We start from the raw sequence: 57,671 nt of genomic DNA on the forward strand, positions 1-57,671 counted from the left end.
ATGTTGAATAGAGGCACCGCCTAAAAAATCATCAATATAGCTTCATTTTCTAAGTCAACTAAATTTTTAAAATCTATAATGTTTTTATTAATATTTTTAAGAAATTCAATATCCGTATAACCTTCAACGCATACGACTACTTTTAATTTTTGAATTTTTTCAGGATGAATACTTGGCAAAATTCCTAATGTATTGGCTATTAAATCAAGCTTATTACCTCCATTATTAATAATAGCAACATCGTTCACTTTACTAACTAATATCAAATTTTCTTCATCAACCATTTTTGCTATTTCCGGAGTATGAGTTGTGAGTACAAGTTGGTAGTTATCTTTATATGATAGCTCTTTTAATGCTTCTATAAGCATTTTTTGATGATTTGGATGCTGTGCGGTTTCTGGTTCTTCTATGGCATAAATTATATCCTTATCCTTATTTTCATCACTCTCCAGTTTTCTTTCAGCCTCGGCTCTGAAATAATTTAATAATACCATTCTCCTAAAACCACTTCCTCTCTTGTTTAAGGCAATTCCATTATCACTTTCCAAACCAAATGAAAATAAAGTATCTAAGCCTTTGCTGCTGATTTGAGGCTTTAAAGAATTTGTATTTTCTAGTCCCATTTCCTTCATTTTATCTATTGTTTCGTTGCCTATCTTCGTTAGTTCTTCTTCTAATTGATTTTTTATTGAGTTAAATTGTTTTTCAAATCTCGCTACGGCTATTTTTGTTGCGCTTTTTAAGGGATTTTGTATATCAGCATCGCTATCTTTATTTGCTCTATCGCTCTGAAATAAAAAATATAAAGGTAACCATTTTTTTAATTGTTCCCATACGGCTTTAGCATCCTCTTTTGTTATATCAATTTTTATTTCTTCAAATTCATTGCTCGCCTTACCATATAATGCCTTTCTTATTTCAGCATTAGTTCGCTTATCTATATCTTCAACCTCTTCTTTATTAAATTTCTCATTTAGTTTCTTTTTTAAGTCAGAAATTTTCATGTTAATTAGAGGCTCATCGGAGTATTCCTTTGGATACTGTGCTTTTATAAATACTTTTTCCTTTTGTAGTTTTTCATTTTTTATTTCAAATTCTTTTACTATCTCTAAAAAACCATCGTCATTTAAAAGATACTCGTCTGTCAACTTTGTTTTATTAGAGGTATCTATTAAAATTTCCTTTTCACCGTCAACTACAAATTCTGTACCTATAATAATTTTATTATCCTCGGCATTTTTGCTGAAATCGGTTATATCTATTTTTATTGTACCGCCTTCAAAAAAATATCTAAAGCTTCTAATATAGTGGATTTTCCTACATCATTTTGCCCAATGATGACATTCATACTTTTATCAAAAAGTATTTTTACATCTTTATACGACCTAAAATTTTTTAATATTAAACTTTTTAATTTCATTTTTTAACTCCTCAAATTTAGCTTTTTAGCCACTCATTTAAAATTTCTATCTGCTCATCAACGCTTTTATTTGCCGTGCCGCCTTTTGAAGTGCGTGCCTCTTTTGAAGCGTGAAGATCTAAAAATTTAATAGCATTTGCATCTAAATTTTCATCGACACTTTTTAGCTGCTCTTCGTTTAATTCACTCAAATCAAGTCCCAAACTTTCAGCCTTTGCGACAGCTTTGCCTGTGATAAAATGTGCCGTTCTAAATGGGATGTTTTTTTCACGCACTAGATAATCTGCCAAATCAGTCGCACTTAGATGCCCAGTTTTTGTCGCTTTTAACATGTTTTTTTCATTAAATTTAGCCGTTTTTATCATCTCATTTAGGATGGTAGCCGAGCTTAAAATGGTTGAGACGCTGTCAAACACACCCTCTTTATCTTCTTGCATATCTTTATTGTAAGCAAGTGGCAGACCCTTCATAGTAGTTAGTAGCGCTACCAAATTTCCATTTACACGCCCCGTTTTGCCGCGTATGAGTTCAGCGACGTCTGGATTTTTCTTTTGAGGCATTATGGAGCTGCCCGTGCTATAAGCGTCACTGATGCTTACAAAGCCAAATTCTTGTGAGCTCCAAAGTATGAGCTCCTCGCAAAGCCTAGAAGCGTGCGTCATAAAAACGCTAATGTTAAATAAAATCTCAAGCGCAAAATCACGGTCGCTCACGCTATCCATCGCATTTCGCGTGCAACCTGCGAAGCCAAGCTCACTTGCAACGATAGTTCTATCTATCTTATGAGGAGTGCCTGCAAGGGCTGCTGAACCAAGCGGACTTAGGTTGTTTCGCTCATATGAGCTAACAAAACGCTCAAAATCTCTTTTAAACATAAATGCATATGCTAGCAAGTGATAGCTAAGACTTACTGGCTGAGCGTGCTGAAGATGTGTGTAGCCTGGCATTAGCGTATCTTTGTGTTTTTTTGCCAAATTTGTAAGCGTAGTGATAAGCTCTTTGATGAGAGATGAAATTTCTAAATTTTTCTTCAAAACGTAAAATTTAAAATCAAGCGCAACTTGGTCATTTCTACTTCTAGCTGTGTGCAGTCTACCTCCGAGCTCGGCGCCGATGATCTGGCTAAGGCGTTTCTCAACTGCCATATGTATATCTTCATCTTCTAACTTAAACTCAAATTTACCCGCTCTTATCTCAGATAAAACCTCATCAAGCCCCTTTATGATCGCCTCTGACTCATCTTTTTTCAAAATTCCGCAAACTCCAAGCATCTTTGCGTGAGCCTTGCTACCTGCGATATCTTCTTTAAAAAGATTTTTATCAAAATTTATAGAAGCATTAAATTCCTCAAGCAGCTTCGAACTAGCCTCGCTAAATCTGCCCTCCCACATCTTTTTGTGTACGTTTTTCTCTTCTTTCATAGCTTTGCCCTTAATTAGTTTTGCGTGATTTTAACAAAATAGCACTTAACTGGGTATTTTAACTATAAAGTTGCAAAAAAGTTATAAATATAATTTATCTTTAAGGATATAGAAATATAATTCAAAATATAACTTTTTAAAAACTATTTTAATTTTTTATTGAAATAGTTTAAAATAAAAATAATCTATAAGAGGAAAGATGATATGCAAATAGACGCAAATATGAACTCAAATATTTTCTATCATGATGGCTATACATCTATCTCTTCAAATAGCTCAAAAACAAGCATGTTAGTATCTTCTGGCTATGACAAAAAAGATATTGTTAGAAGCAATGAAGTACATGTAGAACAAAGAGAGGATGCTAAAATTTCCCCTATAATTATTAATAAGGCGAGTACCACACAGTTACAAAAAGACTTAGAAAAATTACAAGATCAAAAGCTAGATATTTCACATCAAATTTCAAGCATCCAAAGCCTAAAAGATCGTAATTCTATGCAAATGCTTCATTACTTAAATTTAGAGCAGTCAGCCATTCAAAATAATATTTTAAGCATTAAAACTCAAATGATAGAAATGGCACAGGCTTAAAACTAAGCCTTGCCAATAATAGTTTCTAGAACTAAGCAAAAATCCTCTAAAAAATATCCCATTGATTTATAAAAATTGCTAGTTGCGTCTTTTTGGATATCTCTTGAAAGCTGTTTAGCATAAGGCAAGAAAAATGAGACACCAAAAGCTGCAAGAAGCTTCATAGATTCCTTAGATGCTTCGCTTTTTAAAATATTTGCTATTAAAATTAATTGATTTGAGATGCTATCAGCCTCGCCCATTTTTGGCTGAAAATTTATAGCCTTATAAAATTGAGCTAGATCATCTTTTGCAGAAGAAAAATAGTAGCTTGCCTCAAATTTTGACTTTAAAATGACAAAATCGTCACATAAAGCTGCACTACTTTCATCTTTGATAAATTTGGCATAAAGCTCGTTACCTTTTTTATTTGCTTCGCTATTTGTCTGCGTTATCCACGCATTTGTCTTTTTGATACGCATAAAAGATGAAACATCCAAAATGCCACTAAAATTTGCAGCAAGCGCAGCCGCTACAACACTATAAAGTTCTCCAAGTTTCAAATTTTAATCCTTAAGTCGTAGATATCTAAGTCTAAGTGCATTTAAAACGACAGTAACAGAGCTAAAACACATCGCCATTGAGCCATAAACTGGGCTTAAAAGTAGCCCAAAGACCGGGTAAAGCACGCCAGCAGCCACTGGAATACAAATCGCGTTATAAATAAATGCCCAAAATAAATTTTCTTTTATGTTTGCCATAGTAGCATTTGCTAATCTAACTAGTCCAGTCACTCCACGCAAATCATTTTTAACAAGTACAATATCTCCAGCACCTTTTGCTATATCTGAGCCTGAGTTCATAGCGATGCCAACACTTGCTTCCTTAAGCGATGGTGAGTCATTTACGCCATCTCCAACAAAGATAACGCCACCGTGGCTTGCAAGCTCTTTTATCTCATTAAATTTATCTTCAGGCAACATATTTGCGTGATATTTGCTTACATTTAGCTTCTTGGCGATACTTGCAACCACCTTCTCATCATCGCCTGAGATGATCACACTTTGTAAATTTAGACTTGTAAGCTCATTTATAACATCGCTTGCTTCGTCTTTTAGCTCATCACTAAGCGTTAAAAAACCGACAAATTTTTTATTTATAGCACAAAGTATTACGCCACTTCCATCATTTGTAGCCTCTTTTATAGCTTTACTTTCATCCGGATTTAAACTCACTTCATTTGCCAAAAGCAACTTTTCGTTTCCGATTATTATCTGATTATTCTCATCTTCATAGATGATGCCTTGCCCGACAACATTTTGAAATTTTCCATTTAGCTTTTGTAAATCTATACATTTTTGCTTTGCATATCTAACGATAGCTTTTGAGATGAGATGCTCACTTAAATTTTCAGCAGAAGCGATAAGAGCTAAATCTTGCTCGCTTAAATTTGAGCTTTTGACGCTGATTTGCCCTTTACTAAGTGTGCCAGTTTTGTCAAATGCTACAAATTTAGCATCTTTTATTAGCTCTAAAACTTCTGGATTTTTTACTAAAATTCCAGCTTTTGCACCACGTGCAAGCGAGCTTACTATTGCTATTGGCGTAGCAAGTCCAAGAGCACATGGGCATGAGATTATTAAAACGCAGATCGCACAAGAGATCGCATAAGCAAAATTTCCATCAAAAATGATCCAAGCCAAAAACGTAAGCACCGATATCGCTACCACGCTTGGCACAAAGATATTTGCTATCTTATCAGCGAGCCTACCTATTGGCATCTTTTTCGTACTAGCATCATTTAGTAAGCTTAAAATTTGAGACAACAAGCTTTCAAACGAGCTTTTTGTCATCTTGACGCTTATGTAGCCATTTGTATTTAATGTACCTGCAAATACATTGTCGCCTACCTCTTTATAAATTGGCAGGCTCTCGCCCGTTAGCATCGAAGCATCGATTTCAGCTCCGCCTTGGACTATCACGCCGTCACATGGAACATTGTAGCCATTCTTTACAACGACGATATCGCCTATTTTTAGCTCATTTACTGGTACTTCTTTGCTTCTCCCATCTGGCATAAGTAAAAATGCAGTTTTTGGAGAAATTTTAAGTAGTCTCTTTAGATAATCCCCTGCTTTTGCCTTTGAACGCTCTTCAAGATACTTGCCAAGAAGCACAAAAGCTATTATCATCGCTACGCCTGAAACATAGATATTTTTTAGATCATTTGGTAGAAATTTTTCAAAAAGTACTACAAAAAGCGAGTATAAAAACGCGCTACCGCTTCCAAGAGCGACAAGCACATTCATATCATAATTTCTATTTTTTACCGCTTCGTAGGCATGAGTAAAAAAGCCTTTGCCACTAAAGATAAGAACTAAAAATGCCAAAGCTAGCATAACTAAATTTACTAGCAAGCTGTGAGGTGCGAACATCTCAAGTGCCATTATTATGATACTTGCGATAAATGCAAATAGAAATTTATTTCTAATATTTCTAATGTGAGCTTTTCTTTTTACTTCAAACTCATCAATATCAGTTGCCACAAAGTAGCCAAGCTTCTTTATCTTTTGCTCTAAAATTTCACGCACACTAGCGTCTTTTAGGATAAACTCGCCGCTTGCGTTTGCAAAATTTACATTTGCTTCAAGTACTCCATCTATCTTTTTTGAAACCTTTTCGATAGCATTTGAGCAGTTTACGCAGCTCATTCCCGCTATATTTAGTTTGACTTTTAAAGACATATCAGAGCTCTTTTATCACGTCAAATCCCAAATCAGCCATTTCAGATTTAAATTTCTCAACATCGCTATCTTTTATATCAAGACTAACTTGTCTTGGTTCTTTGCTAAGATCAACTTCTATCTTGCCAAAGTCATCTTCAAGTGCGTTTTTTATAGTGTTCGCACAATTTTGGCAGTGGATATTGTTTGCTTCAAATGTTTTCATATTATCTCCTTTATCATATGGTCATATTCATGTAAATTTACAATTTTCTTGACATTAAATTTAAAGCCCAAACTCTCGTAAAATTTACGAACTTTTGGCTTATTTGTATCTACTATTAATGAAACCTTTTTATGCCCTAGCTCTTTTGCCTTGACAAATGAATGCCTTATGAGCTCTTTTGCAAGCCCTTGGCCTCTAAAATTTTTATCAACAGCGATACTATCTATATAAAACTCGTCATCAAAACACTCTTTTTCTACTTGAGCATCTTTGCCAAGAGCCATTAAATGCTGTGAAATTTCTCTATCAAGCTGCTCCGCGTCGCCACCAAAGTAAACACACATAGCAGCGATAATTTCCTCATTATATTTATAAACAAAGACATTTTTATAGCTAAGTCTATTTGTCTCACTTTTGAAAAAAATTTCTAAAATTTCATCACTTTTAATAGGATCATCGTAGCCACTTAGCTTGTAGGCGATGTCCTCCATAGCTAAATTTAGTAGTTTTATGCAGATTTTTGCATCTTGTTTTTGAGCATTTTTTATCATGGCATGATTATATGCCTTTAGCTTAAATTTTTACCAAATATCAACCTACGATTTACAAACCAATAATCCCCAATAGGCAAAGTAAAAATGTTTTAAAAAAGTATAAAATTTTTTTAGTTATAATCCGTAAAAAATTTATTTAAGGATATTTATGGGACGAGCATTTGAGTACCGAAGAGCGGCAAAAGAAGCTAGATGGGATAAGATGAGCAAGGTATTTCCAAAACTTGCAAAAGCTATAACAGTAGCCGCAAAAGATGGTGGTTGTGATCCAGATATGAACCCTAAACTTCGTGCAGCTATCGCAGCAGCAAAAGCTGAAAATATGCCAAAAGACAACATCGATGCAGCTATAAAAAGAGCAAATGGCAAAGATAGCGCCGATATTAAGACTATTTTTTATGACGGCAAAGCAGCTCACGGCGTGCAAATCATCGTTGAGTGTGCGACTGACAATCCAACAAGAACGGTTGCCAATGTTAAAGCGATATTTAGCAAAAATGGTGGAGAAATTTTGCCAAGTGGTAGCCTTAGCTTTATGTTTACAAGAAAGAGCGTTTTTGAGCTTGAAAAGCCAAGCGCAGACATTGAAGAGATCGAGCTTGAGCTGATAGACTATGGTCTAAGCGATATCGAGGCTGACGATGAGACGCTATTTGTTTATGGTGATTATGCAAATTTTGGTACACTTCATGAAGGTATCGAAAAGCTAAATTTAGTAGTTAAAAAAGCTTCACTTCAATACTTACCAAATCAAACTGTGAATCTAAGCGAAGAGCAAATGCTTGAGGTTGAGAGGCTTCTTGATAAGCTAGAAGACGATGATGACGTTCAAGCAGTTTATACAAATATCGAATAAAAAGGAAATACATGCGTTTTGATGAATTAAAAGTTTATGATGTAAATTTAGATGAGCTTAAAAAAGATAAATTTGCAGTTTTAGAGACAGACAAAGGCGAGATCAGACTTGAACTTTTTGCCGAAGAAGCTCCACAAGCTGTCGCAAATTTTGTACATTTGATAAAATCGGGCTTTTATAATGGTCTAAATTTTCACAGAGTTATACCAAATTTTGTCATCCAAGGCGGCTGCCCAAATGGAACAGGCACAGGCGGTCCTGGCTGGAGAATAAAATGCGAATGCGATAAACAAAACGTAAAACACGAGCGCGGTAGCCTAAGCATGGCTCACGCGGGGCGTGATACTGGCGGATCACAGTTTTTCATCTGTCATAGCAAACAGCCTCATCTTGATGGCGTGCATACAGTCTTTGGAAAATGCGTTGATGATGAGAGCTTAAAGGTGCTTGACGCTATAAGACAAGGCGATAAGATCATCTCTGCTAAGATCAGAGAAAGCCTATAAAGGGGAAATTTATGAATAATACTAAAAAGCAAGGAAATCTTGCTGTAAGATTATTTACCAATCTTGCCTTTTGGGTTGTGATCGGTATTGTTGGTGGCGTTATCGTTGGCATGGTCGCGCCTGAGCTTGGTATAGCAAGCAAGCCAGGCATTGATTATTTTATAAAAGCACTTAAAATTTTAATCGGCCCTATCATCTTTTTAACGATCGTTTCAGGTATCGTTGGGCTTGAGAGTTTGAAAGATCTTGGGTCTATTGGATTAAAGGCATTTATCTATTTTGAGATAGTTAGCACACTTGCGCTTGCTGTTGGTATCATCTTTGGAGAGACGCTTCGTCCAGGGCATGGTATGAATCTTGACTACACTCAGCTTGATGCCTCAAGTGTGGCTAAATTTACATCTCAGGCTGCAAACATGGACGCAAATAGCGGATTTGTAGCACATACACTTCATCTCTTAAGAGGTGCTGTACCAGTAGATGACATCTTTCCTTATGTGCATATACTTGATCCATTTATAAAATCAAACACACTTCAAGTACTTTTTATGGCTATTATCGTTGCCATCGTGCTTTCGCTGCTAGCTCATGATAAAAAACAAGCTTGCCTAAAGCCACTTGAATTTATTCAGCACTATGTCTTAAAGCTTCTTAGCTGGCTTATGCTCTTTAGCCCAGTGGCTGCATTTTCAGCTATGGCTTATCTGATCGGTAAATTTGGCATCGGAACGCTTCTTGGCATGATGGAGCTTTTGGTTGTTATGGCACTTGCAAGCTGCTTTTTCATCTTTGTGGTACTTGGCATTATTTGCTATTTTGCAAAAATCAATGTCTTTAAATTTATGCGTTTTATTTCAAAAGAAGTATTGGTAGTCTTTGCGACAAGCTCGAGCGAAACAGCTCTTGCGCCACTTATGCAAAAGCTAGAATCAGCTGGTATAAATAGAGGTGCTGTTGGCCTTATCATTCCAACTGGCTACTCATTTAACCTTGACTGCACCAACATCTATCTAAGCCTAAGCGTTATTTTCTTAGCTCAAGCATTTAATATACCGCTAAGTTTTGAGCATCTAATAAGCATTTTAATCGTACTAATGATCACAAGTAAAGGCGCTGTTGGCGTGACAGGATCGGGCTTTGTCGTCCTTGCTGGCACATTAAGTGCACTTCCGAGCACTGGCATACCAGTAGTCACCGTAGCTGTGCTACTTGGCGTCGATAAATTTATGTCAGAGATGCGTGCAGTTGGTAATCTCTGCGGTAACGCTGTTGGTTGCATGATAGTTTCTATCTGGGATAAAAAAGTCGATATGGATAAATTTAGATACGCACTAGATCATCCGGAGGAATTTCACTTTCACTCATAATATAACTTTATAACTATAAGGGCAACTTTGCCCTTATTATTTTTTATTCTAAATTTAATGTGATATATCTCCTCCTCAAACCTATAAAAATTTTTAGAAAGCAACACAATAAACAATATTTGATAACTAGTTCAAGCACAAAAAGAAAAACTAGGAGCTAAGTGTAATAGGAAAAATTTTATTAGCAACTCATATATTTGGCAATATCTAATATTTTGTTACTTACTAGAATAAATTTACAAATGTAACACTTGAGATTGGAATTTAGAAGAGAGATACTTTAAATTTAGTCATATCAAAAATATCAAATAAAAAGACTAGCCTTGCAAGCTCTTTGCAAGGCTATAAAATTAAGCTTTTGGTCCAGCTTTAGCGTACTCAACGCCCTCTTTTACATCTTCGTAACGTTTGAAATTTTCAACAAACATCTTAGCGAGCTTATCACGTGAAGCGTTATACTCGGCCGGATGTGTCCATGTGTTTATAGGATTTAGCAGTTTTGTCTCGACGCCATCAAGCTCTTTTGGGATAGCAAAGTTAAATTTATCAAAATTTTCAAACTCACATTTTGTGATGCTGCCATCAAGGATCGCATTTATGCAAGCACGAGTTGCTTTTATGCTCATACGCTTGCCAACGCCGTAAGCACCGCCGCTCCAGCCTGTATTTACAAGATAGACATTAACGCCATGCTTATCGATCTTCTCACCTAGTAGTTTTGCATAGACGGTTGGGTGAAGTGGCATAAATGGCTCGCCAAAGCAAGCGCTAAAAGTAGCAACAGGCTCAGTTATACCGCGCTCTGTGCCAGCAACTTTTGCTGTATAGCCACTTAGGAAATAATACATCGCCTGCTCTTTTGTCAGCTTTGCAACTGGAGGAAGCACGCCAAAAGCGTCAGCGCTTAAAAAGATGATATTTTTTGGATGGCCAGCGCTTGAGCTTGGCTCGTAGTTGTCGATGTGATAGATCGGATAGCTAACGCGTGTATTTTCAGTTTTTGAGCCATCTTTGTAATCAACCACGCCATTTTCGTCAGCTACGACGTTTTCAAGTAGCGCGTCACGCCTGATCGCTGCATAAATTTCTGGCTCACTACTTGGATCAAGGTTTATACATTTTGCGTAGCAGCCACCCTCAAAGTTAAACACGCCGTCATTGTCCCAGCCGTGCTCATCATCGCCTATTAGTTTGCGTTTTGGATCGGTTGAAAGTGTGGTTTTGCCAGTACCTGATAGGCCAAAAAATAGCGCTGTATCGCCCTTCTCGCCTACGTTTGCAGAGCAGTGCATACTTAGCTTTCCTTCAAGTGGCAACCAGTAGTTCATCATAGAAAAAATGCCCTTTTTCATCTCGCCGCCGTACCATGTGCCACCGATCACTGCAACATTTTCCTCGACATTAAAGATAACAAAGACATCTGAGTGTAGCCCATCAGCCTTGTAGTCCTCATTTTTTGTCTTACAAGCGTTATATACTACAAAATCAGGCTCAAATTTAGCTAGCTCCGCTTCACTTGGACGAATGAACATATTTTTTACAAAGTGTGCTTGCCACGCTACTTCGGTGACAAAACGGACTGATTTTTGGCTCTTTTTGCTAGCCCCACAAAATGCATCTTGGATAAAAATTTCTTTACCGCTTAGCTGCTCTTTTGCTTTTTTAAGAAGCTTGTCAAAAAGCTCTTTTGTGATAGGCTGATTTATCTTGCCCCAAGCGATATACTTCTGACTCGGATCTTGTTTTACAAAGTACTTATCTTTTGGGCTTCTTCCAGTAAAAATTCCTGTATCAACCATAAATGTGCCGTTACTTGAAACCCTGCCCTCGTTGTTTGCCTTTTCAAGCTCAAAAAGATCGTTGTAACTTAGATTGTGATTTATCTTTTTGATCTCTTTTAGACCTAGCTCGTCTAGTTTATTTATCATGTTGTTTCCTTTAAAATTTTCATTTCTTTATAAATTCTGACCTAAAAGTCATCAAAATGTTAATCAAATTTCGCTTAACACTATCTTTTTAAAAGTGGCAAATTTATTTAAATTTAGCCACTACTTGATTGTTCGCGACGCTTTGACCTTTGCTAACTTCAATAGAGCCTATCACACCATCTTTTGGGGCTTTGACCTCTATCTCCATCTTCATTGCTTCAAGCACGACTACAGCTTGCCCTTTTTTGACATGGTCTCCTGCGCTTACCAAAATTTTATGCACAGCGCCCGGCAAGCTTGCAACGATATCATTTTCAGTTGCACCTGCTGCTGCACTTTTGGCATTTTTCACGCTCTTGCCTTCAACTTCGGTGATTGATTTTACTTGGATGCTATCGTTAAAGCCTTCGCTTACTTCGACATTGTAGCGGCTACCATTTACGACGACACTATATCTGCCACTTTGAGTTTGTCTGCCCTCGTTTGCTTTAGCATTTGGATCGATCTTTCTTACATTTACTTTGGCTTCACCTTTTAAAAACGCGATACCTTTTTCTTTACAAGCTGCTGCTATAAAGACGTTTTCTTCGGTGACTTTGATCTTATTTTGTTTTAAAATTTCTTTCACATGTGCAAGTGATTTGCTCTCATCTTTATCAGCTATATCAACTGCGTGTTTTGTAGTTGGTTTTAAGCCTAGTTGCTCGCTAGCAAGCTTAATGATCTCTTTATCAGGCGTAACTGGGGTCTTGCCAAAGTAGCCAAGCACCATTTTGCCGTATCCCTCAGCGATCTTTTTCCACTTGCCAAACATTACATTATTAAACGCTTGTTGGAAGTAAAACTGGCTAACAGGGGTCACTGAAGTACCGTATCCACCCTTTTGCACCACCTCGCGCATCGCAAGGATGACCTCTGGAAATTTATCCAAGATATTATTATCTCTCATCATCTGGGTATTTGCAGTGAGTGCGCCACCAGGCATCGGTGAAAATGGTATGAGTGGGCTTACTTGCACAGCTTCAGGCGGCAAGAAATACTCTTTTAAACAATCATTCAAAACGCTTTCATATTTTAAAATTTTCTCCACGTCAAGTCCGCCAAGATCATAGTTTTTGCCTTTTACTGCGTGAAGCATAGTTAAGATATCTGGCTGGCTTGTACCGCCACTTACTGGGCTTGCGGCTAGATCTATGCCATCAACGCCGGCTTCAAGCGCTGCAAGATAGCAAGCCACACTTACGCCTGCGGTTTCATGTGTGTGAAGTCTGATATGAGTTTTTTCTGGAAGTAGCTTTCTAGCCATTTTTATGGTTTCATAGACCTTTTGTGGGCTACTTGTGCCACTTGCATCTTTAAAGCAAACGCTGTGATAAGGGATATTTGCGTCTAAAATTTCTCTTAAAATTTTCTCATAAAATTTAACATCATGTGCTCCCACACAGCCACTAGGCAGATCCATCATCGTAACTACGACTTCGTGTTTTAGTCCGTGATGAGCTATTCTCTCGCCTGAATATTTTAAATTTTCAACATCATTTAGCGCGTCAAAATTTCTAATGGTAGTAGTTCCATGTTTTTTGAAAAGTTTTGCGTGAAGGTCGATCAGCTCACGGCTACCAGTATCGAGTGTGACGGTATTTACGCCCCTGCTTAGGGTTTGAAGATTTGCTTTTGGTCCTACGATGCCTCTAAATTTATCCATCATCGCAAAAGCGTCTTCATTTAGGTAAAAATAAAGGCTTTGAAATCTAGCCCCACCGCCAAATTCAAAATGCTCTATGCCAGCCTCTTTGGCTGCTTCAAGCGCAGGCAAAAAGTCATTCATAAGCACTCTGGCGCCATAAACTGACTGAAAGCCATCTCTAAAGGTCGTATCCATAACATCGATAAATTTCTTCGCCATCACCCACCTCATTAATTTTATAAATTTATTTAAAGAATTCATAGAAAATGGCTAAATTGGTTAGAAACTTAAATTAGCCATTTTGCTTGTTTTTTGGTATTTTACAACCAAAAACTTTTATATCATTTAAAAAGTGAGAGCAAGAAGTTTAATAATCCGCCGTGGCTCGCATCAAGCATTGGCTTTAATTCCATTAGAAAGACGCAAAAAAATACAAGTACAGCAAGCTGAATAAAAATATAAGGCACAACACCTTTATAAATAGCAGTCGTTTTTATCTCAGCTGGTGCGACTGATCTTAGGAAAAATAAGCTAAAACCAAATGGTGGTGTTAGGAATGAAGTTTGCAAATTCATCGCAACTAAGATTGCTAGATAAATTGGATTTATACCAAGCTTTGCGGCTATTGGTACCAAGATAGGAAGCACGATATATGAAATTTCAACAAAGTCGATAAAAAAGCCAAGCACAAAGATGACAACCATACTAAAAATGATAAAGCCCCACTTCTCACCTGGCAAATTTGTCATAAATTTTTCAACAATCTCATCGCCACCAGTGTAACTAAATACCATAGAAAAGGCTGTTGCACCAACAAGTATGGCAAAGACTAGAGCTGTAGTTTTTACGCTTTCTGCCAATGCCTCTTTTATCATAGAAAATGAAAATGTCCTATAAAAAATAGCTAAAATAATGGCTCCGACGCAGCCAAAAGCTGAACTTTCAGTTGGTGTAGCGATACCTGCAAATATAGAGCCCAATACGCAAATAACAAGTAAAAGCGGTGGAAAGATAGCGATTAGTGCTCTCATGATCTGCTTAAATTTACTAACACCGCTCTCATCTTTTACTACCGGTGCGGTATCTGGTTTCAAATAAGCAACAATCAAAATATAAATGATATAAACTGCTACAAGTGTAAGTCCTGGGATGATGGCTTGATGAAAAAGCTCACCAACTGGCACTGAAAATATATCACCCAAAATAATCAGCACGATAGAAGGTGGAATGATCTGTCCAAGCGTACCAGCAGCACATATAGTGCCACAACCTAGCGCTTGGTCGTATTTATACTTTAACATAACAGGTAAGCTTATAACGCCCATTGCAACGACACTTGCACCAACAACACCAGTTGAAGCTGCAAGAAGTGCTCCAACCAAGATAGTGCTAATAGCAATGCCTCCGCGAATTTCTCCAAAAAGCATACCCATGCTCTCAAGTAGCCTCTCAGCTAGTTTTGACTTTTGAAGCACGACGCCCATAAATACAAAAAGTGGAACTGCTATAAAAATTCTACTCTCCATGATAGAGAAAATTCTATAAGGCATGAAGTTAAACATATCTTTGAAAACTTCGATACTTCCAAGTAGCCCATCTCCGTCTCCAATACTCTCAACAATACTACCAATCATGCCAAATATCATAGAAACCGCACCAAAGGTAAAGGCTACTGGAAAGCCAATGCCTAGCATCAAAAGCGCAGCTATAAACATTATCAAACCAGCCATTATTCCCCCTTTTTAGCTTTTTTGTAAAGATTAAAATTTCTTATAAAAAAGCCAATCGCAAAAAATACAAGTAGATAAAAAGAAAAAGGAATAAGTGCTTTTATGATCCATCTGTGAGTAAGGCCGCCTGGATCCGCACTAGCTTCAGCTGAAGTATAAGCGTCACTCACAAATTCAAATGATAAATTTGAAACCAGAAGTGCAAATGGAATTACAAAAATAACAGTTCCTATCATATTTACAAGAGCTTTATTTTTTGGTGAAAATTTAGCATAAAAGATATCAACTCTAACGTGCGCATCTTCTTTTAATGCATAGCTCATACCAAGCAAAAATATTACAGCAAAAAAATGCCACTCAAGCTCCTGAAATGCGACGTTTCCATAAGAGAAAAAATATCTTGCCACAACGTTAAAAAAAACATCTATTATCATCAAAGCCATAATAAACATGCAAATATAGCCGACTATATCACCGACCTTATCAAAAAATTTCTCAACTTTTTGCATAAACAACCCTTAAAAAAACAATTTATTTATCATGATGATAAAGACGCAAACTGGCGCTACATATCTTAATAAAAAATACCACGCACTAAATACAAAGTCACTCATATATGGACTAAATAGCACATAAAGTGCTTCTCTCTTCATAAAATATCCAACAAATATCGCTCCACCAATACCACTAATTGGAAGCAGAACATTTGAAGCGGTAAAGTCAAGAAAATCAAAGAAATTTTTACCAAAGAGCATAAATTTGTCGCCAACATTTTCTATATTTGATAAAAGACATAAAAATCCTAAAACAAAAACACCGGCTCCAACTATGCTAAGAGCTTTTATCCTGCTAATGCCATACTCTCTGATCAAGAAAAATACGAACGGCTCTACGATAGAGATAGCTGAAGTAATGCCAGCAAAGATAAGTGCTGCAAAAAATGCCACAGCTAAAATTTGACCTATCACACCAAGCTTAGCAAAGAGCGTTGGAAGCGAGATAAAGACAAGTCCTGGTCCTTGAGACGGCTCTGCGCCAAATTCAAATATAAATGTAAAGATAACAAGACCCATCATAATGGCTAGGACGATGTTTATAAAAACGATACTTAGCGTAGAAGTAGCTAAATTTGTATCATCGCTTAAGCTAGCTGAATATGTAATGATCGCTGCCATACCAAGAGATAGTGTCCAAAAAGCAAGCCCAAGAGCAAGCAAGAGCGAGTTAAATGAAATTTTGCTAAAGTCAGGAACAAGTAAAAACTCAGCCGATTTTGTAAAGCCATTCATCGTCATAGAAAAGATAAGCATGATTAAAACCATGATAAATAGGCTTGGCATCATCCAAACATTTAGCTTTTCAATGCCACTTTTCACTCCTTTTGAAAGGATAAAAAAGCAAGCTACAAATGCTATAACAAAATAAAGTGTCTGCTCGCCAAGACCATGTGTAAGAAGCTCGTTAAATATTACTTTTGAACTTTCTATATCGTTTGGAAGACCGGTAAAAGATAGTGTGAAATACTTAAAGACCCAGCCGATGATAACAATATAATAAGATGAGATTATAGCTGCGGTTACCATAGCTAAAATTCCAACTAGTTGCCATAAATTTTTATTTTTATTCGCTAACTTTCTAAAGGCATTTACACTATCGCTCTCACTAAGTTTGCCAATACTTAGCTCTGCCATAAAGATAGGTATGCCAACTAAAAACGTTATCAAAAGATATAAAATAACAAATGCTGATCCGCCATTTTCACCGACCATATATGGAAATTTCCACGCATTGCCAAGTCCAACAGCTGACCCTGCAACTGCTAAAACATAACCTATTTTAGAAAACTGTTCTTTTGCCATTATGCAATCTCCCTTACTAGCACCACAAAAACTAGAACTGGTGCTACAAACCTTATTAAAAAATACCAAATTTTAAAAACAATCTCACCCATATAAGGCAAGAATAGCTCTTTTAAAAGCTCAAATTTCATAAAGTACCCAACAAAAATGGCAAATATAATGCCACCAAGTGGGAGCATAATGTTTGAGCTAAGATAATCAAGCAAATCAAAAAAGCTCTTACCAAAAAATGTAAGTGATTCTTTAAAATCGCTAATGCCGCTTAACGCACATAAAATTCCCAGAAGATAAACTACGGCACCGACAATAATAATTGATCTATTTCTACTAAATCCCAAGCTTTTATTTAAGAAAAATATAAATGGTTCAACTAGTGAAATAACCGATGTTATACCAGCAAAAAATAAAGATGTAAAAAATGCAAAAGCCAAGAAATTTCCAAGCAAACCAAGCTTTGCAAAAAGCGTTGGAAGCGAGATAAATGCTAACCCTGCGCCCTTTGATGGCTCTGAGCCAAATTCATAGGTGAATGTAAAAACTATAAGCCCTATAATTACGCTAATAATTATATTTGCAAAGACTACATAAAGCGATGAAGTAAATAAATTTGTATCATTGCCTAGACTTGATGAGTAAGTTAAAATGCAGCCAATGCCAATACACATCGTAAAAAAAGCTAACCCAAGAGCATTTAAGATAGCGCCTTGATCTATCTTTGAAAAATCAGGTACTAGTAAAAATTTAGCCGCCTCATCAAATCCATTCATGCCAAAAGAGTAGCCAAGCATAAGCAAAAGTAAAATAAAAAGTGCCGGAATAAGATATACATTTATACGCTCTATTCCACTTTTTATACCTTTTGTAAGTATAAAAAAGTAGGCAAAAAAGGCGATGCTAAAATATAAAATTTGCTCCTCTATGCCCTTTGAAGTAAAATTTACAAAAAGCGCTTCTGAGCTTGCCATATCTTTTGGAAGCTCACCAAGACTTAAGATAACGTATTTTAAAACCCAGCCGATAATGAGCGTATAAAAAGATGCGATGAATAACCCTGTCACCATCACAACACCAGCAAATTTCCAAGAATTTTCACCTTTTGTAGCTAGGCTTTTAAACGCTCCAACCGTATCAAGACGTGAAATTTTGCCCATTGCCATCTCAGCAAAAAATATACTAAGTCCAACAACAAAAGCAAAAAATAGATATATAAGAATAAATGCTGAACCGCCGTTACTACCGACCATATATGGAAATTTCCATGCATTGCCAAGACCAATAGCCGCTCCAATGATGGAAAGAACAAAACCAACTTTACTAAATCTATCCATCATTTACCTGCTATTTGATAGATCATGATGGCGCAAATTGCAATTGGCACGATATATCTTAGAGTGAAGTACCAAATTTCAAAAAATACTTTTCCCATAAATTCGCCAAAGAGTAGATATAGGCTCTCTTTTTTAAGTTTATAGCCAACAAAAAAACTAAAAATTATGGCACCTATTGGCATCATAATATTTGATGTAAGAAAGTCGAGCGCGTCAAATACTGGCTTGCCAAATATACTAAATGTGCTGGCCGTATCAGAATAGTATGAAAATATACAAAAAATTCCCAAAACATAGACAAAAGCGCCTATATAAAGAAGTGCTGCCTTGCGTGAAATTTCAAATTTTCTAACCAAATAATAAGCAAAGGGCTCGATCATCGAAACCGCACTCGTGATACCTGCAAACAAAAGCGATATAAAAAATGCAACCGCCATGACGTTGCCAACGACGCCAAGCTTTGCAAAAAGCGTGACAAGCGAGATAAAGATAAGACCCGGGCCACTTGCCGTGCTATCAGCTCCATAAGCAAATATAAATGTAAAGACCACAAGCCCCATCATAATGCCTATTAATATATTTATAAAAATGATAGAAAGTGTTGATTTTATTAAATTTGTACGCTCTGGTAAATTTGCAGCATATGTTGGTATGACGCCAACGCCCATAGATAGCGAAAAAAACGCAAGTCCAAGAGCTTGTAAAATCACATCTGGCGTGATCGCACTAAAATTTGGTACAAATAAAAATTTAGCCGCTTTCACAAAGCCATCACCCATGCTAAGCGCGTAAAAAAGCATGCAAACCAGCAAAACAAAAAGGCTTGGCATCATCCATATATTTAGCTTTTCTATGCCACTTTTTACGCCTTTTGAAACGGCAAAAAATACCATTAAAAAAACTATGCTAAAGCAAAGTACACTACTAGTTAAGTCATTTGCTAAAAGTGTATTAAACTGCTGGGCTGCTTCTTTAGTATCAGCCAAAAGCGGCGAAAAACTAAGATAGATATACTTTAAAATCCAGCCAATAACTACCATATAAAATGAAGCTATCAAAATCGCACCAATCATGAAAAAGCCAGAGAGTGACCACGCTTTTTTATGCTTTGGAGCAAGTTTATAAATAGAGCTTACGACGTCGCTTTCACCGAGCTTTCCTATACTAAGCTCCGCCAAAAACGCCACAAATGCGATAGCAAATGTAAGGAGCAAATATAAAATTATAAATGCTGAGCCGCCGTTGTTTCCCACCATTGTAGGAAATTTCCAGGCATTGCCAAGACCCACAGCAGAACCAGCCATCGCAAGGACAAAGCCTATTTTTGAAAATTTTTCATTTATCATTGATTGCCTGAGATTAAGAATAAATTAATTTTTTCAAAGATAACATAAAAAAACTTTTATTTTTCTAAGCCAAGAATTTTTTATGGGCAATTTAAATTTTTAGTGTTTTTATTTGAAACAAAGTTTTGTTTTTGTAATATTACGGCTCATAAAGTTTAAGTAGGGGACAGATCCGAAAGAGCTTTAAAATTTTAAAGGAGCAACGATGAAAAAGATCGTGTTTTTAATTCTTGGTCTTGCTGCATTCGCATTTGGCGCTGATGGCGAGATGATCAGATCATATTCAGTTATCGCTGGTGGTATTGGCCTTGGCCTTGCAGCTCTTGGTGGCGCTATTGGTATGGGTAACACAGCTGCTGCGACTATCAGCGGAACAGCTAGAAACCCAGGTGTTGGTAGCAAACTTATGACTACAATGTTTATCGCTCTTGCGATGATCGAAGCACAAGTTATCTACGCACTTGTTATTACGCTTATCGTTCTTTACGCAAACCCAATGCTTGGCTAAGCGTAGAGCTTAAATTTAGCCCCCTCTTTGGGGCTTTTGTTCTTTTTTGCGATCATGGTGGAATTGGTAGACACGCTATCTTGAGGGGGTAGTGCCGCTAGGTGTGCGAGTTCGAGTCTCGCTGATCGCACCATCTAATCTTGCACTTCAAAATCCAAAATCTTACAAAATTTAAAAAGGGGAATTTATGCTAGATAAAAAGCGTGCTTTAAAACAGCTACAAAATGAAGCAGATGATACCGCTATCTATACGTTACTCGAAGCTAGTGAAAAAAATGAAGAAAATAAAAAAATACTTCGTAAATTAATCACTGAGGAAAAACGACATTATGCTTTTTGCCAAAAAATAACAGGTGAGAGCAGAACTGCAAATTTATTCAAAGTCATCTTCTATACGATACTTGTTAAAATTTTTGGTACATCTTTTACTTTAAAATTTATGGAGTCACGTGAAGAAGACGCAGAGCAATTTTATCTTGGTATCGTTGATGAGTATCCTGAAGCTAAAGATATTTATGATGAAGAAGTAAATCACGAAAATAATTTAATCTCTATGCTAAAAGATACAAAATTAGTCAATGCTGGTGGCATTGTTCTTGGTATGAATGACGCATTAGTTGAGCTAACTGGCACACTAAGTGGCATCGCTCTAGCTTTTTCAAATACAAAATCAGTTGGTGCAACGGGCCTTATCATGGGCATTGCAGCTGCACTTTCCATGGCTGGCTCAGCATATCTTGAGTCAAAAGAAAATCCAAGTGACGAGATCAAACCGCTTACCTATTCGCTCTACACAGGCGGTTCATACATCATAACAACGGCGTTTTTGATACTTCCATTTTTTATTTTTTCAAGCAGTCTTTACGCTGTTTTGTCGATGTTTTTCTTTGCGCTAGTTGCCATCATCACTTACAACTTTTACATAAGCGTGGCAAAAGAGCTTAAATTTTTGCCAAGAGTGATTGAGATGTGTGTGATAACTTTTGGTGTTGCGATCATTTCATTTGGTATTGGCTTTTTAGTTAAGCACTATTTTGGCTTAGATATTTAATCCAAAATTTCATACCAAGTGTAGCTGTCGTCTCCAAAATTCCCACTAAATAGTGGCTTTAAATTTAGATCAAAGCTCAAGTTTTTACCATCCTTAAAATTTGAGCTTTGATAGATAAGCAGCCATTTCACGTTTGCTAACTTGCCATCTTTTGCAAGTTTTAAAAACTCACCAGCGCCTTCAAACATACTAAGTCCTTTTAAACTAAGCTCTTTTTGAATGCTAACTTTGCGATCTGGTACGCTAAAAAGTGGCGATGTTTCATCAAATTTATCACTTCTTGAGTAGATTAAGACATCTGGATTTTTGCCACCACTTACTAGCCTGGTATCAAGCTTTGGGCGATCAACTCGCACTGTGTTGCCGCCGATCACTAGTGTATCTATGATGCTTCTTAGTTTATGGACGTGCGTGCGGCTAAGCTCATTTGTGATGATGCCACCACTTGCTACGCCATTTTTACTAATTGCGATTTTTAAAAAGCTAAAGCCACCATTTTGATATGCCAAAAATGGTTCAAGTAGCTTATCGCAGCGCTCTTTTAAAACGCCAAATTTAACTTTTATACCAGCGCTTTTAAGCAAATTACCACCACCGCTTGCGATTTTATTTTCATCGTAGCTGCCTATTATCACCTCAATAAAGCCAAGTTCTTTTAGCAAATTTGCACAAGGTGGCGTTTTACCATGATGCGAGCAAGGCTCTAGCGTAACGTAAGCTTTTGCATTTTTTAGTAAATTTGAGTGGTTATTTAGTATAAATTCGTAGGTAAATTTTGGCTCCAAAAGGCCAAATTCGTCCTCTTTTATATTAGAGTTAAATTTATCGTTATATGCTTTTATAAAATCTTCTTTAAATTTTTCACTTTTTTTGCAAAGTGCAAAAAGTATCGCTGTCGGTTCAGCGTGTAAATATCCAGCCTTTTCATGAGCCTTGCAAGATAAAATTTGACCATTTTCATCAAGGGTAAGGCATCCAACGGCTGGATTTGGGTAGGTCAGGATCTGAAATTTCCAAGCCTCGCTTAAAGCAAGATCCATATAAAATTCGTCGTTCATCTTAGCAGACTATATTTATTTTCCTATATCTTTTATCTCATCAACAAGAGTTTTTGAGATCAAGTCAATATCGGTCGGCTCATCCTCTGCGTCCCACCTAAAAGCAGCAATCTCTGCCAAAACCGCGATCTCTTTAAAATAGCTATATTTCGTTGTAGAAAGTGGTATAGCGTAAGAGACCAAAAGCCTATCAGCGTTATCATAAATTTTCACGCTATAGCGAAAGTGTGGCTTGTTTAACGCCTTGCTACCCCAGTTAAACCATCTTTCATAGTCCATTTGTATTTTTATCTTAAAGCTATTTTCATCCCCTAAAATACCCTGCTCTTTTAGATGTTTGTTTATAAATTCCACAAACTCATCACGAAGTTCGTTTTCATTTTTATAGTTAGTGTTATGCTCGTATCTAGTTGGCTGGTTTGTCAATGTTAGGTTAAAATCGCTAATAATGTATTTAGCCACGCCTTTTTGTATCGGCGTTGGCTCAACATTATATTTATATCTTCCTCCGCATCCAACGAAGAAAATACTTAAAACTATTAAAAAGAGTATTTTTACAAATTTCATATTTTCTAAATTTACGATAAACCGTCGATCTTGCCGTCTGCATCTATCTTCATATTAACAGCAGCTGGCACTTTTGGAAGTCCTGGCATTAGCATGATCTTACCGCAAACTGCGACGATAAAGCCAGCCCCCGTTCTAATGTCAAGGTCTTTTACACTAAAAGTAAAACCCTTTGCTCTACCCAAAAGTTTCGCATCGTCGCTAAATGAGTACTGTGTTTTTGCGATACAAACTGGCAAATGGCTCAAATTTAGCTCTTTTATCATCTCAAGCTTTTTAAGAGCGGCCTCTTCAAAGACTACCTCGCCAGCTCCATAAATTTCCTTAGCAACCTTTTCTATTTTAGTTTTCGTATCGTCACTCATCTCGTATGTGAAATTTATCTTGCTTGGCTTATCGCACGCTTTTAAAACTAGATCGGCAAGCTCAAGCGCACCTTTACCACCTTTTAAGAAATTCTCACAAACTGCCACTTCTACACCAAGCTCACGGCAGTACTCTTTTACAAAATTTATCTCTTCATCTGTGTCAAAGCCAAATTTGTTAAGCGCCACAACTACGTTTTGACCAAATTTACCTTTTAAATTTTCGATATGCCCGTCAAGGTTTTCGATACCTTTTTTAAGAGCGTTCATATCTGGTTTTGTGATCTCGTCTTTGTTTGCTTCGCCATTATATTTTAGCGATCTGATCGTACTTACAAGCACTACAGCGCTTGGCCTAATATCAGCAACCCTGCATTTTATATCTAAAAATTTCTCCGCGCCAAGCTCCGAGCCAAAGCCAGCTTCTGTTATGACGTAGTCAGCTAAATTTAGAGCCGTTTTTGTTGCGATGACAGAGTTGCAGCCGTGTGCGATGTTTGCAAATGGACCACCATGCACGAGTGTAGGTGTGTGCTCTAGTGTTTGAAATAAATTTGGCTTGATCGCATCTTTTAAGAGTATACAAACAGCGTCTTCGCAGCCTAGATCACGCACGTAGATAGGCTTTTTGTCGCTATCATAGGCGACCATGATGTTTGCCACGCGCTCTTTTAGATCTGATAAGCTTGTTGCTAGACAAAGTACAGCCATGATCTCGCTTGCGGCGGTAATATTAAAGCCATCTTCTCTTGGCACGCCGTCCGTTCTGCCACCCTGACCCACAGTGATAAATCTAAGCGCGCGGTCGTTCATATCCATACAGCGCTTCCATAAAATTTTCTCGATTTTTAGCGGGTTTTCTTGATAGAGGCTATTATCTATCATCGCTGAAATAAGGTTATTTGCCGATGTTATAGCATGAAAATCGCCAGTGAAGTGTAAATTTAGATCCTCCATCGGCGCAAGCTGCGAGTAGCCGCCACCTGCTGCTCCACCCTTTATACCAAAAACTGGCCCAAGAGATGGCTCACGAAGTGCTAGGCAAACCTTTTTATTAAGTGAATTTAGTGCGTCGGCTAGACCGATCGACATAGTCGTTTTGCCCTCACCGTATGGGGTTGGGTTAGTAGCGGTAACCAAGATGAGCTTTGAGTTTGATGACTCAAGTCTAGGGGAAATTTTAGCCTTAAATTTTCCGTAAAGCTCGAGCTCGTCTTCGCTTAAGCCTAATCTTGCGGCAACTTTACTGATGTGTTCTAGCTTTGTTTGGTGAGTTATCTCAATGTCGCTTAGCATTTTACCACTCCAAATATGTTTTTGCTTTTTTTATCTCACTGATATTGACCTCAAAAATTCCCTCTTCGTTTTCAACTGCAATGTTCTCTTCATCCGCTTTTACGAGTCTTCCTCTGAATTTATCAGCCTCGGTTTGAACTTTCACAAGCTCACCAACACTCGCTTTAAAATGAGACGGCTTACTAAGTTTTCTTTCAAGCCCAGGCGAGCTAACCTCTAGGTTATAATCCCCACTAATTGGTGGTGTCACGTCAAAAATAGGTGAGAGCATACGGCTTACTTTTTCGCAGTCATCTAGGCTAATTCCGCCATTTTTTGTGATGTAAACTCTAAAAATAGCCCTGCCATTTTCATTTGTGATCTCGCTGTCGTAAAGCTCTACGCCGCATTCGCGCACTAGTTTGTCTAAATTATCCATTTTTGTTTAAATCCTTTGAAATTTTATCAAATAACTTATCCATATGGTTTTGATACTCTAATCTATCGTCAAATTTAAAGTGAAAATTTGGGCATCTATACCAGCCCTCAGCCGCCATACAGTGATTTTGCAAATGCCTACAAACTCGCTTTAAATGCCCCAAAATATACTCTTGTTCACGATCATCAAATGCCATTTTGTCAAGATAAACAAAGGCGTCGTATCTGCCCTTTTTGCACTCGACGTCAGTGACGCAAAGCCCCTTTAAAATACTATCTTCAAGAGTGGCTAGAGCCTCTGGTATGAGCTCTTTTAGCACGCTCTCTGTTCTCATACGCTTTATTTCGTTAGCGTTCATAGAGTAGCTTTCTCCTTAACTTCTTTGAAGCTTTCGATATAGTCATTTTCTCTAATGTCGTTGAAATTCTCTATACCAACGCCACACTCGTAGCCTTTAGCAACCTCTTTGACATCATCTTTGAAGCGTTTGAGCGAACTTACTGAGCCCTCATAAACAACCACACCTTCTCTAATGAGGCGAATTTTTGCACCTCTGTTTATTGTGCCCTCAGTGACGATACATCCAGCAATAGCACCAACTTTTGGTACATGGATCACTTGGCGAACCTGAGCTTGACCAAGCTGCTCTTCTCTGATGATCGGCGACATTAATCCACCCAAAATCGCCTTCACATCGTCGATTAAATTATAAATAACATTATAAGTCTTTATCTCGACACCGCTCTCTTTTGCTTTTTCTTTTATCTCGCCAGTTGGCCTTATGTTAAAGCCAAGAATTACGCAGTCCTCACTCGCACTAGCAAGTGCCACGTCGCTCTGTGTGATGCCACCAACACCTGAGTGGATGACATTTACTCTGATCTCATCATTTGCTAATTTTTCTAGGCTTGCTTTTAGTGCCTCAAGTGAACCACCAACGTCAGCTTTGATGATGACTGGAAGCGTCTTTAACTCACCCTCAGCAATCTTAGCACTAAGCTCGTCAATACTAACTTTTGTACTCTTACTAAGCTCTTTTTGGCGGATATATTCAGCCTTTTTCTGCGCGTATTCACGAGCCTCTTTATCTGTTTTTACACCTATTAGCGTCTCGCCAGCCTCTGCTATCTCGCTTAGACCTACTATCACACCACATTCACCTGGTTTTATATCTTGTAAAGGCTTACCTTGGTCATCAAGCAAGCTTCTTATCTTTCCATATGCAACACCAGCTACGACAGTATCTCCAACATTAAGCGTGCCATTTTCAACGATAATAGTAGCTACTGGACCACGGCCTTTTTGAAGTGAGCTCTCGATGACAGTTGCTTTTGCATTTGCCTTTGGATTTGCTTTTAGTTCTAAAAGGTCAGCTTGTAAAAGTACGATCTCAAGTAGATCATCTATACCCATGCCTGTTTTTGCAGAGATTGGCACAAATTCGTACTTTCCGCCCCACTCTGTTGGCATGATATCAAGCTCGGCAAGACCAGTCTTTACTAGGTCAGGATTTGCCGACTCTTTATCCATTTTATTTATAGCGATGATTATCGGTACGCCAGCGGCTTTTGCGTGGCTAACCGCCTCTTTTGTTTGTGGTTTTACGCCGTCATCTGCCGCAACAACGATGATAACTATATCAGTTACGCCAGCACCCCTTGCACGCATAGCAGTAAACGCTTCGTGACCTGGAGTATCGATAAATGTGATATTTTTGCCGTTTTTGTTTACCATGTAAGCACCGACATGCTGAGTGATACCACCAGCCTCTCCTGCTGCTACGCGTGATTTTCTTATGTAATCAAGCAATGAAGTTTTACCATGATCAACGTGACCCATGATGGTTATGACTGGTGCTCTTGGCTGGAGATTTTCATCGTCTTTTATCTCTTCTTCATAGGCTGCTACGTAGTCAAATTCTTTTTGATCGTCGATGATATTAACCTCTACATTAAACTCATCAGCCAAAATTTCGATCGCATCTTCATCCAAAAAGTCATTTTTTGTTGTCATCATGCCAAGCATGAAAAGCTTACCAATAATCTCGCTTGGCTGTTTGTTTAGCTTTTCAGCAAATTCATAAACACGAATTTCTTTTGGAATATTTATAGATGTCACAGCTTCATTGTTTTGTTTATTTTCAGGCTTTTTGTGTTTTTTTCTAGCTCTTCTTTGAATGCCGCCTTCGCCAAATGAATTTATCGTATTGTTGACTGTAGTTCTCATAACATTTGGCTGTTTTGTCTTTTGTACAGGTGCTGGTGCTGGGGTTTTAAAGCTAAAATCAGGAAGAACAACTACATCTTCATCTTCTAGTACAATGTCACCAAAATCACTTCCGCCAAGCAGATCCATCTTCTGGGCGCTATCCTTTTTGCTTGCAACAACTACTTTTTTATCTTTTTTCTTTTTCTTAGCTAAATTTTCATCACTTGCTGAAAACATACTTTTAAAATCGCTTATATTAGCTATGCTTGGTTCAGGCTTTTTCTCTTCTTTTGTAGCAATTGGCGCTTCATAGTCTTTTTTCTTTTTTACTATCACAAGGCCACGTCTTTTTTGAGTCACATCGGCCAAGCTCTCTTTTGGTCTTGGAGCTTCGACTTGTTTTTGCTCTACTTTGATTTCTTCTTTTTTAGGCTCAATTTTTTGTTTTTCTTCTAAAATTTGTGCCTCTTTCTTAGGCTCAGCTTTTACCGACTTTGACTCAGTTTTAGTAGTAGCTTTTTTAGGTTCACTCTTTTGCTTTTCTTCTTTTTTTACTGACTCTTTTTCTACTTCTTTTTTAGACTCTTTTTTTGGTTTAGGTTCACTCTTTTTCTTTTTAAATTTATCTGGTATCACGCCAGTTTGAACATATTCATATATAGCTTCGGCCTCTTCAAGGCTAACTGCATTTGAGTGAGTTTTGACTTTTAATCCTAACTCTTGAGCTTTTTCTACTATCTCTTTACTTGGATAGCCAAGCTCGTTTGCGATCTCTGAAATCCTAACATTGCTCATTTAAGAGTATCTCCTTTAACTTCGGTGCATCACAAATAAAAGCACCTTTAGTTTGTTTATCAATTATTTTTTTTAAAATTTTTATATCTTTTTGCATACATTTGTCGCACAGATAAAAGCTACGACCATTTCCTTTGCCATGCTCTAAATTCTTACCTACCAAGCGGTATCTTTTTAGCAAGCTCTGAGAAATTTTAATTTTACAAGCGACACATGTCCTTACAGGATTATTTTTGTTCATTATATCTTTTTAAACTTGTTTTTAGCTTTGCGTAATTTCGTATCCATCGTTATCAAATGAAAAAACCTCAACCCTAAAATCACTAAATTTACTCTTTAAAATATCTTGTAAATTTTTAGCGTCATCTTTGTAAGCGATATTTAAAAAACTTGAACCTGAGCCTGAAAGCGTGCTCATTAAAGCGCCATTTTTATAAGCTACTTTTCTAACTTCAAAAAGCTCTTCTAAAGCGTGCATTCTACGCTCTTCGTGCATCAAATCTTTGCTTGCTATTTTTAAGAGATCATACTTTTTTTCATAAAAACAAGACGTTAAAAAAGCGGCATGAGATAAGTTATTCACACACTCTTTCATCGTATAGTTCTTTGGTAAAATTTGTCTTGACGAGGATGTACTCATTGGTTTATTTGGGATAACAACTACTGCCTTTATCTCATCGCTTAAATTTATTTTATTTGCGTAAACATTGCCATTTTTTACGATCGCGCTGACAAATCCACCGTGAACTGCTGGCGAGATATTATCAGGATGGGTTTCATAGATGATAGCTTTATTTAAAACTGTCTCTTTGTTTGCCTTAAAGCCAGCCATTTCGTACGCTGAAGCAATGGCTCCAACGATCACAGCGGAGCTACTACCAAGTCCCCTTGAAAATGGGATATTATTTTCAAAAACGACTCTAAAATTTTCATTTTTACCAGTTAGCTCAAAAAAAATTTCATTAAAAATACTTAAGAATATATTATTTCTCTTTAAATTTACACTTCCGCTGCCTTCGCCGTTTATAGACACTGAGCTAAATTTTGCTGGCTCGATTTTCACGCTATTAAAAAGCCTCAAACTAAGCCCCAAAGCATCGAAACCAGGACCCAAATTTGCACTTGTTGCAGGCACTAAGATATTCAAAATTTCTCCTAAACTGCTTGGATGATATAATCTGGAAGTGTATCTGAATTTAGTTTTAATTCATCTAAATTTAAAGGCAACCTAAATCCTACTGGCTCTACTTTTTCAAGTGAAATTTTGCCATCTTTTAAAATGAAGCTTAAATTTTTATTTGCTCTGATCGCTTGGCTGCCATTTAAGCTAAAGCCGCTAACCGCATAAAATTCGCAACCCTTTGCTAAAGAGAAAGTCTTTAAGATGACATAGGCCACCTTTAGCCCCATAAAGCTTCCTGGCGTATTTGCATAGATAATTTTTGTGATATTAAATTTAGAGGATAAATTTTCTAAGATTTTTATCAAAGCTTCACTGACATGTTCATCAGTCGTAATTTCATCAAATTTTACGCCGTCTTTATAAACCCCAACCAAGAGCGGAGTCGATAAAGAGACAACTAAAATTTCAATATTTTCTATGCAAATACCTTTTGATACTCTTTTAGAAGTTCGCCATTTAGAGTTGCGATCTCGTAGTTTTTCTCATCGGCCATCAAAGCAAGAGTTAATTTGTGATTTAGATCGTGACTTCCAGCAAATGCTGTATAATCGCCCAACAAAGGCGCCCCAAGCAAGCTTAAATCACCAATCGCATCTAAAATTTTGTGCCTTACAAACTCATTTTCAAATCTCAAACCTTCTGGATTTAGGATATGCGTATCATCGACTGCCACGGCATTATCAAGCGATGCACCAAGGGCTAAATTTTGAGCCTGCAAACGTTGTAAATCCTTCAAAAACCCAAAAGTTCTAGCACGAGCTATATTTTTTATAAAAGAGCTTTTACTAAAATCAAAAACATATCTTTGTTCACCAATAACTGGATGATCAAATTTTATCGTATAGTCAAATTTTGGACTTCTTGAAGGTGAAATTCGCACAAATTTAGAACCCTCAACGACTTCAACTTCACGTCTGACAAGAATTACCTTTTTGCCAGCATCAAGATATCTTATGCCAGCTTCATCAAGTAGCATACAAAAGCTTATCGCACTGCCATCCATCACTGGAATTTCATTTGCATCAACAGAGATTCTAATATTATCAATACCATAACCATTTATGGCTGACATCAGGTGTTCGATCGTACTAATAAAGCCCTTTTCGTTACCAACAACGGTTGCCATCTGCGTATTTATCACATTTTTAGGTTCGGCTTTAAAACTAATACCAAGATCTTCGCGGTGCAAAATAATACCAGAATTTGCATCAAGAGGTTCTAGTATAAGTCTTATCGGCTCACCTTTATGAAGCCCTATACCAACGGTCTCAACGCGTCTTGCGATAGTAGTTTGTTTCAAGAATTTTCCTTATATTTTTAATCCGCTTATGATAGCACTAAAAAATCAATTTTGCAAATTTTTAGTTCTTGTCTATCATCGCTTTTGCAGCATCTAAGACATTTATGATATTGTCTTTTATCCACTTTTTGTCCATCCATTGTTGTGGCCTTACCTCTTCACCTTGGACTAAAATTCCAAAGTGAAGGTGATCACCAAGTGCAAGACCGCTAGTTCCAGTAGTGCCTATCTGATCGCCAGCAGCTACCATATCGCCTTCTTTTACTCTAGTGCTTGAGCAGTGTCCATAAAGCGAATAAAGCCCAAATCCATGATCGATCACAATATTTAATCCATAAATTCCATTTTCGGATGCAAGTACGACACGACCAGCATTACTAGCTATTATAGGAGCCGCTGCCACACTTGCAAAGTCTATTCCCATGTGCCAAGATTCGCTTACTTGCTCGTTATTATATGTATAGTATCGGTGATCGGCGAAGTCAGCCACTTTTTTACCATTTCTTAGTGGATAAAACGGAGTCACACTAAAGCCAGTTAACATCTCATCGCCAGGATTTGTAGTAAGTGCTGTTATCTTTTCCTCATTTGAGTTTCTAAGTGTTTCATTGACAAATCTCATTTTCTCAAGCCTTGAAAGCGCGCTTGGATCTTTTGCATATTGATCAGTTAGATCAACTATCTTACCATCTAAAAATCTATCATTTAATGCAATAGTTGAAGTTTTATACTTTACATTTTCATAAAAATATCTAACATGTGACTTGCTTTCGTTGCCTGCAAAGTCTCTTGCAATGACTTCTGCGCTAAAATTTTCAACCTGAACTGGCCAAGCAACGAGTGCTGCATAAAAGCCCTCTTTATAAAATGGCACTGCCTTAAATTTCTTACCAAAATTTGTCTGGACATAGACCTCTTTTAGCTGGTTATCAGTTGCTCTAAACACCACAACAGCGCTACCACCTTTTGAGATAGAATAAGACTGTGAAAGCACGTAAAGATCAGGTTTTGAAGTATCAAGCACTACTTCGACTTTTTTACTAGCTTTATTGCCAGTAAAAAAGCTCCATTTGCTAGTATCTACAGCTTCGATATTCATCTCATAGGTATCTTTTTGAGCAAAAAAGCCAGTCTTTGGAAAGGTTAAATTTACATCAAGCTCAGTACTTGGATTTTGTATGATTTGATTTAACAAATTTAGATCATTTTTCCCATCATTCATACTAATTCGTACAAATTTTATACCACTATCGTCTTTAAATTTGATATTCATTGGGGTTCTAAGATTCCAATAAACCTTATCAGCAACACCAATTATCGGTTCATTTCGCTCAAAATCTTTTGACATCAAAGCATAGCCAAAGCCACCGGCTAAAATTAAAATTAGCAAAAGCACAACAATACCAAAACCGCCAATTCCACGTCTATACATATATTTTTACCTTAAATTTAATTTGCAAAATTTTACACGTAAATCAATAAATTTTTAGTTAATTACAAAATTTCTCTTACAGCTCTAGCGTCGCTCATCCATGCAAAAAGCTCATCCCAGCGTTCATCTTTGATGAGATCTTTGCACAAATTTAGCTCTTTTTCAAACATATTTATGGCTTCAACAACATTATTTTTATTTTGCTTAAAAATATCGCTCCACATAAAAGGCGAACTCTTTGCGACACGTATCATGCCCTTAAATGTAGGTCCGCCAAGCGCTACGATGTGCCTTTTGTCTTCCTCTTTTAAAATCCCACTAGCAAGCGAAAACGCAATAGCATGCGGCAGATGAGAGATGAGACCCACGTGATGATCATGCTCCTTTGCACTCATGAAAATGATCTTCATGCCAAGACAAGAAAATAACTCAACGCTTCTTTTTACATGTTTTTCTGCGCTCTCAGCAAAGTCACAAACGATAACAGTTGCCCCTGTGTAAAGTGATTTAAAGGCAGCCTCTGGACCAGAATACTCAGTACCTGCCATCGGGTGAGCTGGGATGAAATTTTTACGAATTTTTTCTGGCACAGCTTCTATTATCTTTTGTTTGGTTGAGCCAAAATCAATGATAGTTGTATCTTCGCTAATATCGGTTAAATTTTGCACTATTGATACGATAGCTTCAACTGGCACAGCCAAAAAGATGATGTCACACTTCTTTTTCATCTCGTCAATGCTTAAAATTTCATGCACCAAGCCAAGTTCTAAGGCCTTTTTGCTATGATTTTCATCTTTGTCATATCCACTAACACAAGAGATTAATTTTTCATCTTTTAGTGCAAGACCAAGCGAGCCACCCATAAGACCAAGTCCGATGATACCTATTTTCATAAAAAACCTTCAAAATTATAAAATTTAAATTTATTAAAAATAAAATATGATATTATACGCACTTATACTAAAACTCTAGGTTAAATTTAATGAAAAAGAAATTATTTTTATTAGCATTAGCTTTTAGCGGCCTAAGCGCACAAACAATCCAGTCAATAAATTTTAAAGGCCTAATTCACCTTTCGCCTGAAGTAGCAAGCCAAATAATGGGACTAAAAGTCGGTCAGGATTTGACTCCAAAGCTTAGCGATAAGGCGATCACAAATTTATACAAACAAAACTATTTCGACGATATCTATATAGAAGATACAGGCAATGGTAATCTTTTAGTAGCTGTAAAAGAGAAGCCAAGTGTTGCTAGGGTCGATCTAAAAGGCGTCGTAACAAATGACAAAACTGCCATAGAGTCGTTAATCAATATCAAACCAGGCAATATGTACGATGAGCTTACAATTGAAAAAACTAAAGAGAGAATTCGTCAGTATTATGAGTCAAAGGGTTATTTTGATACCGTTGTAGACGTAGAAAAACAACCAGTTGCAGATAATGACAGCTCACTTTTTATAACACTCAATATAAACCGTGGCGAAAATATGATAATCAAAAATGTAAATTTAGTCGGTGCAAAAGAGTTTGATTATGACGACATTGAGCCAGTAGTTGCAAATAAAAGTAGAGAATTTATGGGCTGGCTTTGGGGCAGAAACGATGGTAAAGTTAAACTTTTCGAGCTTGAAAATGATCCAGCAAGAATACAAGACAAATATTTCCAAAAAGGCTATTTAGACGCGACTATTTCGTCACCTTATTTAAATTCATCGTTTGATAATTACACGGCTGATCTTACTTATTATGTTCATGAAGGTGAGCCTTATAAGGTTTCAAATGTAAGCATTACAGCACCTGAAGAGCTGGAGCTTGATACTAAAAAGATCATAGATGACTTTAGGCTTGAGGCTGGTGATACGATGAACTCAGCAAGACTTCGCCAAGATATGAAAAAGCTCGATGATATGGTTGCTGATAAAGGTTATGCATTTGTAAAAGTCTATCCAAAGACTGATAAATTTGATGAAAATAAAACTGTCGATATTGATTATGAAGTCGATCCTGGCGAGAAAGTATATATAAGAAATGTTCAAATTTCAGGAAATGATAGAACTGTTGACCGCGTTGTAAGACGTGAACTTTATCTAACCGAAGGAAATTTATATAGTAGAACCGACCTTCAAGACTCAAAAGATGCATTAAAAAGAACAAGCTACTTTGACGATGTCGAGATAGAAGAAGATCCAGTTGATAAAAATACAGTCGATCTAAAAGTAAAAGTAAAAGAAGCCTCAACTGGCTCTATAAGCGGTGGTATCGGATACGGTAGCAGTGACGGACTACTACTAAACGCTGCACTTTCTGATACAAATATCTTTGGCTCTGGCCTTCAAGGACAAGTAAGCGTAGATAAGAGTGACAGAGAGCTTTCAGGTCAGATAAGCCTTACAAACCCAAGAATTTTCGACTCAGAGTATAGCCTTGGTGGAACACTTTACGCAAATGACTATGACTGGAGAACATATAAAGAGAGAAGCTATGGCTTTAGCACAACACTAGGTAGAAAACTAACTAGAAATTTAAGCGCATCGCTTACTTACAATATTGAGCAAAGCAAAATTACTTTAAAAGATGATGAACTAAGAGATATCAACACAAAAACTAAAAAAGAAATTTATAGAGAAGGTAAAGCTATAAAAAGTGCCATAACTCCGGCTTTAACATATAATAGCACCGATGATTATTACTTACCAAGACGTGGCATCATAGCTAGTACATCATTTGAGATAGCTGGGCTTGGTGGCGATATAGACTTTATCAAAAATCGCACAAATTTTAACTACTATCTAGGCCTTAGAGAATACATCGACTACGATCTTATCTTAAGATACAAAGCAAGCTTTGGCAAAATTTGGGAAAGAGGATATACTCCGATCAACGAAAGACTTTATCTTGGTGGTATAAGAAGCTTACGTGGTTACGAAAGCAGAACTGTATCTCCAAAGGTAAAATATAATGGCGACTACTACGAATATGGTGGCGAAACTTCGTTTAATAATTCAGCTGAAATAAGCTTCCCTATAATAGATCGTGTCAAAATGCGTGGCGTTGTATTTTATGACTACGGCATGATCGGTGAGAATAGCCTAAATGAGATAAAAAGATCATCAGTTGGCACTGGCATCGAGTGGATAACTCCTATCGGACCACTTCAACTAATCTTTGCAAAAGCTCTTAAACCTAAAGAGGGCGATGATACAAATACATTTGAATTTACTATCGGAAGACGCTTCTAACAAGATACTTTTAAAAGGGGCTAGCTTGCCCCTTAAACCTCCACAAATAAACAAACTTTAAGTCATATAAGAAAAAGCAAGGCAAACATTAGATATAATCCCACAATTTTTAATATAAGTGGGTAAAAATATGAATTTCTCAGATATTTTTTCAAAGATAAGAAAAGCTCAACCTCGTCCAGAAGAAGCACCTACACACTGGGTAAAATGCGATAATTGTCACTCACTGATGTACTACAAAGAAGTTGAAGCTTGTTTTAATGTATGCCCAAAATGCGGCTATCATATGAGATTAAAAGCTACTGATCGTATAAATTTGATCTGCGATGAAGAAACCTTTGTAGAATTTGACGCAAATTTAAAACCGGTAGATCCATTAAATTTTGTTGATAAAAAATCATACAAAAAAAGAATCACAGAAAATAAAGAAAAAACAGGACGCACAAGCTCAGTGATATGTGGCGAAGGCAAATGCGATGGGCAAGAAATCCAGCTAGTTGTTTTTGACTTTGGCTTCATGGGTGGTTCGCTAGCTTCAGTTGAGGGTGAAAAGATAGTAAGAGCGATAAAACGAGCGATAGAAAAACGCCAAGCTTTAGTCATAGTGAGTGCTTCAGGTGGAGCTAGAATGCAAGAGAGCACATTTTCTTTGATGCAAATGTCAAAGACATCAGCCGCTTTAAAACTACTTGATGAAGCAAAGCTGCCTTATATCTCAATACTTACTGATCCGACAATGGGTGGCGTTAGTGCTTCTTTTGCTTGGCTTGGAGATCTAATAATCGCCGAACCTGGCGCATTAATAGGCTTTGCTGGTCAAAGGGTCATCAAACAAACCATTGGTGCTGACCTTCCAGAGGGATTTCAAAGAGCCGAGTTTTTATTAGAACATGGCTTAATCGATGCTATTGTGCCAAGAAGCGAACATAAAAAATATATAAGCGATATGGTTAAATTTCTCACAAACAATAGGACAATACATCAAAAAGATAAACAAGATGAGAGTGGAAGCAACTTTGAACTAAAACTAAAAACCAAAGGCTAAATTTGGAAATTTCAGTTTTTAGCATTCAAAAATCATTACGTGACAACTTTGAAAACGAAATACAAGAATATATAAAAATGAGTGCAAAATTTGCTAAGATAAACGATAAAGTCTTTTTCAATGAAAAAATAGCAAAAGCTCAAAGCACTGGAAAAAGCGAAGCATTAAGAGCTTATGATGAAATTTACGAACCAAATTTAAAAGGTTTTTGCGTAATGCTTGATGAAAATGGCTTGCAACTTGATAGCCAAGAATTTGCACAAATTTTAAACTCAAATTCACAAATTAACTTTTTCATAGGTGGAGCTTACGGCCTTAGCCAAAATTTAAAGAATAAAGCGCAAAAAATCATAAGCTTGAGCAAGATGACGATGGCGCATAAGGTTGCCAAGCTTGTACTTTTTGAGCAAATTTTTAGAGCACTTTGCATAAATGCAAACCACCCATACCACAAATAAAGGAATATAAATGACACAAACTGAGCTAAATTTTTTTAAAAAATTACTTGAAGAAAGAAAATTACAGATCAAAAAAAATATCTATGATTCATCTGTTGAAGTAAATGGCTTAAGAGATAGTGGTGTAAGCGACGAGTTTGATATAGCTTCAGTGAATACAGACCAGCTAATAGAGCATTCCATCTCGACGCAACAAAGAGCGGAGCTATCAGAGATAGATGAAGCACTAGAGAAGATAGCAAATAAAACTTATGGAATTTGTGATATGTGTGAGGAGGAGATCAGCATACCGCGACTAAAAGTAAAACCACATGCAAAATACTGTATAACTTGCCGTGAAATAATCGAAAAAACAGCAAAAAACTAAGGAGAAAACATGAAAACTAGAAAATTTCTCATCTACTGCATAATCTATATAGTAGTTGTTGCAGGGCTTACTTATTCTCTTAATAGTTCTGATTACACATTTGAGCTTTTAGGCCAAACTATAACTTTGCCAATTGCTATTTGGGTCGCTCTTCCAGTAGCTGTTTTAGCACTTCTTGCCCTACTTCATATCGCTTATCATGGATATGCTTTTTATAGATATAAAAAATGGATCAAAAAAGATAGCCAGCTTTATAAAGATTTAGCCAAAGAGACGCTTCTTGGCTTTGAGAGCAATAAAGACTTTAAAACCGACACTTACAAGATCGCCTCACAGCTTACTCGTTCTATCTCACCAGTAGGCGAGCTTAAAGATGTCGGTGTAGATGATGCCGAGATAAACAATATCTTACAAACTATAAAAAGTATAAAAAATAAAGAGATCGTCGATCTAAAGAAATTTAGATTAGCAAAAGATAGCAAGTTAAATATCCTAAATGAGCTAAATAAAATCGAGCAACTACCTACTTACTATCTTGACATATTTAAAAATCAAGATCAAAACGAGAGCCTTAAAAAAGCTGCATTTGATAAACTTATAAAAGTAGCTTCTTTTAGCGAGATCAAAAGATTAAATTTTGAACTAGTGAGTGAAGATATAATGCTTATTATTACCCGCTTTGTAAATGACGAGATCGATCTAAGCAGTGATGAAATTTTTGATCTTTTAAACAACGCAAAAGTGACAAAAGCACAATACGACAAAGCAGCCATAATGCTTAAAAATAAGCTAAAACCAGATGCATATATCGGCATCTTTGAGAAGCTAAAAAGCATCCATGCTGACGCTGATGAGGCTTACGTATATGCGCTATTTGAGCTTCAGATGCTTGATAAAGTAAGAGAGGCTATCGAAGGTAGCGACCCAGATGAGTTTAAAGAGATAAAGGTCTTGCTGTTTTTACGAGATAACGGCAAAATGGTGCCTAGCTCGCTATTTTTTAAATGATAGACTTTAGCAAAAAGCCACTTTTCTTAGCGCCTCTTGCTGGCTTTTCTGACTTACCATTAAGAAGCGTAGTTAAGAAATTTGGCTGCGATATCACTGTTAGCGAAATGATCAGCGCAAACGCTCTAGTATATGAGAGCAGTGATAAAACGCTTGAAATGATTAAAAAATCCCCAAACGAAGAGCCTTACATCGTTCAAATAGCTGGTAATGACACAGAAAATATAAAAAAAGCTGTGCAAATCATCAATAAATTTGATGGAGTTTATGGGCTCGATCTAAACTGCGGCTGCCCCGTACCAAAGGTCGTTAGACAAGGGGCGGGTTCTGCTTTACTAAACGATCTTGATAAGCTTCAAAGCATAATCTCAGCCATAAAAAGTGTCTCAAACAAAGAGAGCCTGAGTGTTAAATTTAGACTTGGCTTTAATGATAAAAATGAGATCAAAATCGCAAAAGCCTGCGAAGAAGCTGGCGCAAACTACATCGCAGTGCATGGACGCACCAGAGCTGGCGGATACAGTGCAAAGGTTGATTACGAAGCGATCGCTAGAGTAAAGGCTAGTGTAAAAATTCCAGTCGTCGCAAATGGCGATATAAATGCACAAAATGCAGATGAAATTTTAAATCTTACAAAGTGTGACGCTCTAATGATCGGCAGAGCAAGCATCGGCAATCCTTGGATATTTCACGAGATTAAGACTAAAACTAGCGTAGATAAAGTACTAAAACGAAGGATCATCCTAGCGCACTTTGATGCGATGATCGAGCACTACGGAGAGCATGGACTTTGCATATTTAGAAAGCACCTGCATCAATACAGCAAGGGCATCGACGGCGCAACAACCTTTAGAAATGATATAAATTTTATTAAAGACGTGACAGCGATGAGAGAGCGTATAAGGGAGTTTTTTGCCTAGATGCAAGGCTACATCCTGCGCGTGCAAAAGGTCAGAGACGAGGACCTTTTAGTCTTTGTGCTAACGCCAAATTTGCTCGTAAAGTCGTATAGATTTTTTGGCGCACGGCACTCAAACATCATGACTGGCTACAAGATCGACTTTGAGCTAGAGCAAGAGGCAAAATTTCTACCAAAGCTTAGAAGCATACTTCATCTTGGCTTTAAATGGCTGCTAGAGCGCGATAAGCTCATTATTTGGCAGCAGTTCATGCGCCTACTTTATGATCATCTAAAAGAGGTCGAGCAGCTCGATGAAATTTATTTTAACGAGCTTGATCGCTGTGCCAAACAGATGCAGCTACAAAATCCAAAGCGCCTTATCATCGAAAGCTACGTTAAAATTTTAGAGTATGAAGGTAGGCTTCACAGCGAGCTTGAGTGCTTTATCTGTGATGAGGAGATAGAGAGCGAGCTTTGCCTAACTCGTGGCTTTTTGCCCTCTCACAAGCACTGCCTAGATAGGAGCGAATTTGACGCTGGTAAGATCAAAAATTTATTTGATACAAAAAGCACGATCGAGCTAAATGACGATGAGATAAACCGCCTTTATAAAATTTTACTTGACGGACTTTAAGCTATACTTGCTATCTTAAATATCTATCATCTTATTCTTTAAAGTATATGACTATTTTTTAACTTCAAATTTCCAAATTATAAAATTATAACCAAAGAGTAAAAAATTTTTAAAAAGAAGATTAAAAATTGCTGTTTTTTATTTATTTTGATAAAAGCCAATTAAAATAGAAATATTTATAGCTTGCTTCTTAGGATTAGTCCCAAAAAGCAAGTAAAATTTTACTCTTCACTACTACTATTGAGAGCAAAAAAAGTATCAGTATGGATATTTTCAAATGCTGCTTTTAGCGAAGTAAAAAGTTTTGGATTTTCTTTTTCTAAAGTCGCTAAAAGCTGTTTGGTTTCATATCTAGCATGCGGCATCTTCACGTCAAATCTCATTGCAGGGCATGCTTCATCACCAATGACTCTTAATTCATTTTTGATAGCATTTTCGCGAAGCTGTCTCTCGCGAACGAAGATAAATGGCCTAATAACCGTGATTCCATTTTTTGCAGTATATTTTGGAGCAAGCGTCCTTAGTGCACCATTATAGGTAAAATTCATAAAAAAGCTCTCCGCCGCATCATCTAAATGATGAGCAATCGCGAGTTTATTAAAACCATGCTTTAAGGCGTAAGTATAAAGATAACCTCTTCTCATACGAGAAAAGAAACTACAAAAACTAGAATTCTTACGGATTTTCTCTTTTGAAATTTCAAAAATTGAGCTATCTATTACTTCGTGCTCTATTCCGTGCTCATTGCAATGCTTTGTAAGATAAGCGTAGTCCTCACCCATGCCGTAGCTTAGTGTTACTGCTTTAAACTCAAATTTTTCAGGTGTAACGTTTTGGATATGCTTTAGTACGTGAGCTAGTGCGAGGCTATCTTTACCACCGCTAAGACCAAGCAAGATATTATCTCCGCCCTCTATCATCTTGTATCTGGCATTTGTCTGACCAACTTGCCTAAGAAGCCTTTTACTAAGCTCTATCATAAGCTTTCTACCATTTCAAGTATAAATTTTGCACTAACATTTGCTGAATCTTGCAAAAATTTATCAAAGTCAAACTCTGCTGCATCACCAGCTCCATCGCTGATAGCTCTTAGTATAAAAAATGGCACACCAAGTGTTTCGCAAACTAGTGCAACGCTAGCACCTTCCATCTCGGTAGCGCTCGCATTAAATATCTTTTTAATCCAAGCTTTCTTTTCATTATCGCAGATAAACTGATCTCCAGTCGCAATAATACCAGCGCTTAAGCTCATATCTTTTTTACCAGCTATCTTTTTTGCCAGTTCATTTAGTCCTTCATCGCTTTTAACAAATATACTTGTGCCTGGTACATAGCCATAAGGATGGCCAAAGGCCGTGATATCAAGATCATGTTGCACTAAGCTAGTAGCATAAAGCATATCGCCTATTTTTAAACTCTCATCAAGTGAGCCAGCTACGCCAGTAAAGAGCAACTTTGAGGCCTTAAATTTTTCTATCATTAAAGTTGCCGTTATGGCTGCATTTACCTTGCCTATCTTTGAATAGGCAATGACTAGCTCTTTTCCTTTATAGTTTGCTAAGTAAAATTTATTATTTGCATATTGAACAGTTTTATATTCACCAACCATTTCAAGGATCGGTGTTATCTCCTCTTGCATGGCTCCTAGTATCGCTATCATCTCTCCTCCAAAATTTTCACAACTTCTTCAAGGCTTGCCATATCGGTAATACTATAAGTTGACTTTTCGGTAATTTTTTTATTGATACCCTTTAATGTCACAGCACCAAGCTCGATAAAACAATCAACATCATTTTCATAGTTTTTAATGCTTTGTTTATAGCAAACTGGTTTTATTAGCTGCTCTTTTAGCAGGACTAGTGCTTCACTTTTATCGGTATAAATTTTAGCATTTACATTTGAGACAACTGGAGAAAAATTGGTAGCTAAAGTACTCTCAAGCTCGCTTGCCAACCTAACACTAGCTGGCTCAAGTATCGGACAATGGCTTGCTACTGACATATTTAAAAGCATTGCTCTTTTTGCACCAGCTTCTTTAAATTTTGCTTCATAGCTAGCAAGATCAGCTCTTACACCAGCGACAACGATTTGTCCATCGCAGTTGTAGTTTGCAGCATAAATTTGTAAGCCTTCTTCTCTTGCTTTTTTACAAATTTCTTCAACCACTTCATCACTAAGTCCAAGAACTACCATCATGCCGGCATCTTTGCCAACGCAGGCTTCTTGCATAAATTTACCACGCAAATTTACAAGCCTAATCGCATCAATAAAATTAAATGCTCCACTAACTGCAAGAGCAGTAAATTCTCCAAGTGAGTGCCCAAGGCTAAATTCTGGTTTTTCTTTAATAAAATTTGAAAAAGCCAAATAAGTCATTAGTGAGTTTAAAACGATAGCTGGCTGAGTAAATTCTGTTTTATCCAACTTATGGTTTTGTATAAATAAAAGCTCTTTGTAATCAATGCCAGTATCATTACAAGCATCATTTAAAAGTAATTTAGCAGTAGAAAAATTTTCGTAAAAGTCTTTTCCCATACCAATACTTTGCGAGCCTTGGCCCGCAAAAACAAAAGCAAATTTTTTCATTTTAGCTTCTTAGTGATGGTGATGTCCGTGTCCACCGCAACCGCAACCGCCATCCTCATGTCCGTGTCCATGACCTCCGCAGCACTCATGTTCATGCTCATGATCGTGACCACCGCAACCGCAAGTATGAGCCCCAGCTACCATGCCTGTTGCTTTTTCATCTTCTGTCGCATCTCTAACTTCTAAAACTTCAACATTAAATAACAAATCTTTACCAGCATATGGGTGATTAAAATCAACTGTTACTTCGTTATCTTTGATCTCTTTAACAATAACACGAACGCTTGAGCCATCCTCATTTTGACCAAAAAGTTCCATTCCTTCATGTAAATCTATACCAGCAAACTGCTCTTTTGGTAACGACTGAATGGCCTCATTATTATATTCACCACAACCCTCTGCTGCCTTTACGCTTATAGTTGCTCTTTCGCCTGATTTTAGTTTACTTACTTCTTCTTCAAGCTTTTCTATAATATGGCCATGCCCTGTTATAAATGAAATTTGGCCACCTTCTTGCATGTTTGACTCTAAAATTTCACCAGTGTTAGCATCTTTTAGTTCGTAAAACATAGTTATAACTTGATCTTTACTCACAATAATCTCCTTAGATTTGGTTTCTCGATTAATGTGGGATTATATCTAAAAAAGATTAAAATTTAGTTTCTATTGGGAGAGGCTTTGGCTTCTTTGCTATCTGGATAACCGACTTTTAAAGCCTTATAAAATCTATTTGCACTTTGCGTGTCACCTATCTTATCAAAGCTTATAGCTGTGTGATATAGAAGTTTTGGTGTATAGTCAGCCTTATCTTCGTTCTGTATGCTTTTTTTGTAGTATTGTATAGCTGTACTGTATGATTTTTGACTGTAAGCAACTTCACCTAAATAATAATTTGTTGCACCAGTTTTATAGCCTTTTTTATTTAAATATTCAAAATATTCAGCTGCTTCTGTGCTATTGCCAGAATTTAGAAGTTTAATGCCATCAGCCAAAATATCTTTATCGCTTTTTCCACTAAAATTTGAAGTTGGCTTACTTTGTTGTTTTGGATTTGCATTTTGCTTTGGTTGGGCAGCATTTTTATCCATTATTGCACCTAATTTATTTAAGGCAGCAGTAATATTTTTGTAGTTTTTGTCTTGTATATCTCTAGTTTCATCAACATAAGCCTTCAATGATGTCAAACTTACACCAGAATCACTTATGCCACCATTTACCTTCGTCTCTATATCATTTATTCTTTGCTCAAGCTTATTCATTCTAGCACTCATGCTCTCAAACAAGCTTTGCAAACCTTGAAGTTGTTCTAAAACACTATTCATATTCTCTTCAATATTTTGAACACTTCGCTTATTATTTAGGGTAACTTTTTCATTGTCGGTTAGACCATATGGATTCGCACTATCCATATTGCCTGCATCAAAAGCTGAAATCTCTTGGCCGGAGGTAATAGAGATAGTGGCTCCAATCAGAGCCACTACAATTATTTTTTTATTCATTATTATTTAATTATAAATTACGGAAGTACTTTGAAATCTGCACGTCTATTTTGAGCATCGCAAGCTTTTGTTTTGTCTGTACAAACTGGATTGCTTTCTCCAAAACTAACTACAGCGATTCTATCAGCACTAACGCCATTTCTTACAAGAGCATCTTTAGCACTTTTAGCACGTTTTAAACCAAGAGCATAGTTATACTCATCTGTACCCCACTCATCGCAGTTACCTTCTACTTTTATAGAAAGAGCTTGAGCGTCAGCTTGGTTGAATACTGATGCATTTGAGCTAACAACACCTTGTTGATCAGCTTTGATATTAAATTTATCAAAGTCAAAGTATACACTTTTAACTTGACTCTCGATATTAGCAATAAGAGCTGCTAATCTATCAGCATCGCTCATGCTACCTGAATTGTCTGCAGATTGATTTGAATTTGAATTCATATCAACTTCAGGGTTTTTTGAGCTACAACCGCTCAACAATAAAGTTGCAACTGCAACACTTGCTAGAACTACTTTTTTCATTCCTTATCCTTTTTTAGAAATTTGGTCGAATTATATCATAAAAATTTTAAATTTTATCAGAATCTTACCAATCTATAGATTGAATTTTTCCTACTTTTAAAGGAAACTGAAAACTTCTGTTTTCATTTAACCTAACAACTCCTAGTGAACTTTGACCGCCAAGCTCTTTTATAAAGACAACACTTTGCCCATCGCTTGAGAATCTTGGATAGTTATTTTTACCATTTGCTGTAAGCTGACGTATAAAATCAGTCTGAGTTGAAATTAGATATATATTAAAGCTACCACTTGCTTCTCTACTTGAATAAACAACATAATTTTCAAATGTGCTTACAGAGTTGTTATTCTTACCATGAAATACCATTTGTTCAACGCTTCCGCCAGAAATCGCAGGAGTTGCAAAAACGTTAGGATAACCAAGCCTATCTGATACAAAAACTATTTTGCTATCATTATCTACAAAATTTCCATTTACATCTATGCCTGGATAATTAGTAATCTGCGTCAAATTTTTACTATTTGTATTATAGATAAAGATATCTGGTTGATCTTTTGGTGCCATAGTTAATAAAATTTTACTTCCATCTTTACTAACATCTGAGGCTATAAGCATGCCAATGCTATCGATTATCTTTGTTTTTGTACCAGAGTTTAGATCATATCTAAATAAAGTTGGTTTATTATTTATATAAGATGTATAGTAAAATTTACTTTGATCAGCTCCAGCCCATTTAGGAAAAATATTTAGCCCGCCACTTACTATAGTCTTTTGATATGTAAGTGTATAATCAGCAACTATGATAGAGCTTTGGCGAGCTGAAGTATATTTTGAAAGAATAATAAATTTTTCCATCCAGCCAACTGGTGGTAAATTTAGTTCATTAGTAAGCTCAACTATACTTTTATGAGCCAAAAACGGATACTTTGCGCCGTCTGGCATAGTGTAAACCTTCTCATATCTTGTAGTTGCTGTTTTAGCGTTTATCAGTTTTACTCTTAAAGTAAGAGGTGAGCCCATAGAGCCTTCAAGAGCATATCTAAAGATAAGTTCGACGCCTTTATCACTCATTGTATTAGTAGTCGCATCTCCTTCATAGGTAGAAGGCACATGATCTTCGATTACTTCAAAATCGGAACTAACCTTTAGATCTCCTAGCATGATTTTAAAGAATTTATCTTTAAAACCCATATCGCTAACAGCAGTTGTTGCATCTTGCAAAGCTATCTTTGGCAAGGCAATACCTTGATTTACAACAGATATGGTTGCATCAGCAGCATAAAGCCCTAGAGCAACACATAAAAAAAGAAAAATTTTCTTCATCTCTACTCCATAATTTTATAAATTTTAGTTTATTTTATCTTCTAAATTTAAATTAAAAGTAGTGCTTTTGTCTGGATTGAATGGAAATTTCTCCGTTGTAAGTTTTTCTAAGCACTCTCTTACTTTTGCGTTAAATTCTTCATTATATGATAGTTCTAAAATTTCATAGCTAAAATTTCCACTCTGATCTATCATAACTTTAACTTTAGCTAAATTTGCAGAATCAGCCTTATAGCTTTGCCATCTTCTTTGAATTTGTTTTGTTATCGCACCCATTAGTGGATCGTAAGTACCGGTGGATTGTGATTTTGGAGCAGTTGGATTTTGATCTATCTTTAAACTCTTTATTATATCACTAGCTTCTTTTGCGGCTTTTGAACTAGAAGCTTCGCTTTTTTTACGGCTTTGCACTTTATTTTCGGCCTTTTTTATACCATCATCTTTTTTAAGTTTCGTAGGATCTATGTCACTAAAAAGGTCTTTTATATTTGGGTCTTTTGGTTTTGGCTTTTCAACTGGCTTTGGCGTAGGCTTAGGCTCAGGTTTTGGTTCTGGCTTAACATCTTCTTTGAGTTCTTCACTTGGTTTTAAAATTTCTGGTTTTGGTTCTGGTTTTTTAGGCTCAGGTTTTGGTTCCTCTTTTGGAGGAGTTGGTAAGCTTGGCGTAGGCAATGGTTCATCTGGTACAACAGGCTTATTTGTAGTCTCTTGCTTATCTTCTTCAGATTCCTTTTTAGGTTCAGGCTTTGTCTCTTTAACTACTTCATCTGCTTGTTTTGGAGCTTTAATGGTTTGATCAACTTCTCTATCAACCATAACCACATCCATAATAGCATCTTTATCATCAGTATATTTTTTAGGAGGTTCTGCAAAAAAAGTAAGCTTTATAAACAAAATAAGTATAATAATAACGTAAATACAAGACGCTACAAGAAACGAACTAAGCGTTGGAAATTTAACTTTATTTGACATTTTAACCGTTTGTCTCTAAAGCTACTTTATTAAAACCAGCACCTTTCAAAGTCTTTAATACAAACATAACATCATCGTATTTTAAATTTTTGTCAGCTTTTATATAGATAGGCGAGGTTTTATCGTATTTTGTACTCATTAATGCAATATTATCAGGAAACTCAGCAAGGCTCATAGTACTCTGATCAATTCTAACTTGTCCTTGCGAATTTATAGATACTATAAGGTCTTTTTGCTTAGATGTTGAAGTTTTCGCCTTTGAACCATCTGGAAGAGTAATATCCTCTTGATATGTTATAGTTGGCATAGTAACCATTAAAATGGCTAGTAAAACAAGCATAATATCAACAAGAGGAGTTATATTTAGCTCTGGTGTCTCATCGGTAAATTTAACGGCCATTTATAGTATCTCATCATCTTTTTTAAGTGCTATCATAACATCAGCCTGACGCTCAATAACACTCATTAATTCATAAGCTTTTCTTTTTATGAGTAAGTTAAATGTATATGCTGGGATCGCAACAAAAATTCCGCAACCAGTTGCAACAAGTGCTTCTGAAATAGCTGGGGCGATAATACCAAGCGATGAACCTCCACCATTTCCAAGCTGTGAAAATGTCTCTAAAATAGAAACAACGGTTCCAAAAAGACCGATAAAAGGCGAAGTAGATGCTATTACACTTAGCCACGTTAGTCCACTTGTAGCATTTTTCTCGGCTATACTTATACATACGTTTAGTTTTTCTCTTGAGATTCTTCCATTTGCACATTTTCTCAAAGACGAATCATTTGGAATATTTTTAGCACCCATAAGCAGTGCTTCAAGTGCATTTTGCTCACGTTTTTGCCAAGCTCCAATACCAGCCATTCTTGAAAAAAGAATTGTGAAACTAACTATAAAATATATTGACAGCCAAGTTAAAACAATAATTGTAATAAAACTACTTCTTTGAATGTAATTTAAAAATAAATCTATACCGCCCACTTATCTAGTTCTCACTACATTTTCCATTTTAGATATAGTTGCTGCAAAAGCATTTGTATCACTGCTCATGCTCTCTATCAAATTTCTAGCAGCTTCCAATGAATTTGCAAGCTCACTTTCACTATCACCAGAGACGTAAACCGCACCGTCAGCAAGTATTACTACCTTACCTTCGTCAATCTTTGCATAGCCCCAGTTAATCGCAACAACATCATGTTTTTTATTTTTATGTTCTATATCTATAATACCTGCTTTTAAAAGAGATATTAATGAGGCATGGTTTGGTAAAACACCAAACTCACCCTCGCTACCTGGAAGCACTACACTACTCACGTCATCATTAAATATCTGACCTTGAGGAGTTACGATCTCTAAATGTAATTTATCCATTACGCTTCCTTTTTAAATTTAAGCCTTAAGTTTCTCAGCTTTAGCTAAAGCTTCATCTATATTTCCAACCATATAAAATGCTGCTTCTGGTAAATGATCATATTTACCCTCCAAAATTCCCTTGAAGCCAGCGATATTTTCGTCAAGACTTACATATTTGCCAGGGCTACCTGTAAATACTTCAGCAACGAAGAATGGCTGAGATAAAAATCTCTCTATTTTTCTTGCTCTATCAACTGTTAGCTTATCTTCTTCACTAAGCTCGTCCATACCAAGGATAGCGATGATATCTTGAAGGTCTTTATACTTTTGAAGTACAGCTTGAACACCACGAGCTACTTTATAGTGATCTGCTCCTAAAATTTGAGGATCAAGCATTCTTGAAGTAGAATCAAGTGGGTCAACAGCTGGATAGATACCTTTTTCTGCGATCGATCTATTAAGAACCGTTGTAGCATCAAGGTGAGCAAAAACAGTTGCAGGAGCTGGATCCGTAAGGTCATCAGCTGGAACGTAAACAGCTTGAACGGATGTAATTGAACCTTTTTTAGTTGATGTAATTCTCTCTTGGAATTTACCCATCTCACTTGCAAGAGTTGGCTGATAACCAACAGCTGATGGGATACGTCCAAGTAGAGCTGACATTTCTGCACCTGATTGAGAGAAACGGAAGATGTTATCGATAAACATCAAAACGTCAAGTCCCATCTCATCACGGAAGTACTCAGCCATTGTAAGACCAGTTAGTGCGATACGGTTTCTTGCTCCTGGTGGCTCATTCATTTGACCATAGCACAAGGCAACTTTATCCAAAACATTACTTTCTTTCATTTCATGATAAAGGTCGTTTCCTTCACGAGTTCTCTCACCAACGCCTGCAAATACAGAGTAACCGCTGTGTTTAAACGCAACGTTGTGGATAAGCTCCATAATAATAACCGTTTTACCAACTCCAGCACCACCAAATAGGCCTACTTTACCACCCTTTGCGTAAGGAGCTAGAAGGTCAACTACCTTGATACCAGTTTCAAAAATTTCACTTTTCGTACTTTGCTCTTCAAATGGAGGAGGATCGCGGTGGATAGACCAATGCTTATCAAAATTTATACCCTCGCCCTCGTCGATCAAATCACCAACTACGTTAAAAATTCTACCTAGAACTTTTTCACCAACTGGCACACTAATAGGTGCACCAAGTGCTTTAGCCTCTAAGCCACGAGTCAAGCCCTCACTCATATCCATAGCGATCGTTCTGACTCTATTATCGCCTAGGTGAGCAGCAACTTCTAATATTAGTTTATGTTTCTTGCCCTCAACCTCAAAGAAAACTTCGATAGCTTCATTGATCTTTGGCAAGTAGTCATTAAAGTCAACATCGACCACAGGGCCCATAACTTGACTAATAACACCCTTCATTCATACTCCTTTTATTTCATTGATTCAACACCACTGATGATCTCAATAAGCTCAGTGGTAATAGACTCTTGTCTTGCTTTATTGTAAGCAAGATTTAACTGTTTGACGCGTTGTTTTGCATTGTTTGTTGCATTATCCATAGCTTGCATTCTAGCACTGTGCTCAGCCGCCAAAGAGTCAACCAAAGCATAATACATACTATACTCAAAATATTTATTGAGCAATTCATCCATAATCTTAGTATAGTTGTCTTCTGGCTCAAATTCCATCAAAGAATTTGTCTCAACCGCAACTATCTTAGACGGCTCAATAGGCACAATATCATTTACTCTAATCTCTTGAGAAATCATATTTTTATAGCCATTGTGTATTAGCACGACTTTATCAGTTATACCGTTTGTAAAATCATCAATAGCGTCTTTTATGATCTTTTGAGCTTTTTCATATGTAGGAGAAGAGCTAGCTCCGACATAAGTCTCGAGTAGTTCAACGCCTTGGAAATTGAAAAATTCTATGCCTTTTTTACCAACAGCTCTTAGTCTAACTTTGATCTTTTTGGCTTTTAGCTCATCAATCATGCGCCTAACTGTCTTTATGGTCTGGACATTAAAGCCACCGCAAAGCCCTTTATCAGCGGTAACAAATATAATATCAACCTTTTCTACACTCTTTGTTGTGTTAAAAAATTTACTCTCAGTCATAACTGAAGCATATTGATTGATCTTATAAGCTATCTCTGATAAAACCTCATTGATCTTAAGTGCGTAAACTCTAGAGTATCGAGCAGCCTCTTCGGCTTTGCGAAGCTTTGCTGTTGAGACAAGCTTCATCGCACGGGTCGTCTTTTGAGTGTTCTGGACGCTCTTGATCTTTCGTTTTATATCTTTTAAATTTGACATATCTTAGCCCTAGTTAGCGGCAAAAGTCGCTTTAAAATCTTTCAACGCTTTATGTAAAATTTCTTCTACTTCTTTATCAAGAACTTTTTTAGTTCTGATCTGTTCAAAAATTTCAGGGTATTTTGCCTCTATATATGGATATAGCTCAGCTTCAAATTTTGTTACATTTGCAGTTGCAACGTCATCTAAATATCCCTTAGCACCAGCAAATATGATAACTACTTGATTCTCAACTGGAAGCGGAGAATATGGAGGTTGTTTTAGTACTTCAACCATCTTCTGACCACGCTCTAGTTGTTTTCTGGAGCTCTCATCAAGGTCGCTTGCAAATTGAGCAAACGCTTGTAGTTCGCGGTACTGAGCAAGGTCTAGTCTTAGTGTGCCAGAAACTTGTTTGATAGCTTTGATCTGAGCTGCACCACCAACACGAGAAACAGAAAGACCAACGTTGATCGCTGGGCGGATACCTGAGTTAAATAGATCACTCTCAAGGAAAATTTGACCATCTGTAATAGAAATAACGTTTGTTGGAATATAAGCTGAAACGTCACCCGCTTGAGTCTCGATAATAGGCAGAGCCGTTAAAGATCCAGCACCTAGTGCGTCATTTAGCTTACTTGCTCTTTCTAGAAGTCTTGAGTGAAGATAGAAAACGTCGCCTGGGTAAGCTTCACGGCCTGGTGGTCTTCTTAAGATCAAAGACATCTCGCGGTAAGCAACCGCATGTTTTGACAAGTCATCATAGATGATTAATGCGTGGCGAGAGTTATCTCTAAAATATTCACCCATTGTTACACCAGCATAAGGAGCAAGGTATTGAAGAGCAGCTGCATCACTAGCGCCAGCATTTACAACTATCGTATAGTCCATAGCGCCGTACTCTTCAAGTTTTTTAACGACTTGAGCAACGGTTGATTGTTTTTGACCGATAGCTACATAGATACAAATAACATCTTGACCCTTTTGGTTGATGATAGTATCGATAGCAACTGTTGTTTTTCCAGTTTGGCGGTCGCCGATGATTAGTTCTCTTTGTCCTCTACCGATTGGCACAAGTGCATCGATCGCTTTAATACCTGTTTGAAGTGGCTCATGAACACTCTTTCTAGCCATGATACCTTTTGCTTTTTCTTCAACAAAGCGAGATTCGGTAGCTTCAACCGGGCCTTTTGCGTCAATTGGCTCACCTAGTGAATTTACAACACGGCCAATCAATGCATCGCCAACTGGAACGCGTAAAAGTTTTTTAAGTCTTTTTACAGAACTTCCTTCTGTGATACCACTAGTTTTTCCAAGGATAACTATACCAACACTGCTCTCTTCAAGGTTAAGAGCCATGCCCTTTTCACCGCTTTCAAACTCAACCATTTCGCCAGCCATAACGTTTTTCAAACCATAAACGTTAGCAACGCCATCAGCGACTGAGATGACTTTACCGGTCTCTTCTACATCAACACTTAAATCAAAATTTTCGATACGCTCTTTGATTATCGTGCTAATTTCGTCAGCTTTAATTTTTGCACTCACGCTTTCACTCCTTTTTAAATTGCTTTTAATATATATTCACTCATTTGACTTTTTAGTCTATCGATAGAGAAATTTACCTCGACACCTAAATCATCTAACTCAACTTTTACGCCGTTGTAATCGCTCTTTGAGCCATCAAGCTTGATCTTAGAGTTAAATTTCTTAGAGAAATTCTCTTCCAAAGCTTTCAGCTGCTCAGCGCTTAGGTCAAAATTTCCAATAACCTCGCCACGATATGTATTTTCAAGCAAAGATTGCTCTATCTTCATCTCGTTTAAGATCGCTGGGATAAGCTCTAGTCTTTTATTTGCACCAAGAAGCTTTATAAAATTTGCAAATTTGGCGTCTGAATTTTTTACTAAAGAAAGTATAAATTCAACCTTTTTTGCAGCTTTTAAAGTTGGCAAGCTTATGATACTTTTAAATTTTTCGCTTCCAAAAGCGGCAGCTAGCTCAACTAAATTTTCGATAAAGGCATTTAGCTCACCTGGCTTTGCATCGCTCAGGATCGCTTTAACATATTTTTTGGCTACTACTTCATTCATTAGCTAACCTTTTTAAGTATGATATTTACAAGCTCTTTTTGATCGACTTTTAGGCTATCGCTTGAGAAAATGTCGCTCAAAATTTCATTTACAACGCCTTTTGTCATCTTGCGCTCTTCAAATTCTTTTTGCTCTTTATAACCCTTTTCAATATTTGCGATATCATTTTGAGCCTCTTTTTTAACCTTAGCAGCTAAATTTAAAGCCTCTTTTTTAGCAGTTTCGATTAAAGAGTTTGCATTTTGCTTAGCCTCTTCTACACGTTTTAGAGCGTCATCTTTTTTGGCCTTAGAATCACGGAGTTTTTCTTGGATACTTTCAAGCTTGTTTGAGATCCTGTCAATTCTGCTTTGATAAAGAGCTTTTAGTGGCTTAGCTGCAAAATATACCAAAATAGCAAAGAAAAGTAAGAAGTTTAGCGTTCTCTCTACTATATCGTAATTTGTTCCGCCATGCCCACTAGCATAAGCTAGAAATGGAAGTGCTAGAAAAAATAAAATTTTTATCTTCATGAAATTCCTTTAAATTTTAGAGAGCTTGGCATTTAAAGCCGCTCTAAGTTCAGGTAGTTTAGCTGATAGATCTGCCTTTAAGTTATCTTTCTGAGAGCTTAGAGCATTTAAAAATTCATTATAATTGGCCTCTAAACTACTCTTTACGGCATTTACTTCTTTTAAAGACTCTTCTTTTGCCAAATTTAAGGCTTCTTGCCTTATTTTATTGGCCTCAGTCCTTGCGTTTAATATAATCTCTTCAATCTCTTTTTCATGAACACTTAGATCACTTGCATTTTTACTAGTACTCTCTTCATCATTTTTTATAGAGGCATTTCTGTCATCTATGAATTTGAGCATTGGCTTATAAAGCAAGGAATTCAAAATAACGATCAATACCAAGAAAACGATAGCCGTTAAAAGCATCAATGGCACATCTATTTCTAACATCCACTCTCCTTATTTTATCATTAAGTTTTATTTAATATTCAAATTAAAGTCTGATTTTACAATAAATTACTAAAAATAAAAATAAATTTGTAATTCTATTTTAGCCTAGCAATAAATTCTTCTACCTGTGAAATATTATTAAATTCTAAAACTAAATTGCTAGATTTTACTTTTGCTTTTATCTTTAAATTTTTAAAAATTTCTTGTAAATTTGATAGTTTTTTACTCATTTCCTCAGAAATTTTTGGCTTTTTGTCTTTTATCTCTTCCTTATTTTTTATCTTTTTTACTAAAATCTCTGTATCTCTAACGCTTAGTTTTTGTCCGATGATCGTATCAACAACCATCCTTTCTTCTTCGCTGTTAAGTCCTACGATGACTTTGGCGTGGCCTTGTGTAAGCTTGTCTTCTTGTAGAAGTTTTTGTGTATAGTCGCTAAGAAGCAAAAGCCTCATCGTATTTGTTATCTGAGTTCTGCTCTTATGGATGATGTTTGCTAGGCCATCTTGTGTGATCTTGTACTCATTTATGAGCTCTTTGTATGACTTTGCGAGTTCGATTGGATTTAAATTTTCACGCTGAATATTTTCAATAAGCGCAAGTTCTCTTAAATTTTGAGACTTGATATCAGCAACAATCGCCTTTATCTTACTTGCTCCAAGCATCTTTGTGGCGCGGTATCTTCGCTCACCGGCTATTAGCATATAGCCATCATCTTTTTTAATGACGATTATTGGCTGGATCAGTCCATGCCTTTTGATGCTAGCACTTAGCTCTTTTAAGGCCTCTTCGTCAAAATGTATTCTTGGCTGATATGGGTTTGGTAAAATTTCATCTATATTTATCTCTTCGACTATTTCAGAGTCGTTTAAATTTGCGATCTCTTTGCTGTAGGCTTGCTCTACATCTTCAAGTATCGCGCTAAGTCCACGCCCTAATCCACCTTTTTTAGCCATTTTTTTCCTTATTTTTTAGTTTAAAATACAATATGCCAAATTTTGATATGCGATAGAGCCTGGTGATTTTATATCATAAAGTATCACTGGCTTACCAAAACTTGGGCTTTCAGCAAGTTTAACATTTCTTGGAACTACCACAAATTCCTCTTTGCCGTCTTTGCTCTTAAATAGCTTATTTTCAAAATGCTGCTTTAAATTAGCAATGGTCTCTTTGGAGAGATTGTTTTGCGAGCTAAACATGGTCGGTAAAAAGCCCTTTATATTTAACTTTGGATTTATCGTTTTTTTGATGATCTTTACAGTGTTTAGGATCTGTGCTAAGCCCTCAAGCGCGTAAAATTCGCACTGAATAGGAATGATCACACTATCGCTTGCACTAAGAGCATTTATCGTTATGCTGCCAAGTGCCGGAGGACTATCGATGATGATAAAATCATAATCGTTTATAACTTCTGAAATTTTGTTTTTAAGGATTAGTTTATAGTCCTTGCTCTGGTCGTTAAATTCTTGCTCGATGCCAACAAGTCCGATGTTTGATGGAGCTAGAAAAAGAGTTGGGATCTCAGTTTTTAGCACTATTTGCGAGAGCTTTTTCCTATCTGTTAAGACGTGATAGATATTAAACTCATAGTCACTTCTACTAAAGCCAAGTCCGGTTGTCGCATTTGCCTGCGGATCGATGTCTATTAATAATACTTTTTTCTCAGCAACTGCCAGTGACGCGGCTAAATTTACGGCTGTTGTGGTCTTGCCAACGCCGCCTTTTTGATTAGCTATTGTTATTATCTCGCTCATCTTAACGAATATACCTTTTCCCCGTTTAATAATATCGCTCCATCCTCGCAAATTTCAGCATCCTGAAGCGAAACAGCTCTATTTGCAATATGCGTAATAAAACTTTTTGACTTGCAAAAGTCTATCCTAAATTTGCTAAAAATTGGCTTCCATAAAATCTTTTTATCAAGCATGCTAACAAAGCCCCAAACTAGCTCATCTACGCTAGTTTTTATGTCTAAAATGCCCGCATTTTCGGGCGCGCTAGCTAAATTTATCCCCATACCACAAATGTAAATTTCATCCACTTTATTTGTCAAAGTGCCGCCTATTTTGCGCTCGTCCACATAAAAGTCATTTGGCCATTTTAGCCAACACTTTGAGCCAAGTTCGCTCAAGACTTCACGCATCAACATAGAAAAATATATCGAGATCGAGGGCGGAGGTATATCGCTTGGCAGCTCATCTTCGCTTATGCAAAATGACATAAATAAATTTCCGCCAAGTCCCTCCCAGCTGTTGCCGCGGCTGCCGATGCCTTTGGTTTGATTATACGTCACAACCATATACGGAGCTTTTATCTCGCCGTTTTTTAGGGCTTCTATCAAAAATTCCTGTGTCGAGGGTAGACTTTGAAAAAACTCTACTTTCAAATCACACCTTAAATTTATAGAAGTGATTTACCGGATTTTGTCCGCCACCGATGATAACCGCGTTTTTGATAGCATTAAAGATATAATCATGCGCATTTTTTACGCTCTCTTTTAGGCTTTGGCCATTTGCTAAATTTGAAGCTATAGCGCTTGATAGCGAGCAGCCTGAGCCATGTGTTGCAGTCGTTTTTATGCGCTCATCACTAAAAATTTCATATTCACTGCCATCATAAAATATATCAAGCGACTTGCCATTAAGTTCGCCACATTTTAGATAGACGCTTTTTGTACCAAATTTCAAAAGATCCTTACAAGCCTCTTTTAGCTCACTCTCGCCCTTTAGCTCATGCTTTAAAATTTCATGCGCTTCAAAGATATTTGGCGTGATCACGCTCGCAAGTGGAAATAGCTCCTCCACGATCGCATCTTTTGCAGCTCCCTCTAGCCAGATGTCGCCATTTTTACAGCTCATTACAGGATCAAGCACGACTGGCGGTAAATTTTTGATCTCTCTTAGCGTTTTTGCGACGCTTTTGATTATCTCAACGCTTGGGACAACGCCTATTTTTATCACATCAACTCTTATATCATCAAATATCGCTCTTATCTGATCCTCGATGAGCTTAGTATCAACTAGTTGCATGCCAAATATACCCTTTGTATTTTGAGCAGTGACCGCCGTAATCGCTCCCATCGCATATACACCGTGTGCTATAAAGACCTTTATATCAGCTAAAACTCCAGCTCCGCCACTTGGATCAACACCTGCTATACTAAGTGCATTTTTCATAACCGCTCCTTTAAATTTATTTTAATTCATCGCCAACGCTAAGGCGCTTACCATTTATATAGGCTTTTGCGTTTGTTGGCTTTTTGCTTGGCTCTTGAAGCTCGTAAATTTTGACCGCTCCACCCTTGCAAGCTACCACAACGTGATCTTTTTCTATGCTTAAAATTTCTCCGCTTTTGCCACTTTTTTCGCTTAGCTCAAGCGATAAAATTTTTAGCCCACTTGCCAGATAAAGCCCTGGCCAAGGTGTGAGCGCGCGAAATTTATTATAAATTTGCCCCGCCTCTTCATCAAAGCTAAAAAGCCCGTCGCTCTTGCTTATCTTTTTGCAGTGCGAGGCCTGCGCGTCGTCTTGTTTTTGTGGCTTTAAATTTTCAAAATTTTTAAGCACTTTTACGATTAGCTCGCCGCCAAGCTCGCCTAGCTCACTAAAAAGCCCGCTTGACATCTTGCTCTCACAAGGCGTGTAGATGAAGTCTAGCATATCGCCAGTATCAAGGCCAGCATCCATTAGCATAGCTGTGACGCCAGTTTGCTTCTCGCCTGCTAGGATCGCGCTTTGAATGGGGCTTGCGCCTCTATATTTTGGCAAGATCGAGGCGTGTAAATTTATACAAGTCGCCACGTCAAGCACGCTTTGCGGCAAAATTTTGCCATAAGCTGCCACTACGATAAATTTGGGTTCAAATGCCTTTAGCTCGGCAACTACCGCCTCATCTTTTAGCGTATTTGGCATAAGGACTGGCACTCCAGCTAGCTCGTTTTGCGCGTAAATTTTAACCTCGCTTGGGGTTAAAATCTGCTTTCTACCAACTGGTTTATCAGGCTGGGTAAAGACTGCTTTTATGTTAAAGCCAGCCTCTTTTAGATGCCTAAGTATCCTAACAGCATAATCAGGCGTCCCCATAAAAACTACATTCATCACTTTTCCTTTAAATTTCAACGACTTTTATTTTGATCTACGTTTTTACTGCCAGTCAACCAAGAGGCGCATGGATCTTCTTGCCAGTTAATCTTTTGAAATGTCAAATTTCCTAGCTCATTAATGTTAACTTTGCCACTACGATCAAGATCCAGCCTTTTAAATTCCTCACTAGTGCATAGATCTGGTGCTATTTTTAGTCCTGGTGGCACCTCGCAAGCCGTCCATTCATCTAAATTTAGCATGCCGTCACGATCTATGTCATTGTAATCCAAAAACATATACGCCGGATCCGCCGGATCACAGCTATATGCGCTAAAGTAAAATAGCATAATGCAAAAAATTTTCTTCATTTTATGTTCTTAAATTTCTATGTTCAAAGCGCTAAAAAGTCGCAACTCAAAGCTCATTTTTAAGTAGCTCAAGAAGTGCAAATTTAAGCTCGTCGATGTTCTCATTTGTCGCTGATGAGATCGGCAAAATAAAATATGGTTTTGAATGATCAAAGCTGAGTAAATCTTGTTTGTAGATAAATTTACCGTTTTGCTCTGGCTTTAGCTTTAAAAATTTTATAAATTCTTTTATATTTTCATCTAAATTTTCCGCCGC

Annotated in this window: 63 protein-coding genes and 1 tRNA gene (1 of these 64 running past the window's edge); 14 read left to right on the plus strand and 50 right to left on the minus strand. The window is 37.0% G+C overall.

The features are described 5' to 3' along the window. Positions 1-20 precede the first annotated feature (20 nt). From CYP64_RS06150 to argH, 3 genes are read right to left on the minus strand one after another with little or no spacing between them, the layout of a single operon-like run. Entirely contained in the window at positions 21-1,313 is a 1,293-nt protein-coding gene (locus CYP64_RS06150) for an AAA family ATPase (RefSeq protein WP_103649082.1), read from the minus strand. After that, positions 1,265-1,420 (minus strand): AAA family ATPase, encoded by a 156-nt coding sequence (locus CYP64_RS10530; RefSeq protein ID WP_103649083.1) that lies wholly within the window; start codon positions 1,418-1,420, stop codon positions 1,265-1,267. The genes CYP64_RS06150 and CYP64_RS10530 overlap by 49 nt, the downstream gene beginning before the upstream one ends. Before the next feature lie 17 nt (positions 1,421-1,437). Continuing rightward, complete coding sequence (gene argH, locus CYP64_RS06160; RefSeq protein WP_103649084.1) at positions 1,438-2,841, minus strand: argininosuccinate lyase; 1,404 nt, start codon at positions 2,839-2,841, stop codon at positions 1,438-1,440. Between the two features lie 204 nt (positions 2,842-3,045). Here argH and CYP64_RS06165 point away from each other — a divergent pair, with 204 nt between their 5' ends. After that, positions 3,046-3,435 (plus strand): hypothetical protein, encoded by a 390-nt coding sequence (locus CYP64_RS06165; RefSeq protein ID WP_103649085.1) that lies wholly within the window; start codon positions 3,046-3,048, stop codon positions 3,433-3,435. A gap of 2 nt (positions 3,436-3,437) precedes the next feature. Here CYP64_RS06165 and CYP64_RS06170 read toward each other — a convergent pair whose 3' ends face one another. Genes CYP64_RS06170 through CYP64_RS06185 form a run of 4 tightly spaced genes read right to left on the minus strand, consistent with a single transcriptional unit; the run spans position 3,438 to position 6,914 of the window. Further along, entirely contained in the window at positions 3,438-3,977 is a 540-nt protein-coding gene (locus CYP64_RS06170; protein WP_103649086.1) for an oxidoreductase, read from the minus strand. A 3-nt stretch (positions 3,978-3,980) separates the two neighbouring features. Next, positions 3,981-6,158, minus strand: coding sequence for a heavy metal translocating P-type ATPase (locus CYP64_RS06175; RefSeq protein ID WP_103649087.1), 2,178 nt, complete (start codon positions 6,156-6,158; stop codon positions 3,981-3,983). Position 6,159: 1 nt separating this feature from the next. Continuing rightward, the gene (locus CYP64_RS06180) at positions 6,160-6,363 is read right to left on the minus strand and encodes a heavy-metal-associated domain-containing protein (RefSeq protein ID WP_103649088.1); all 204 of its coding nucleotides are present in this window, start codon (positions 6,361-6,363) and stop codon (positions 6,160-6,162) included. Then, complete coding sequence (locus tag CYP64_RS06185) at positions 6,360-6,914, minus strand: GNAT family N-acetyltransferase (protein ID WP_103649089.1); 555 nt, start codon at positions 6,912-6,914, stop codon at positions 6,360-6,362. The genes CYP64_RS06180 and CYP64_RS06185 overlap by 4 nt, the downstream gene beginning before the upstream one ends. 151 nt (positions 6,915-7,065) lie before the next feature. Here CYP64_RS06185 and CYP64_RS06190 point away from each other — a divergent pair, with 151 nt between their 5' ends. Genes CYP64_RS06190 through CYP64_RS06200 form a run of 3 tightly spaced genes read left to right on the plus strand, consistent with a single transcriptional unit; the run spans position 7,066 to position 9,646 of the window. After that, entirely contained in the window at positions 7,066-7,773 is a 708-nt protein-coding gene (locus CYP64_RS06190; protein WP_021090734.1) for a YebC/PmpR family DNA-binding transcriptional regulator, read from the plus strand. Between the two features lie 11 nt (positions 7,774-7,784). Next, positions 7,785-8,279 (plus strand): peptidylprolyl isomerase, encoded by a 495-nt coding sequence (locus CYP64_RS06195; protein ID WP_103649090.1) that lies wholly within the window; start codon positions 7,785-7,787, stop codon positions 8,277-8,279. 11 nt (positions 8,280-8,290) lie between these two features. Then, positions 8,291-9,646: a cation:dicarboxylate symporter family transporter gene (locus CYP64_RS06200; protein WP_103559637.1), complete on the plus strand. Its 1,356-nt coding sequence runs from the start codon at positions 8,291-8,293 to the stop codon at positions 9,644-9,646. Between the two features lie 350 nt (positions 9,647-9,996). Here CYP64_RS06200 and pckA read toward each other — a convergent pair whose 3' ends face one another. From pckA to CYP64_RS06235, 7 genes are all read right to left on the minus strand, one after another. After that, the gene (gene pckA, locus CYP64_RS06205; RefSeq protein ID WP_181001700.1) at positions 9,997-11,571 is read right to left on the minus strand and encodes a phosphoenolpyruvate carboxykinase (ATP); all 1,575 of its coding nucleotides are present in this window, start codon (positions 11,569-11,571) and stop codon (positions 9,997-9,999) included. A gap of 106 nt (positions 11,572-11,677) precedes the next feature. Then, positions 11,678-13,480 (minus strand): biotin/lipoyl-containing protein, encoded by a 1,803-nt coding sequence (locus tag CYP64_RS06210; RefSeq protein ID WP_103649092.1) that lies wholly within the window; start codon positions 13,478-13,480, stop codon positions 11,678-11,680. 122 nt (positions 13,481-13,602) lie between these two features. Further along, positions 13,603-14,991, minus strand: a complete 1,389-nt coding sequence (locus CYP64_RS06215; RefSeq protein ID WP_054196248.1) for a TRAP transporter large permease — start codon at positions 14,989-14,991, stop codon at positions 13,603-13,605. After that, entirely contained in the window at positions 14,991-15,500 is a 510-nt protein-coding gene (locus tag CYP64_RS06220; protein WP_021090735.1) for a TRAP transporter small permease subunit, read from the minus strand. The genes CYP64_RS06215 and CYP64_RS06220 overlap by 1 nt, the downstream gene beginning before the upstream one ends. A 9-nt stretch (positions 15,501-15,509) precedes the next feature. After that, complete coding sequence (locus CYP64_RS06225) at positions 15,510-16,850, minus strand: sodium-dependent transporter (protein WP_021090462.1); 1,341 nt, start codon at positions 16,848-16,850, stop codon at positions 15,510-15,512. Then, entirely contained in the window at positions 16,850-18,181 is a 1,332-nt protein-coding gene (locus tag CYP64_RS06230) for a sodium-dependent transporter (RefSeq protein WP_103649093.1), read from the minus strand. Before CYP64_RS06230 ends, CYP64_RS06225 begins: the two co-directional genes overlap by 1 nt. Beyond that, the gene (locus tag CYP64_RS06235; RefSeq protein WP_103649094.1) at positions 18,178-19,524 is read right to left on the minus strand and encodes a sodium-dependent transporter; all 1,347 of its coding nucleotides are present in this window, start codon (positions 19,522-19,524) and stop codon (positions 18,178-18,180) included. Before CYP64_RS06235 ends, CYP64_RS06230 begins: the two co-directional genes overlap by 4 nt. Before the next feature lie 205 nt (positions 19,525-19,729). On the opposite strand from CYP64_RS06235, the gene CYP64_RS06240 reads away from it, so the two are divergent. The 3 genes from CYP64_RS06240 (at position 19,730) to CYP64_RS06250 (ending at position 21,083) form a co-directional block, all read left to right on the plus strand. Further along, positions 19,730-20,032, plus strand: a complete 303-nt coding sequence (locus tag CYP64_RS06240) for a F0F1 ATP synthase subunit C (RefSeq protein WP_004317263.1) — start codon at positions 19,730-19,732, stop codon at positions 20,030-20,032. A 48-nt stretch (positions 20,033-20,080) separates the two neighbouring features. Beyond that, positions 20,081-20,165: transfer RNA gene (locus CYP64_RS06245), tRNA-Leu, on the plus strand. Positions 20,166-20,219: 54 nt separating this feature from the next. After that, complete coding sequence (locus CYP64_RS06250) at positions 20,220-21,083, plus strand: VIT1/CCC1 transporter family protein (protein ID WP_103649095.1); 864 nt, start codon at positions 20,220-20,222, stop codon at positions 21,081-21,083. Here CYP64_RS06250 and ribD read toward each other — a convergent pair. From ribD to CYP64_RS06310, 12 genes are all read right to left on the minus strand, one after another. Then, complete coding sequence (gene ribD, locus CYP64_RS06255) at positions 21,080-22,141, minus strand: bifunctional diaminohydroxyphosphoribosylaminopyrimidine deaminase/5-amino-6-(5-phosphoribosylamino)uracil reductase RibD (protein ID WP_103649096.1); 1,062 nt, start codon at positions 22,139-22,141, stop codon at positions 21,080-21,082. The genes CYP64_RS06250 and ribD overlap by 4 nt on opposite strands. A gap of 15 nt (positions 22,142-22,156) precedes the next feature. Further along, entirely contained in the window at positions 22,157-22,708 is a 552-nt protein-coding gene (locus CYP64_RS06260; protein WP_103649097.1) for a hypothetical protein, read from the minus strand. An 11-nt stretch (positions 22,709-22,719) separates the two neighbouring features. Further along, complete coding sequence (locus tag CYP64_RS06265) at positions 22,720-24,369, minus strand: formate--tetrahydrofolate ligase (RefSeq protein ID WP_103649098.1); 1,650 nt, start codon at positions 24,367-24,369, stop codon at positions 22,720-22,722. Position 24,370: 1 nt separating this feature from the next. Continuing rightward, on the minus strand, positions 24,371-24,787 hold the full coding sequence (rimP, locus tag CYP64_RS06270; RefSeq protein WP_103649099.1) for a ribosome maturation factor RimP: 417 nt from the start codon (positions 24,785-24,787) through the stop codon (positions 24,371-24,373). Beyond that, positions 24,780-25,145, minus strand: a complete 366-nt coding sequence (gene rbfA / locus CYP64_RS06275; RefSeq protein ID WP_103649100.1) for a 30S ribosome-binding factor RbfA — start codon at positions 25,143-25,145, stop codon at positions 24,780-24,782. Before rbfA ends, rimP begins: the two co-directional genes overlap by 8 nt. Further along, a complete protein-coding gene (infB, locus tag CYP64_RS06280) occupies positions 25,142-27,790 on the minus strand; it encodes a translation initiation factor IF-2 (protein WP_103649101.1) in 2,649 nt (882 codons plus the stop codon). Before infB ends, rbfA begins: the two co-directional genes overlap by 4 nt. Continuing rightward, positions 27,777-28,031 (minus strand): hypothetical protein, encoded by a 255-nt coding sequence (locus tag CYP64_RS06285; protein ID WP_072594698.1) that lies wholly within the window; start codon positions 28,029-28,031, stop codon positions 27,777-27,779. Before CYP64_RS06285 ends, infB begins: the two co-directional genes overlap by 14 nt. 21 nt (positions 28,032-28,052) lie before the next feature. Next, positions 28,053-28,937 (minus strand): homoserine kinase, encoded by an 885-nt coding sequence (thrB, locus tag CYP64_RS06290; RefSeq protein WP_103649102.1) that lies wholly within the window; start codon positions 28,935-28,937, stop codon positions 28,053-28,055. A gap of 8 nt (positions 28,938-28,945) precedes the next feature. After that, the gene (locus CYP64_RS06295; RefSeq protein WP_103649103.1) at positions 28,946-29,347 is read right to left on the minus strand and encodes a glycoprotease; all 402 of its coding nucleotides are present in this window, start codon (positions 29,345-29,347) and stop codon (positions 28,946-28,948) included. Between the two features lie 41 nt (positions 29,348-29,388). After that, positions 29,389-30,273, minus strand: a complete 885-nt coding sequence (lpxC, locus tag CYP64_RS06300; RefSeq protein WP_103649104.1) for a UDP-3-O-acyl-N-acetylglucosamine deacetylase — start codon at positions 30,271-30,273, stop codon at positions 29,389-29,391. A gap of 61 nt (positions 30,274-30,334) precedes the next feature. Then, the gene (locus CYP64_RS06305; RefSeq protein ID WP_103649105.1) at positions 30,335-31,705 is read right to left on the minus strand and encodes a M23 family metallopeptidase; all 1,371 of its coding nucleotides are present in this window, start codon (positions 31,703-31,705) and stop codon (positions 30,335-30,337) included. A gap of 62 nt (positions 31,706-31,767) precedes the next feature. Beyond that, positions 31,768-32,598: a prephenate dehydrogenase gene (locus tag CYP64_RS06310; protein WP_084108777.1), complete on the minus strand. Its 831-nt coding sequence runs from the start codon at positions 32,596-32,598 to the stop codon at positions 31,768-31,770. Positions 32,599-32,687: 89 nt separating this feature from the next. On the opposite strand from CYP64_RS06310, the gene bamA reads away from it, so the two are divergent. The 7 genes from bamA (at position 32,688) to recO (ending at position 39,356) form a co-directional block, all read left to right on the plus strand. Then, positions 32,688-34,943, plus strand: coding sequence for an outer membrane protein assembly factor BamA (gene bamA / locus CYP64_RS06315; RefSeq protein WP_084108780.1), 2,256 nt, complete (start codon positions 32,688-32,690; stop codon positions 34,941-34,943). Positions 34,944-35,073: 130 nt separating this feature from the next. After that, positions 35,074-35,988 (plus strand): acetyl-CoA carboxylase, carboxyltransferase subunit beta, encoded by a 915-nt coding sequence (gene accD, locus CYP64_RS06320; protein WP_103649124.1) that lies wholly within the window; start codon positions 35,074-35,076, stop codon positions 35,986-35,988. Positions 35,989-35,990: 2 nt separating this feature from the next. Continuing rightward, positions 35,991-36,446, plus strand: coding sequence for a 23S rRNA (pseudouridine(1915)-N(3))-methyltransferase RlmH (locus tag CYP64_RS06325; RefSeq protein WP_103649106.1), 456 nt, complete (start codon positions 35,991-35,993; stop codon positions 36,444-36,446). A 10-nt stretch (positions 36,447-36,456) separates the two neighbouring features. Further along, entirely contained in the window at positions 36,457-36,813 is a 357-nt protein-coding gene (gene dksA, locus CYP64_RS06330; RefSeq protein ID WP_035167251.1) for an RNA polymerase-binding protein DksA, read from the plus strand. 9 nt (positions 36,814-36,822) lie between these two features. Next, positions 36,823-37,821: a uroporphyrinogen III synthase HEM4 gene (locus CYP64_RS06335; protein ID WP_103649107.1), complete on the plus strand. Its 999-nt coding sequence runs from the start codon at positions 36,823-36,825 to the stop codon at positions 37,819-37,821. Further along, complete coding sequence (locus CYP64_RS06340; protein WP_103649108.1) at positions 37,818-38,741, plus strand: tRNA dihydrouridine synthase; 924 nt, start codon at positions 37,818-37,820, stop codon at positions 38,739-38,741. The genes CYP64_RS06335 and CYP64_RS06340 overlap by 4 nt, the downstream gene beginning before the upstream one ends. Continuing rightward, a complete protein-coding gene (gene recO / locus CYP64_RS06345; RefSeq protein WP_103609165.1) occupies positions 38,742-39,356 on the plus strand; it encodes a recombination protein RecO in 615 nt (204 codons plus the stop codon). Between the two features lie 221 nt (positions 39,357-39,577). Here recO and CYP64_RS06350 read toward each other — a convergent pair whose 3' ends face one another. The 24 genes from CYP64_RS06350 to obgE all read right to left on the minus strand — a co-directional run. Further along, positions 39,578-40,336 carry a tRNA 2-thiocytidine biosynthesis TtcA family protein gene (locus tag CYP64_RS06350; RefSeq protein WP_103588942.1) on the minus strand — a complete coding sequence of 253 codons (759 nt, stop codon included), beginning with the start codon at positions 40,334-40,336 and terminating at the stop codon, positions 39,578-39,580. Further along, a complete protein-coding gene (locus CYP64_RS06355; RefSeq protein ID WP_103649109.1) occupies positions 40,333-41,016 on the minus strand; it encodes a 5'-methylthioadenosine/adenosylhomocysteine nucleosidase in 684 nt (227 codons plus the stop codon). Before CYP64_RS06355 ends, CYP64_RS06350 begins: the two co-directional genes overlap by 4 nt. Then, positions 41,013-41,942 carry an ACP S-malonyltransferase gene (gene fabD / locus CYP64_RS06360; RefSeq protein ID WP_103649110.1) on the minus strand — a complete coding sequence of 310 codons (930 nt, stop codon included), beginning with the start codon at positions 41,940-41,942 and terminating at the stop codon, positions 41,013-41,015. The genes CYP64_RS06355 and fabD overlap by 4 nt, the downstream gene beginning before the upstream one ends. 9 nt (positions 41,943-41,951) lie before the next feature. Beyond that, positions 41,952-42,542 carry an FKBP-type peptidyl-prolyl cis-trans isomerase gene (locus tag CYP64_RS06365; RefSeq protein ID WP_258032977.1) on the minus strand — a complete coding sequence of 197 codons (591 nt, stop codon included), beginning with the start codon at positions 42,540-42,542 and terminating at the stop codon, positions 41,952-41,954. 56 nt (positions 42,543-42,598) lie between these two features. Further along, on the minus strand, positions 42,599-43,441 hold the full coding sequence (locus CYP64_RS06370; protein WP_103649112.1) for a tetratricopeptide repeat protein: 843 nt from the start codon (positions 43,439-43,441) through the stop codon (positions 42,599-42,601). A 17-nt stretch (positions 43,442-43,458) separates the two neighbouring features. After that, positions 43,459-43,965 carry an OmpA family protein gene (locus CYP64_RS06375; protein WP_021090913.1) on the minus strand — a complete coding sequence of 169 codons (507 nt, stop codon included), beginning with the start codon at positions 43,963-43,965 and terminating at the stop codon, positions 43,459-43,461. A 64-nt stretch (positions 43,966-44,029) separates the two neighbouring features. Further along, entirely contained in the window at positions 44,030-45,286 is a 1,257-nt protein-coding gene (gene tolB, locus CYP64_RS06380) for a Tol-Pal system protein TolB (RefSeq protein WP_103649113.1), read from the minus strand. Positions 45,287-45,310: 24 nt separating this feature from the next. Next, a complete protein-coding gene (locus tag CYP64_RS06385) occupies positions 45,311-46,258 on the minus strand; it encodes a TonB C-terminal domain-containing protein (protein ID WP_103649114.1) in 948 nt (315 codons plus the stop codon). Between the two features lies 1 nt (position 46,259). Beyond that, a complete protein-coding gene (locus CYP64_RS06390; protein ID WP_072593819.1) occupies positions 46,260-46,658 on the minus strand; it encodes a biopolymer transporter ExbD in 399 nt (132 codons plus the stop codon). Next, on the minus strand, positions 46,659-47,243 hold the full coding sequence (locus CYP64_RS06395; protein ID WP_051288435.1) for a MotA/TolQ/ExbB proton channel family protein: 585 nt from the start codon (positions 47,241-47,243) through the stop codon (positions 46,659-46,661). Then, on the minus strand, positions 47,244-47,633 hold the full coding sequence (atpC, locus tag CYP64_RS06400) for an ATP synthase F1 subunit epsilon (protein ID WP_021090667.1): 390 nt from the start codon (positions 47,631-47,633) through the stop codon (positions 47,244-47,246). It lies immediately after the preceding gene. 18 nt (positions 47,634-47,651) lie between these two features. Next, positions 47,652-49,049, minus strand: a complete 1,398-nt coding sequence (atpD, locus tag CYP64_RS06405; RefSeq protein ID WP_002939420.1) for a F0F1 ATP synthase subunit beta — start codon at positions 49,047-49,049, stop codon at positions 47,652-47,654. Positions 49,050-49,060: 11 nt separating this feature from the next. After that, positions 49,061-49,948, minus strand: a complete 888-nt coding sequence (atpG, locus tag CYP64_RS06410; protein ID WP_002939426.1) for an ATP synthase F1 subunit gamma — start codon at positions 49,946-49,948, stop codon at positions 49,061-49,063. Between the two features lie 9 nt (positions 49,949-49,957). After that, positions 49,958-51,475 (minus strand): F0F1 ATP synthase subunit alpha, encoded by a 1,518-nt coding sequence (atpA, locus tag CYP64_RS06415; protein ID WP_103625015.1) that lies wholly within the window; start codon positions 51,473-51,475, stop codon positions 49,958-49,960. Between the two features lie 14 nt (positions 51,476-51,489). Beyond that, a complete protein-coding gene (locus CYP64_RS06420; protein WP_103572130.1) occupies positions 51,490-52,020 on the minus strand; it encodes a F0F1 ATP synthase subunit delta in 531 nt (176 codons plus the stop codon). Continuing rightward, complete coding sequence (locus CYP64_RS06425) at positions 52,020-52,532, minus strand: F0F1 ATP synthase subunit B (protein ID WP_103649115.1); 513 nt, start codon at positions 52,530-52,532, stop codon at positions 52,020-52,022. The genes CYP64_RS06420 and CYP64_RS06425 overlap by 1 nt, the downstream gene beginning before the upstream one ends. A gap of 9 nt (positions 52,533-52,541) precedes the next feature. Beyond that, entirely contained in the window at positions 52,542-52,964 is a 423-nt protein-coding gene (locus CYP64_RS06430) for a FoF1 ATP synthase subunit B' (protein ID WP_103649116.1), read from the minus strand. A 95-nt stretch (positions 52,965-53,059) separates the two neighbouring features. Further along, positions 53,060-53,920 carry a ParB/RepB/Spo0J family partition protein gene (locus tag CYP64_RS06435; protein ID WP_103649117.1) on the minus strand — a complete coding sequence of 287 codons (861 nt, stop codon included), beginning with the start codon at positions 53,918-53,920 and terminating at the stop codon, positions 53,060-53,062. A 15-nt stretch (positions 53,921-53,935) separates the two neighbouring features. After that, positions 53,936-54,718 (minus strand): ParA family protein, encoded by a 783-nt coding sequence (locus tag CYP64_RS06440; RefSeq protein WP_103648162.1) that lies wholly within the window; start codon positions 54,716-54,718, stop codon positions 53,936-53,938. Next, positions 54,715-55,350 (minus strand): biotin--[acetyl-CoA-carboxylase] ligase, encoded by a 636-nt coding sequence (locus CYP64_RS06445; protein WP_103649118.1) that lies wholly within the window; start codon positions 55,348-55,350, stop codon positions 54,715-54,717. Before CYP64_RS06445 ends, CYP64_RS06440 begins: the two co-directional genes overlap by 4 nt. A 1-nt stretch (position 55,351) precedes the next feature. Then, entirely contained in the window at positions 55,352-56,140 is a 789-nt protein-coding gene (gene thiD / locus CYP64_RS06450; RefSeq protein WP_103649119.1) for a bifunctional hydroxymethylpyrimidine kinase/phosphomethylpyrimidine kinase, read from the minus strand. Positions 56,141-56,156: 16 nt separating this feature from the next. Further along, a complete protein-coding gene (gene fmt / locus CYP64_RS06455; RefSeq protein ID WP_103649120.1) occupies positions 56,157-57,062 on the minus strand; it encodes a methionyl-tRNA formyltransferase in 906 nt (301 codons plus the stop codon). 17 nt (positions 57,063-57,079) lie between these two features. Next, positions 57,080-57,415 (minus strand): GDP-mannose dehydrogenase, encoded by a 336-nt coding sequence (locus CYP64_RS06460; protein ID WP_103649121.1) that lies wholly within the window; start codon positions 57,413-57,415, stop codon positions 57,080-57,082. Between the two features lie 46 nt (positions 57,416-57,461). Next, positions 57,462-57,671 carry the end of a GTPase ObgE gene (gene obgE / locus CYP64_RS06465; protein WP_103649122.1) on the minus strand. Its footprint extends 849 nt past the window's final position, so 210 of the gene's 1,059 nt are visible here — the last part of the coding sequence; its start codon lies off the right edge, out of view; its stop codon occupies positions 57,462-57,464.

It is taken from the genome of Campylobacter concisus, from assembly GCF_002913945.1.
Lineage (GTDB): Bacteria > Campylobacterota > Campylobacteria > Campylobacterales > Campylobacteraceae > Campylobacter_A > Campylobacter_A concisus_P.

Excerpts from the sequence above, each read along its gene's own strand:
- CYP64_RS10530 (WP_103649083.1), bottom strand. The coding sequence starts at position 1,420 with ATGAAATTAAAAAGTTTAATATTAAAAAATTTTAGGTCGTATAAAGAT.
- argH (WP_103649084.1), bottom strand. The coding sequence starts at position 2,841 with ATGAAAGAAGAGAAAAACGTACACAAAAAGATGTGGGAGGGCAGATTT.
- CYP64_RS06165 (WP_103649085.1), top strand. The coding sequence starts at position 3,046 with ATGCAAATAGACGCAAATATGAACTCAAATATTTTCTATCATGATGGC.
- CYP64_RS06175 (WP_103649087.1), bottom strand. The coding sequence starts at position 6,158 with ATGTCTTTAAAAGTCAAACTAAATATAGCGGGAATGAGCTGCGTAAAC.
- CYP64_RS06180 (WP_103649088.1), bottom strand. The coding sequence starts at position 6,363 with ATGAAAACATTTGAAGCAAACAATATCCACTGCCAAAATTGTGCGAAC.
- CYP64_RS06185 (WP_103649089.1), bottom strand. The coding sequence starts at position 6,914 with ATGATAAAAAATGCTCAAAAACAAGATGCAAAAATCTGCATAAAACTA.
- CYP64_RS06190 (WP_021090734.1), top strand. The coding sequence starts at position 7,066 with ATGGGACGAGCATTTGAGTACCGAAGAGCGGCAAAAGAAGCTAGATGG.
- CYP64_RS06195 (WP_103649090.1), top strand. The coding sequence starts at position 7,785 with ATGCGTTTTGATGAATTAAAAGTTTATGATGTAAATTTAGATGAGCTT.
- CYP64_RS06200 (WP_103559637.1), top strand. The coding sequence starts at position 8,291 with ATGAATAATACTAAAAAGCAAGGAAATCTTGCTGTAAGATTATTTACC.
- CYP64_RS06210 (WP_103649092.1), bottom strand. The coding sequence starts at position 13,480 with ATGGCGAAGAAATTTATCGATGTTATGGATACGACCTTTAGAGATGGC.
- CYP64_RS06215 (WP_054196248.1), bottom strand. The coding sequence starts at position 14,991 with ATGGCTGGTTTGATAATGTTTATAGCTGCGCTTTTGATGCTAGGCATT.
- CYP64_RS06220 (WP_021090735.1), bottom strand. The coding sequence starts at position 15,500 with ATGCAAAAAGTTGAGAAATTTTTTGATAAGGTCGGTGATATAGTCGGC.
- CYP64_RS06225 (WP_021090462.1), bottom strand. The coding sequence starts at position 16,850 with ATGGCAAAAGAACAGTTTTCTAAAATAGGTTATGTTTTAGCAGTTGCA.
- CYP64_RS06230 (WP_103649093.1), bottom strand. The coding sequence starts at position 18,181 with ATGATGGATAGATTTAGTAAAGTTGGTTTTGTTCTTTCCATCATTGGA.
- CYP64_RS06235 (WP_103649094.1), bottom strand. The coding sequence starts at position 19,524 with ATGATAAATGAAAAATTTTCAAAAATAGGCTTTGTCCTTGCGATGGCT.
- CYP64_RS06240 (WP_004317263.1), top strand. The coding sequence starts at position 19,730 with ATGAAAAAGATCGTGTTTTTAATTCTTGGTCTTGCTGCATTCGCATTT.
- CYP64_RS06250 (WP_103649095.1), top strand. The coding sequence starts at position 20,220 with ATGCTAGATAAAAAGCGTGCTTTAAAACAGCTACAAAATGAAGCAGAT.
- ribD (WP_103649096.1), bottom strand. The coding sequence starts at position 22,141 with ATGAACGACGAATTTTATATGGATCTTGCTTTAAGCGAGGCTTGGAAA.
- CYP64_RS06260 (WP_103649097.1), bottom strand. The coding sequence starts at position 22,708 with ATGAAATTTGTAAAAATACTCTTTTTAATAGTTTTAAGTATTTTCTTC.
- CYP64_RS06265 (WP_103649098.1), bottom strand. The coding sequence starts at position 24,369 with ATGCTAAGCGACATTGAGATAACTCACCAAACAAAGCTAGAACACATC.
- rimP (WP_103649099.1), bottom strand. The coding sequence starts at position 24,787 with ATGGATAATTTAGACAAACTAGTGCGCGAATGCGGCGTAGAGCTTTAC.
- rbfA (WP_103649100.1), bottom strand. The coding sequence starts at position 25,145 with ATGAACGCTAACGAAATAAAGCGTATGAGAACAGAGAGCGTGCTAAAA.
- infB (WP_103649101.1), bottom strand. The coding sequence starts at position 27,790 with ATGAGCAATGTTAGGATTTCAGAGATCGCAAACGAGCTTGGCTATCCA.
- CYP64_RS06285 (WP_072594698.1), bottom strand. The coding sequence starts at position 28,031 with ATGAACAAAAATAATCCTGTAAGGACATGTGTCGCTTGTAAAATTAAA.
- CYP64_RS06305 (WP_103649105.1), bottom strand. The coding sequence starts at position 31,705 with ATGTATAGACGTGGAATTGGCGGTTTTGGTATTGTTGTGCTTTTGCTA.
- CYP64_RS06310 (WP_084108777.1), bottom strand. The coding sequence starts at position 32,598 with ATGAAAATAGGTATCATCGGACTTGGTCTTATGGGTGGCTCGCTTGGT.
- bamA (WP_084108780.1), top strand. The coding sequence starts at position 32,688 with ATGAAAAAGAAATTATTTTTATTAGCATTAGCTTTTAGCGGCCTAAGC.
- accD (WP_103649124.1), top strand. The coding sequence starts at position 35,074 with ATGAATTTCTCAGATATTTTTTCAAAGATAAGAAAAGCTCAACCTCGT.
- dksA (WP_035167251.1), top strand. The coding sequence starts at position 36,457 with ATGACACAAACTGAGCTAAATTTTTTTAAAAAATTACTTGAAGAAAGA.
- CYP64_RS06335 (WP_103649107.1), top strand. The coding sequence starts at position 36,823 with ATGAAAACTAGAAAATTTCTCATCTACTGCATAATCTATATAGTAGTT.
- CYP64_RS06340 (WP_103649108.1), top strand. The coding sequence starts at position 37,818 with ATGATAGACTTTAGCAAAAAGCCACTTTTCTTAGCGCCTCTTGCTGGC.
- recO (WP_103609165.1), top strand. The coding sequence starts at position 38,742 with ATGCAAGGCTACATCCTGCGCGTGCAAAAGGTCAGAGACGAGGACCTT.
- CYP64_RS06350 (WP_103588942.1), bottom strand. The coding sequence starts at position 40,336 with ATGATAGAGCTTAGTAAAAGGCTTCTTAGGCAAGTTGGTCAGACAAAT.
- CYP64_RS06355 (WP_103649109.1), bottom strand. The coding sequence starts at position 41,016 with ATGATAGCGATACTAGGAGCCATGCAAGAGGAGATAACACCGATCCTT.
- fabD (WP_103649110.1), bottom strand. The coding sequence starts at position 41,942 with ATGAAAAAATTTGCTTTTGTTTTTGCGGGCCAAGGCTCGCAAAGTATT.
- CYP64_RS06370 (WP_103649112.1), bottom strand. The coding sequence starts at position 43,441 with ATGAATAAAAAAATAATTGTAGTGGCTCTGATTGGAGCCACTATCTCT.
- CYP64_RS06375 (WP_021090913.1), bottom strand. The coding sequence starts at position 43,965 with ATGAAAAAAGTAGTTCTAGCAAGTGTTGCAGTTGCAACTTTATTGTTG.
- tolB (WP_103649113.1), bottom strand. The coding sequence starts at position 45,286 with ATGAAGAAAATTTTTCTTTTTTTATGTGTTGCTCTAGGGCTTTATGCT.
- CYP64_RS06385 (WP_103649114.1), bottom strand. The coding sequence starts at position 46,258 with ATGTCAAATAAAGTTAAATTTCCAACGCTTAGTTCGTTTCTTGTAGCG.
- CYP64_RS06390 (WP_072593819.1), bottom strand. The coding sequence starts at position 46,658 with ATGGCCGTTAAATTTACCGATGAGACACCAGAGCTAAATATAACTCCT.
- atpC (WP_021090667.1), bottom strand. The coding sequence starts at position 47,633 with ATGGATAAATTACATTTAGAGATCGTAACTCCTCAAGGTCAGATATTT.
- atpD (WP_002939420.1), bottom strand. The coding sequence starts at position 49,049 with ATGAAGGGTGTTATTAGTCAAGTTATGGGCCCTGTGGTCGATGTTGAC.
- atpG (WP_002939426.1), bottom strand. The coding sequence starts at position 49,948 with ATGTCAAATTTAAAAGATATAAAACGAAAGATCAAGAGCGTCCAGAAC.
- CYP64_RS06420 (WP_103572130.1), bottom strand. The coding sequence starts at position 52,020 with ATGAATGAAGTAGTAGCCAAAAAATATGTTAAAGCGATCCTGAGCGAT.
- CYP64_RS06425 (WP_103649115.1), bottom strand. The coding sequence starts at position 52,532 with ATGAAGATAAAAATTTTATTTTTTCTAGCACTTCCATTTCTAGCTTAT.
- CYP64_RS06430 (WP_103649116.1), bottom strand. The coding sequence starts at position 52,964 with ATGTTAGAAATAGATGTGCCATTGATGCTTTTAACGGCTATCGTTTTC.
- CYP64_RS06435 (WP_103649117.1), bottom strand. The coding sequence starts at position 53,920 with ATGGCTAAAAAAGGTGGATTAGGGCGTGGACTTAGCGCGATACTTGAA.
- CYP64_RS06440 (WP_103648162.1), bottom strand. The coding sequence starts at position 54,718 with ATGAGCGAGATAATAACAATAGCTAATCAAAAAGGCGGCGTTGGCAAG.
- thiD (WP_103649119.1), bottom strand. The coding sequence starts at position 56,140 with ATGAAAAATGCACTTAGTATAGCAGGTGTTGATCCAAGTGGCGGAGCT.
- fmt (WP_103649120.1), bottom strand. The coding sequence starts at position 57,062 with ATGAATGTAGTTTTTATGGGGACGCCTGATTATGCTGTTAGGATACTT.
- CYP64_RS06460 (WP_103649121.1), bottom strand. The coding sequence starts at position 57,415 with ATGAAGAAAATTTTTTGCATTATGCTATTTTACTTTAGCGCATATAGC.